A 49,504-nucleotide genomic window follows, 5' to 3' on the forward strand; every position below is an offset into this window, starting at 1 on the left:
ATCTCTCATTAATATTGTTATTTTATAATTACTTATTTTTCTCGTTATTTAATTGATTTTAATATTGTTGAAACTTCGATTTTGCTTAAAAAAATGTTTGAGGAATATTCATAAAATTACAACATTTCTGTTGACAGTCCCATAAATTCACTTAAAGAAAAGATTATATATAAAAATGAATAGAAAATATTACTAATATATAATCGGAGGGTAAATATGAAATTTGATAATATAGTTATTTTAGCAGTTATTATTGTAATAATTATATTAACAATGGGTGCATTTGTTTACACAAGCAGTACTGATGTTACAACGAACAATATTACTGATGTAAATGACACCTCAGATGATAATGGTACAGATTTACTTTCAATATTAACTGGAGATTCAAATAGTACTAGTTCCAGTTCATCAAGTCAAAGTTCATCATCAAGTTCAAGTTCCTCTTCAAGTTCTAGTTCTTCTTCAAGTTCTAGAAGCTCTAGTGGAAGCTCATATAGTGGTGGAAGTTCCTCTAGCGGCGGAAGTTCTTCAGGTGGTGGAAGTTCTTCAAGCAGTTCTTCAACACCAAGTACTGACTTTGATATAGTTGATCCGGAATAGACAAATTAATTTTTAAATTGGTCGGGATTTTTGAATAATTCAAAGTCCTGAACATATTCTTTACCCGTAATCATTGCAATTTCTGCTTTTTGCAGTTCACTGCCCAAATATGCAGCATGCTCCATACGGGTAACCAATTCTTTTTTTATTATTTCTTCATAAATTTCTTTAGCTGTTTTTCCGACTATGACTAAATCAGCCTTATTTTTCTTAAAATGAGTTGCGATAATCCTGCTTTCACTGACAGTAGTTCCATAATCAACATTTATTCTGAAACTGCCCGCCCTATCACGTACAAATTTTAACGGTTTTGAAAGTTTTGCTTGTGGAATGCCATCAAGTTCATTTTCTATAATATCATTCCTTTTGTGCTTATCCTTGAATGCAACCATGTTAATTCCCAAATCCTTAGGAATTGATTTTCTGTGTTTTGCAAGAAACATCATCTTTGAAGCTGTTGAAAGTTCATAGACACTTCCTCTGGTTTTTCCACTTTCTTCAGGAGTAAATAATATGCTGACGCCAAGCTCCATACCAATTCCTGCAAGAAGCACATTGACACCTCCGGAATCTGCGTCCATTAATTCTGTTACATTTCCAACACCAAAAAACATCGGGGCCTTGTTTACCTGATGGAAATCTCTGCATGCTATGATTGACTCGACAATACTTGCGCTGTTAACAGGATCTAAAATCAAATCAGCAACATATTTTAATCCGTCAGTATCCTTAATCAACTGATGCATTGCCTCAACACGTTCTTCTGGAGTTTTAGGAGAGATTCCTTCACTGAAATTAGTCGGAAGCAATACTGCAGGAATTCCTTTCTCCTTTAACAACGGTGCGACTTTAGATTGGTTTCCTAAATCAAGGCTTAAGACAAAATCAATGCCATGTTCAGCGGCAACCTTAATTTCATTGGTGTTTAGTGTGTCAATACTTAATGGCCTGTCTCCGACAATTGGCCTTAATGTTTCAATTAATTCCGGAACCTTGTCTGAAAAATCCTCTCCGGCAGCCATACCTATATCAATCATATCCGCTCCACAATCAACAAAGTATTGACATTTATTGATTAGTGCCTCTTTTGATAAAAATGGTGCATTAGCTATTTCAGCTAAAACTCTCATAGGAAAGTCTTCACCAACAGGAAGGTTCCCAATTCTAATGTTATTCGGTTTTTGAAGAAGCCTTTCTATATTTTCCTCATCATTTTCAAAGTCTTCAATTATTTTGAAAGCCTCTTTTCTTTTCTCTTCCTCAATCAATTTATCTGCAGGCTTATCTTCAGATAGCTGAATATTTTCCAGAAGATTTAAAACCATTGCCAAATCAGCACCATCTGTAGAACCTTTAAATGTTGGAATTCCAAGCTCTTTTGTGATTTCTCTGGTGCCTTTTTTGATTAGGCCCGGAACTAAAATTAAATCAATATCATCCATCTGATCTGCAAAATAAGTTTTTACTTCATTAATAATCATTCTAGGAGTTAAAAATGCTGCAACTTGAGTATCAGCAATATGAACAATGACATCTTCTGCTGAATCTTCAACGACACTTTTAATTAACGGATAAGCCAAATCACCAGTGATAATTAAAACTTTCATAATAACTCCTCAAGGTTATATTATTAAAGTTATATTATATTAAATCTTTGAAAAACAAAATATACTTTAAACATTATAAATAATCTAAAATCTTTTTAAAATTCCTTTATTTGATTAAAAAATAAATATTGAATAATTAACATTTAATAAAAGCACATTTAATAAAAATTTAAACAAAAATATTGTAAAATTAAATTATAACATAAGATTTATATATTTTGTAATTTATAATGATTATACATGATAAATATATGGAGGAAAAATTAATGATTGAAATTCGTTTTCATGGAAGAGGCGGACAAGGTGCTGTAACTGCTGCTGAAATTCTTGCAAAAGCAGCATTTAAAGACGGTAATTATTCCCAAGCTTTTCCATTCTTTGGAGTTGAACGTAGAGGAGCTCCAGTTATGGCTTTCACAAGAATTGATGATAAGCCAATTGATTTAAGATATCAAGTATATAATCCGGACTATGTTTTAGTTTTAGATGACGGATTATTGAATGTAGTAGATGTATTTTCAGGAATTAAAGACAATACTGAAGTTACCATTAACACCGAAAGTTTTGAGGGTAGCGGTGAACATGAAGTCTACAGTATTGATGCAACTGGAATTGCATTAGACATGTTAGGACGTAACATCGTAAATACTATTATTTTAGGATATTTTGCTAAAAAAACTCAAGCTGTAACTATTGATTCACTTCTTGAAGTGATTAGAGAAACATTCCCTGGCAAAGTTGGAGAGCTAAACGTAGAAGCTACTAAAAAAGCTTATGATATGGGATGAGAGTGATTATATGGTAAGTATAGGATGTGTAATTAAAACCCCAGGCAATAGTAGAAATAACAAAACTGGAAGCTGGAGAACATTTAAACCAATTTTAGATAAAGAAAAATGTATTGATTGTGATAATTGTATTCTCTTTTGTCCAGATGCTAGTGTAAACAAACAACATGATATCGATTACGATTACTGTAAAGGATGTGGAATTTGTGCCAACGAATGTCCTTCCGACGCAATCGAAATGGTAAAAGAATAAAGAGAGTGATTAAATGGTAAAAGAAGTAATGACCTCAAATAAAGCAGTTGCAGAAGCTGTTAGATTAGCAAAACCACAAGTTATTCCTGTTTATCCGATTACCCCGCAAACCACAATTTCAGAATACTTAGCACAATATGTTGCTGATGAAAAAATTGATGCTAAATATGTTAAAGTAGAATCTGAACACAGTGCAATAAGTGCTGCTGTTGGAGCAAGTGGTGCTGGAGTAAGAGTATTTACAGCAACATCTTCACAAGGATTAATGTTAATGCACGAAATTCTATATGCTGCAGCAGGTATGAGAACTCCATTCGTATTGGCTGATGCAAACAGAGCAATTTCTGCACCATTAAATATTTGGAACGATCAACAAGACTCAATTGCACAAAGAGATGCAGGATGGTTGCAAATTTATGTTGAAAATGCTCAAGAAGCATTAGATACAACTTTAATGGCTTACAAAGTATCAGAAAATCCTGATGTTTTACTTCCATCAATGGTATGTTTAGATGGATTTATTTTAACTCACACTGTCGAACCAGTTGAAATTCCAGATCAAGAAAGTGTAGATAAGTTCTTACCTCCATATGTGCCAGAACATGCATACCTTGATCCTAAAGAACCAATGTCCATAGGTAACTTTGCTGATCCAGATTATTATACTGAAGCAAGATATGCAATGGAAGTTGCAATGACTAAATCAATGGAAGTTATCGAAAAAACCTGCGAAGAATTCGCAGAAATCTTTGGAAGAAAATATGGTCTTGTTGAACCGTACAAAACAGAAGATGCTGAAATAATTTTCGTTGCAATGGGATCACTTTGCAGTACTATCAGAGTAATTGTAGACCAATTAAGAGAAAAAGGAGAAAAAGTTGGTTTACTTAAAATCAGAGCTTACAGACCATTCCCAGTTGAAGCAATTAAAGATGCGGTTAAAAACTGTGATAAAATAGCTGTAATTGATAAAAACTTCTCATTCGGAATCGGCGGAGCGCTCTATGCAGATATGAAAGTTAAAATCGATAAAGAGATTTACGGATTTATTGCAGGTTTAGGTGGAAGAGACATCACACCAGAATCCATAATCGAAGCATATGAAAAAACAAAAGTGCCAGAAAAAGATGTCACATGGATAGGACTTAAGGAGGAATAGATATGGTAGATATACCTGATAAAGATTTATTAGCACCAGGACACAGAGGCTGTGCTGGTTGTGGAGCATCAATTGGTGTAAAATTAGCTCTTAATGCTTTAGGCGAAAACACTGTAGCTATTTCTGCTACAGGTTGTCTTGAAGTAATGACTACCCCATATCCGGAAACTTCATGGGAAATTCCATTTATTCATGTAGCATTCGAAAACTCCGGTGCTGTAGCATCTGGTGTTGAAGCTGCATTAAGAATACAAGGAAAAGATGATGTTAATGTAGTTGCTTTCGGTGGTGACGGAGGAACTGTAGATATTGGTTTACAATCCCTTTCAGGAGCTATGGAAAGAGGACACAACATGACATACATCTGTTACGATAATGAAGCATATATGAATACAGGTATTCAAAGAAGTGGAGCAACTCCATTCGGTGCAACAACCACAACTTCACCTAAAGGTGTTGCAAGCTTCGGAGAAGACAAACCTAAAAAAGATATGCCTATGATTATGGCAGCGCACGGAATTCCATATGTGGCTACCGCATCAATCGCATATCCTGAAGATTATGTCAACAAAGTTAAAAAAGCAGCCGCTACAAAAGGCCCAGCTTACATACACTTACAACAACCATGTACAACAGGTTGGGGATATGACCCTTCCAGAACAATTGAAATGGGTAGATTAGCTGTAGAAACTGGATCTTGGATATTATATGAAATTGAAAATGGTGAATTCAATATTACTTTTACACCTGAAGAAAGAAAACCTGTAAAAGAATATTTATCACAACAAAAAAGATTCAGACACTTGGATGACGAAAAAGTCGAATTAATACAAAAATACGTCGATGCTCATTGTGATGAACTAGGATTATAGGAGGCAAACTATGGAAAAAATTTCCGTAAACAGCAATATGTGTGATGGCTGTCTCAACTGTGAAAATATGTGCGCATCCATTCATGCATCATCTAGAATAAAAATCATAGAACATGATTCCTCCTATTATGGTATTGTATGTCAGCACTGTGAAAGTGCGCCATGTATCAAAATCTGTCCGACTGATGCAATAAGCGACGAAAAAGTCGACACTGAAAAATGTATCGGTTGCGGATTATGTGTAATGGTTTGTCCGTTTGGTGCAATGACCTACACTGCAAGCATTGCTGAAAAATGTGACCTTTGTTCTGATAGGGAGGAAGGTCCTGCATGTATTAAAGCATGTACCAAAAGAGCTATTAGTGTTGTTGATCCGGCTAAAGTTAAAGCTAAAAATCAAGAAAAATATATCGCCAAACTTGCAGGATTGTATGAACCTGACAGTAAAAAAGGTGGAATTGTTCATGTAATTACAAGTCAGGCAAGAGCAAGACTTGTTTTAAATGAATAGGAAAATTCTATGAATTGTTTAAATTGTACAACTTGTGAAAGTGACTGTCAACTTAAAGAAGTTGACACACCTTCCTTATTTTGTATGAACTGCCAACCATCAGAAGCACCATGTTTAAAGAAATGCTCGAATAATGCCATTGAAGTATTGGGCGGAGCTATTACCATCAATGAGCAAAAATGCGATAAATGCAAACAATGTGAAGACGTTTGCCCGATTGGAGCTATCCACATCAACTAATTTTTTAACAATATTTATAATCCCTTAAAACAAAAAATAATATTGATTGAATTTTACAGGGTTGTTATTTTGATTACTAAAGAGGTTATTAGGGATAAAGTTTATGAACTGTACAAACAGGCAGTTATCGTTCTTGGTGATGATGTAAAAAAATCACTTGAAGATGCTCTTAAAGTTGAAGAACATGACTTGGCTAGGTTAAATATTGAAGCTATTTTGAAAAATATTGAACTTGCAGAAGAAAAAGGTATTCCGATGTGCCAAGATACAGGTCTGCCAGTTGTTTTTGTGAAACTTGGTAATGTTGAAGTGGAAAATCTTCGCGAAGGAATCGAAGAAGGTATCAGAAAAGCAACTAGCGATGTCCCAATCAGACCAAATATCGTCGATCCTTTAACTCGTGAAAATACAAACATCAATGTGGGAGACTATATACCTCCAATTGATATTGAACTGATAGATGAAGATTACCTTGAAATAACAATATTACCAAAAGGATTCGGCTCAGAAAATAATAATGCATTGAAAATGGCATTGCCTGCTGAAGGAATTGATGGAATCAAAGAATTTGTTGTGGAATCCGTTTTAAAAGCAAAAGGAAAACCATGTCCTCCAACAGTCGTTGGTGTTGGTATTGGAGGAACTTCTGATTTATGTTTGAAATTAGGTAAAAAGGCACTGCTTGGAAAAGTAGGTGAAAGAAATCCAGATCCTGAAATAGCCAAATTAGAAGAAGAAATTTTAGCTGAAATCAATGCATCAGGAATTGGACCAATGGGTCTTGGCGGAAAAACAACCACATTGGATGTAAAAATATTGAAAGCACATACCCATACAGCAGGTTTGCCTATTGGAGTCTGTATCCAGTGCTGGGCAGACAGACATGCAACCGGAAGAATATATGATGAATAGTGGCTTTATCAAGGAATACTGATGATTTTTGGACTTTCATATATTGCTGTAATATTTTTGATAATGCTTTTTGTTCCAAACATCATTTGGACAAAAAACAAACCCCAAAATTATGAAAAATATGCTGAAAATGAAAATAGAATATAATCCATCATAGAAAAAATCGGCCAAATCCTGGTTGTTTGTACATCACTGTTTTTTACTGATGAAAACACCAGAATAACATTATGGATAATTCTAGCATTCCTTTTTATGGCATTATATGAAATCTACTGGATAAGGTATTTTAAAAGCAAAAAGACATGTATTCCAATTTTTTAGGAATTCCCGTAGCTGGAGCAACACTGCCTGTTCTGGGATTTCTATTTTTAGGAATACATGGGAAAAATATCTTTTTAGTAATATCCTCATTAATATTAGCTATTGGACATATTGGAATACACTTATCCTATCAAAATAATTTGAATTAACCGAATCTCCCCGCAATATAATTTTCAGTCTTTTCACATTTAGGATTTGAAAAGATATCTTCAGTTCTTCCGTTTTCAACTAACACACCATCCAAAAAAAATGAAGTGTAATCAGAAATTCTGCGAGCTTGCTGCATATTATGAGTTACCAAAACAATCGTATACTCATCTTTCAACTCATTAATCAGCTCTTCAACTTTTAAAGTAGATAATGGGTCAAGTGCTGAGCACGGCTCGTCCATCAAAATGACTTCAGGACTGATTGCGATAGTTCTTGCAATGCATAATCTTTGCTGCTGGCCTCCGGATAACTTGAAAGCGGATTCATATAACTTGTCTTTAACCTCATCCAACAGACCAACAGAGTCCAAACTGTCCAGAACAGTATTTTTGATATATCCTGAATCTTCACATCCAGCAATCCTTAATCCATATGCCACATTATCGAAAATGGATTTTGCAAAAGGATTTGCTTTTTGAAAAACCATCCCAACTCTTTTTCTCAGGTTAACGACATCAATATCATCATCATAAATATTTTTACCGTCGAGCAGAATCTTTCCACTAGATTTAAAATTTTTTACCAAGTCATTCATGCGATTAATTGATTTAATGAATGTTGACTTTCCACATCCGGACGAGCCGATAATTGCATGAATGGAATTTCTTTTAATATTTAAGTTAATGTTATTCAGAATATGCTTATCGTCAAGATTCACATTAAAATCCTTTACAGTAATTTTCATTATAATCCCTCCATTTTATTTTGGTATCTGTTTAAACAATAATTGCTGAAAACTGTAATCACCAATACGATTATTATCAAAACTGAAGCTGTAGCATATGCATTATCAGCAGAAACTCCTTCACTAGCCAATATATACAAATGAAGAGGTAATGGTCTACCCGCATCAAAAATTGATAATGGAACCGTGAATGTGGAACCTACAACATACATAACCGCTGCTGCTTCTGAAATTGCCCTTGTCAATGCCAGAATTATTCCTGTAAAAATACCTGAAATTGCTGAAGGCAAAATTACTGAAGTTATTGCCTGTGACTTACATGCCCCCAATCCAAAGCTTGCTTCAATTAGTTCTTTTGGAACAGAATCGATGCTGATTTCCGATACCTGAAATATAGTTGGAACAGACATTATGGCCAGAACTACTGAAGCAGTAAACAATGACCAATCCAGCTTTAAAAACATTATTAAAAAGGCAAAACCGAACAGACCATAAATAATTGAAGGTATTGCAGACAATGTTTGGGAACAGAACCTCACAACCTTAACAAAAGTATTGCTTTTACAGTACTGTGTCATGTAGATTGCAGATCCGACTCCAACAGGAACGGCAATTAAAGCCGTCAAAACAAGCAAATACAAACTGGAGATTATCATTGGAAATATTCCGCCGGATTTTCCTGAATCAATTGGATTGGAAAATATGAACTCAAAGTCTATGAATGGAAGACCCTTAATTAGGATATATGAAACTATAACTAGAAGAATAGCCACTGTAATCATTCCAGATGATGTAAAAAATATTTTTTTCACTAAATCCATATTAACAACCCCATTTATGTTGAATACACATTGTTAAAGCCATCAGAACTACAATAATAACAAATAATATAACCCCGTTGACAAAGAGCATATTATAATGAATATCCATTGCATAACCCATTTCCAGAGCAATATTCGAGGTTAATGTCCTTGCAGAATCCAAAATGGAAGATGGTATCTGATTTACATTTCCGATAACCATCAAAACTGCCAATGTCTCACCGACTGCACGACCTAAACCCAAAATTATTCCGGTTAAAATTCCAGGCAATGCCGTAGGCAATATAATTTTAGAAATCGTCTGGAAATGAGTGGAACCCAAAGCAAATGATGCTTGCTTGTATTCAAAAGGAACATTTCTAATTGCATCTTGAGATAATGTAATTATCGTCGGCAAAATCATTATTGCTAGCACAATTGAAGCTGCCAAAACACTGAATCCGTCACCTCCAACAAAATCTCTTATTAATGGTATCAGAACAGTTAATCCAAAAAATCCATAAACTACGGAAGGAATTCCTGCCAGTGTTTGAATTATTGGTTTAAATAGATTTTTTATACTGATTGAAGATAACTCTTCAATATAAATGGCTGTGGTTAACGATAATGGTACAGCAAATACCAACGCCAGAAAACTCACTAATAATGAAGATACAATCATTGGAAGCATTCCGAATAAATTCAAATCAGGAATCCAACGCATATCCGTGAATATTCTTATTAATCCGAAATGAGTGAATGCCGGAATGGATTCATGCACTAGAAAAATTATTATTAATGAAATTATTACAAACAAGCATAATGTTATTGATAACAATCCTTTTTCGATGATTTTTTCATTCACTTTAAACACCTCTGATTATTTTATTCTCATCCAAAATATCCTCAGCATCACTGCTGTTAATCCAATTTATGAAATCCAAAGTTTCATTGCTGGGATCATCTTTTATAAGAAGCAAAAATGGTCTTTGAAGCAAGTATGATCCATTTGCAATTGATTCTTCTGTCGGATAAATTCCATCAATACCCAATGCTTTAATATCATCATCCAAATATGACAATGAAACTATCCCTATGGATGAAGTGTCCTGTTCAATAGCTTGTTTGATGGAACCCTGAGAATTAAAAACAATTGCATCGTTTAAAATTGGCGTTTGATTCATGACTATTGTTTTAAATGCATCCAAAGTACCGGAACCTTCTTCTCGAACAAAAACATTTATAGATTTATTTTCACCCCCCACCTGATTCCAATTAGTTATATTGCCGTTGAAAATACATTTAAGTTCCTCAGCAGACAAATCGCTAATATTATTTGAAGGATTAACGGCAACAACAATTCCCTCACGACCCAGTTCATATTCTGTAAAGCCATACTCATTATCCAACTCTTTTGAGCACATGCCAATATCTGCAATATCAGCATCGACACACTTGATAGCCATATTTGATCCACCACCTTGAACAGTTATATCTGTTTCAGAGCGATTTTTCTTATATTCCTCAACCAAATCTTCACAAACCGGCTGAATTGAAGAAGAACCTATAATATTAATCTCTTCAGAATTTGCATTGCCCTGAATTAACACCATAAGTCCTAAAGCTAAAATTAATGAGAATATAATATACTTCTTTTTCATTGCTCTCACCGTGTAATAGACTTATCATGATGAAGTATATAAACTTTACTTTTTGTGAAAGAAAGTTCTCAAAATAGGAACAATGAAATTTAAAAAAATAAAAGGGATTATTCCCTGAAAGTACGTGGAGTAGTTGGTCTAGGAATATTATCATGAAATTCAATAGCCACATCCCTAATCTCTACAGAAATATCACCAATACGTTCAAAAGCCTTAATTACTCTAAATAGATAAATGAAGTAATTTGAACGTTCTTTTTCATCAAAAGAATTTTCAGCCATTTGGGTTGCAATAAGATTAATAGCTTTAGACTGCAGAATGTGAATTGACTCTTCCAATTCCATAATATCCTCTTTTAGTTCTGTACGACCTTCTAAAAAAGCAAGCATGGATAAACGAAGCATTTTTTGAGCAGTTTTATACATTTTCTTTAGTTTTTTAAGAATTGACTCGTTTACTTCATAAATGTCATTAATGACAAACTTTGCAATATGGCCACAATAATCACCTATACGCTCCAAATCATATGCAACCTCATTATATAAAACAGATTTGGAGAATTCTGAATGCTGATTAATGCTGACAATAGTCTCGACAGATGTTCTGATCTTTTCCACCATGTTATTTGTAGCATAATCCATTTCCAAAGCCCTTTTAGCCTTTTCTTCATCATATTCCAAAATCGCATCAAATGAAGTTTCAAGTTGGGAATGGACATGTTTCTCCATATTGGCCAGCATATCATTGATTAAAACATTGCCCGCAACATCCCGAGGCATTGTGTATTCACCTAATGATTCAGCAACTGCTTCATAACTTTTTAAATCAATCATATATGCTCTTTTTATAGTCCCGTCCTTGATTAATGGTTGCATTAATTGAGTCACATACCTGCGGGAAATTCCAAAACGTTCTGCAATCTCATCCTGAGTTGAAGGATTTTCATATAGAATAAAATCCAAAATATCTTTTAAAGTTTTGTTTTTCTTTGCCATAGCAATCATTTTTTATAATCATCAAGTAAATCATTGGATTCAAATTGAAATCCGTCTATTGATTCATTTATTTTTCTTTTTGAACGATTAGTATTATTTCTATTATGTGAATAATTATTCCTAGGATGTTGTCTAGGAGGAGTTCTGCGGGATTTTCTGCGATTAACCTGTTTTAATTCCAAGTCATCTAAATTTCTGCTATTTTTTTTGCGATGAATATTTTTTAATTGCAAATCATCATAATCATTTTCATTGAAGTTTCTTCTTAAATTATTGAATTCCTTTTCAGATGCTCTTGCGGAAGATAAAATGTTATTAATAACATAAATCAGCAATAAAAATGCAATTAATGCCATTGGGAAATCCACATAATCAAAGATTACACTGAAAGTATGTGAAACAGTACTTCCACCATCTGAAAATCCTCTAGCTAAGAATATAAGTCCAATCAATAGAATTATAATACCGTCAGATTTTTTAACAAGGTCTCTTTTTAGTATAAATGGATAAACACTCATTACAATTAAGGAGAAACCTAAAACCCTATATAGATTATTTGAAGCTACTCCTTGAATTGATAAATAAATATTCAGGAATGCACTTGGTAAGAAACCCCATTCAGACAAGAATGCCAGTATCAATAAAAGCTGAATGATTAAAACAACAACTAAAGGAAATACATATGCTATATCCCATTCAAAATTTGTAGAAAATTTTGCATTAGTAACTGGTTTTTCTAAGGCTTCAGACAGTACATTATAAAGAACAGATGATAATACTGATCCAATAATAGTACCTGCAACACCTAAAACCGCAGTTGTCATAGCGACAAATGCTGAAATACATGCCACTAAAATAATTTTTGAATGATTCAAAATTATCACCTAAAAAAATTAATTGAATTAAATTGTAATAATACTATTTATTTTTTATATTTAAATATTTAATTATTAAGTTAATATTAGAATCAACAAATATTCCTTTAAAATACCAGAATAACTAAAATAAACGATAAAATTACAAAAATAGTTTTTAAAAGCCTTAGGGGGGATTCGAACCCCCGACTTCCACCTTACCAAGGTGGCGCTCTACCGGCTGAGCCACTAAGGCATAATCGAGAATACATAATAAAAAACATGAAAAAATACAGTGCAGGGGAAGGGATTCGAACCCTCGAAGGCCTATGCCAGAGGATCTTAAGTCCTCCCCCTTTGGCCGCTCGGGCACCCCTGCATACAGTATAAATGTTTGTTTTTATAATATATAAATGTTTGCACCAAATATGAATATAGATTAAAAAGGCAGCAAATAAGAATATTTAAAAAAACTATTTAAATATTAAGAAAGAAAATATTAAAATAAGTTATATGGAAAATTATTTTATAAAATAATTGAATCGTGGTGTATCACATTGATGATAATAGATATGGAAGAATGTGGAATATGCGAAGATTGCATTGACGTGTGCATGGAAGAAGCAATAACAAAAAAAGCATATAAAGTAATTATTGACCCTGACAAATGCGATTCATGTGGTGAATGTGTTGACGTTTGTCCTGTGGGTGCGATTTATGAAGAATGATCAGATATGAAAAAACGATTTACACTAGTTGATTATGCAATTATTATTTTAGTAATATGTGCAGTTGTATTTGCATTCATACACATCACGTCTGATGATGATTCAGCTAGAGAAAGTACATCTTATGACTCCTCAACATTGAACAAAATCGTTGAGAAATATTTAACTTATTATAGACAAGGATTTATTGTTGATACTACAATACACGGATTTAATTCAAGTGACGGAAAACCTGTTACGTTAGAAGGTAACATCAAATGGATGGACGATGACAGGGGAAGTAACGTAAAAGGCCTTGTTAACTGTAATGGAACAGATTATATTGTAGGACTTTATAATCACGTCCCGAATGCAGACATATACCTTGACAGCATGACCCTTGAAATGAATGGCGAGAAATATTCTAATCTAACAGAGATTAAAGTAAATCCTGAAAATATTACCTCCATTAATGATTTAATATCAGAACTTCCAGAAAATGCAACATACGAAATCACGACTACAATTTCTGTTGATTCCGTCGAAACGACAACATTCCAGGAAATAAACAATTTATTATTCCAAAACAATGAAAGAATTTCTGTTAAAGCTACAAATACAGGTTATACAGACCAAATAAGTATTATAAGAGCAACAGATACTGAATTATCTCAGGTTAGTCCAATCATCGGTGAATTTAATGGAATTACTGGCCAGATAACCATAAGACTTTACAATTGTAGTGATTCGGACATAGATACCATTGAAAACAATTTTGATGTTATCAATATTCAAAAATTTTAAGTTGTGTGATTTATGAGTTTCATTTATTCTAAATTAACATCTTTTTTAAATATAATAAGTGATGAATTTCATAAATCCTTTCTATTCACAACAATATTTTCTATTATTTCTTTTATAGAAAACCAATGGGTGAACAGTTTTTTTAAAAGTTTATATCCTAGTGAAAACTTTTTAAGTTTTATAAAGAAAAGCAATGTTTTGAAAAATCATATATTCAACCCGTTGGTCGTTCTTGTTGTTTTTGCTGCATTTCTGGCATTATCGCTGAATTCAGTTTCCATAAGTTTAGCTGAAAGTCTGATAATTGCATTCGTATTCTTTTTTATTGGTGCAACAATACTGCCAAGGTTTTTCTTAAACGATATGAAAAATGTCTTGGTGTTTGAAAGAAGAGATATCTATTCAATAGGATTTTGTTTAATTCTAATAAGTATTGTATTTTTCTTTATCAGCATAGCATCTGTTGGTGGAATTCCAATATTAAGGCCATCAATAAGGTATCTGTTAAAACCTGCATTTACAATGCCCGTATTTCTAATAATTCCTGGAACTTGCATATTGGCTAGCGTTTATCTGAAAGATTTTCAGGATAAACTAATCACCAGATCACAAGTTCGATTCAGATTCCTTTTACTTCTCGTAATTGATGTTGCTATTCTATTGACATTAGGCTATAGAACGCCGATTCTTGCGGCATTGCTTCTCTTAATAATCATTGCATACTATGGAGACATAATTGCCGTTTGGGAAGTCGTGCTTGGAGGAATGATAGGTGTTGGTGCAATAATTGGAATAGGATATTTCAGGTCAATCAATGAACTGACAGTCAGCAGCGCAATTGATCCTTTTTACACTCTTAAAAGCAGAGCTGACTTCACATTGCATGTTTTGAATCTGCTTGATGTTATTGGCGGAAACTTTGGTGTAACCCATGGCCAGATGATTGCAAGCTCAATTCCCGGAAGTGAACTTGGGCCTAGAATGCTTGTCGGTAAGTTGATTTCATGGAGAACCGAAGTTACAGTAACACCCACATTAATCGGACAGATGGTGGTTGATTTTGGAAAAGTGGGCGTTGCAGTTGAGATGTGTCTTTTAGGTTTCATATTGGGTATCGGTTTTAAAATAATGAAAAAAACTAAAAACTTCTTTTATATTGGATTATACGGATTGCTTTTGACCTATTCTATTTTAGGTGTTGAAACAGGAATTTTGGATATCCAGGTTTTATTTTATTTTGCAGTAGCTATTTTCATTTACATTACAATAATTTTAAAAAGTATTTTCAATTAGTAATACTAATTTTTAAATTTTTATACGTTCAGTAATACTTTTTTATTACTTTTTTTGAAAAAAAATGCATTAAAGTATTACTTTAAAAATCTTTATATAAGAAAAATCGTAAAAATGTTTAATGTCAAGATAAAATTAAGAAGTATTCATTAACAAATTGAATAAAACTCCCTAAAACTTGATATTAAATAAAATTAAGTATTACTTTAAAGCTAAAATTTCTAAAAAAAGTAATACAAATAGGAAAATGGAGGAAAAATAATGCATATACCTGACGGATTTATACCATTCTGGCAATGCGCTATATACTATGTGATTTTAATCGTAGCACTATACTTTGCCAGCAAATGGGCAAGAAATAACCTTGATGAAAAACGTATCCCTCTTTTAGCCGTTCTTGCAGCAGGTATCTTTGCTATAATGTCCATGAACATGCCAATTCCATTCGGAACAAGTGGGCACATGGTTGGTGGAGCATTAGTGGCAATAATATTCTGTGCACCCGAAGCAGCCGTACTCGTATTCACCGTTGTACTGATTATTCAAGCATTAGTATTTGGAGATGGAGGAATTACTGCACTTGGAGCAAACGTATTGAACATGGCAATTATCGGAGGATTTGTTGGTTTATACACCTTTAAAGCTTTAAAAGGAACTATCGGAATTTATGGAGCAAGTGGAGTTGCAGCATGGTTAGCAACAGTAATTGCAGCATTAGCATGTGCAATTGAAATGGCAATAGCAGGAACATTCCCATTAAGTATCGGAATCGCTTCAATGGTAACATACCACATATTCATTGGTATAATTGAAGCTGTATTGACAGTTATTGTGATAATGGCTTTAGAAAAATTCAGACCAGACCTTTTAGCTTGGAACAAAAACAAAATAGCGGAAGGAGGACAATAACATGGAACAACGTGATAAAACATTAATAATAGTTGCAGTAGTAATTTGTGTTATAATAAGTTGTCTTTCCCCATTCATCGCATCAGGCGATCCAGACGGATTAGAAAAATCAGCTGAAGATTCAGGAGTTCCTGAAGACGTAGCAACCGAAGTATTCGCTTCACCATTCCCCGACTATTCATACGAACCTCTTGAATCAATTGGTGAAGTTGGCGTGCTCATATTAGGTGCGCTGCTGACACTTGTCTGCGGATTTGCTGTCGGCGAAATAGTGAAAAGAAGAAGTTAAGTGAAATTGTAAAAAGAGGAAGTTTATTTAACTTCTATCTTTTTATACTATTTTTTATATAATAATTATTACTTAAAATAATAAATTTTTTTAGAGAAATATTATGGCAGATATCACGAAAGCATTGAATTTGGACGAATTGGCATCAAAAGACAGCCCAATCCATAATTTGGATGGGAGAATTAAGCTTATATCTGCTATTCTGATTATTGTTATAGCTGCTTTTTCAAATAATCTGTTTATACCTATTGTTTTAGAAGTATTTTTATTAATAGTGATATATATTGCAAAATTATCTTATTTTGATTCATTTAAACGAATTGCATTATTACTTCCGTTTGGTGGAGCAATCATAATATTTCAGCCATTCATCCATCCGGGAAACATTTTATGGAGCTATTCATGGATTACAGTAACCGATGTCGGACTGAATTGGGCGATTTTATTGCTTGTTAGAATGATAGTTTCCCTGACTTCAATTGTAATATTATCTTCCACAAGCCCGATGCAGCAGATAGTTGCATCATTCAGAAGACTGAAAATGCCGAAAGACCTTGCAATGATTTTAAGCATAATGGTAAGATTTTTATTCGTATTTATCGATGAACTGGCTGCAATCAGAAAATCTCAAAAATCCAGGAATTTTCATATCCATTCAAAGTTAACACCATACAAATGGAGAGTGAAACAGGTTGGTTATTCAATTGCCATGATGTTTGTTAAGTCATATGAACAAGGTGAACGAGTTTACAAAAGTATGATCAGTCGTGGCTATTCAGACAAGTCAGATTTATTTAATGAAAAGAAATCATTGGAAAAGTTCGACTACATATACATTGTCACAATAATTTTATTAATTATAATTATCGAAATTGTTTTAATTAAATATGCGAATCAGTTAGGATACCTTGGAGAGAACTTATCAATAAATTAATGAGGCTGGAATTAAAATGAGCGAAGTACATCTTTCAACTAAAAACTTAGATTACACATACCCTGACGGAACCCATGCATTGAAAAACATCAACATGGAAATCTACAAAGGTCAAAAGGTTGCAATAATGGGACCGAATGGTGCAGGAAAGTCCACATTGTTTTCTCATTTCAACGGACTGACCGAACCGACCTCAGGACACATTGAAATAGATGGAAAACCTATAAAATATGATAGAGATACTCTTCTTGAAGTCAGACAGAAGGTCGGAATAGTATTTCAGGATCCCAATGACCAGCTATTTGCACCGACAGTTAAGGAAGATGTTGCTTTCGGCCCAATGAATTTGGGTTTAAGTTATGAAGAAGTGGAAAAACGTGTTGATGAAGCCTTAAAGATGGTGGGAATGGAAAAATTCAAGGATAAAACACCCCACCATTTAAGCGGAGGTCAGCAGAAAAGGGTAGCTATTGCCGGAATTATAGCAATGAGACCCGAAATCATGATACTTGATGAGCCTACTGCAGGCTTGGATCCGGAAGGTGTCGAAAAGGTATTGAATATATTAGATAATTTAAATAAAGAAGGAATGAGTATTGTAATATCTTCACATGATATAGAAATGGTAAACGAATTTGCCGAAAAGATATTTGTTTTAAATGAAGGAGAAATACTTAAAAGTGGAGACAAACATGATATATTTTCCAACAAGGAATTATTGAAAAAGGCTCATTTAAAAGCACCGATAACGACTGAAATATTATATAAACTTAAGGAAAAAGGATATTCTGTTGATACAACAAAAATTAGTATAAATGAAGTGGTTGAAGAAATATTAAAAATGAAAAAAGATTAATTGACAGATTTACGTTTTTTGAATCTGTCTTTAAGTTTAGTGATGAACTCAAATTCATCATCAAGTTCCGGAGAGTTTGCAAATCCACAGTTCGGACAATGAATACTGTTGCAACCATGTTTACCGCAGCTGGAACATCCCCTATCCTCCAACGTAGTTTCATCAAACTCGAAACCACACATACGACATTTCATAATAACACCGTTATTTTAATAAATTAAAAAATAAAAGAAAAATTGAAGCTATTCTACTTCAATATTTTCAGCTTCTTCTTTACGAAGACAAACATCATAACCTTTAATACTCATTTCAATAGGATCTCCCAAAGTAGCTACTTTTTTAACTTGAATTTTAGCTCCTTTAACAAAACCCATACCTAATAAGTGTCTTCTTAAATCAATATCTCCAGTATCATGGTATTTTACTAAAGTTACTGTTTCACCAGGTTTTGCATCTTTTAATGTTTTCATTTTATCACCAATCAATAAATATTAAAATAATTTTTAGGTATACATAACTTTGTATTAACTATTATATAAATATTTAGTTAAGCCAAAAAATTAATGATAATTAGAAAAATCTAATCATCATAATTTAAGATTTTATGTACATTAAATATTTTTCACCTATGCAAATCCAGCTAAAGCACCAATATTGAATATCAAGAATGAAACAATATATGCAGTTACTAAAGTGATAGCACACATGGTTAATGCCCATTTGTAACTGTTGGTTTCCTGTTTGATTGCACCGATAGCTGCGAAACATGGAGTGTATAATAATGTAAATGCCATGAATGAGAATGCAGACAATGGAGTGAATGTTTCTTGTACTAATGAAGTAATTCCATCTTCATCATCTTCTTCCATACCAGCTAAAGTACCGAAGGTTGCAACTACAACTTCTTTAGCAGCTAAACCAGCGATAATAGCTACAGCAGCTTGCCAGAATCCAAATCCTAATGGAGCGAATATTGGAGCAATTACATTACCGATCATACCTAAAACACTGTCAGCAGATCCGTATTCTACACCTAATGGGAAGATACTTAAAGCCCATAATACGATTGAACAAGCAAGAATGATAGTACCTGCTTTTCTTAAGAATCCTTTTACTTTTTCCCAAGTGTGTAATAATACACCTTTTACGGATGGTACTTTATATGTTGGAAGTTCCATAACGAATGGAGTGGACATTCCTTTAAACATAGTTCTTTTAAGAATACCTGCAACAATAAGAGCAACTACAATACCTAATAAGTAGATTGCGAGTAAAACAGTACCTTCGTTTTCAGCAAAGAATGCTGCGGTAAAAATAGCATAAATTGGTAATCTTGCAGTACATGACATGAATGGAACAAGCATCATAGCAAGCATACGGTCCCCTTCATTTTCCATAGTTCTGGTAGCCATAATAGCAGGCACACCACAACCGAATCCTAAAATCATAGGAATGAATGCTTTTCCGTGAAGACCCACTAATTTGTGCATAACTTTATCCAAAGTAAATGCAGCTCTTGCAAGGTAACCACAGTCTTCTAAAATACTTAAGAATAAGAACATTAGAATAATAATTGGCAAGAAAGTAAGAACTCCACCTACTCCTCCAATGATACCGTCACAGATAAAGGAAGCGAGGTATTCGTTAGGGATAAATGCAGCAACTGCTTCTGCAATCATACCGAATAATTCGTCAATCATATCTTGGAAAGGCGCTCCAATTGTAAATGTTAACTGGAACAATAGCCACATGATAACAATAAATATGATAGGTGCTAAAATTCTGTTTGTAACAATTTTATCAATTTTGTCAGTTGTTGTTTCTTTTTCAACAGCTGGTTTTTTAACAGCTTCAGCTACTAAACCGTCAATAAATGCATATCTTGCGTTTGCAATAACCTCTTCTGCACCTTCAGAGTAAATGTCAATAAGGTGTTTGCTGACTTTGTCAACTTCCATCATGATTTTGGAACTCATGCTGGATTGCTGAACTTTTTCTATAACAATTGAATCTTTTTCTAATAACTTAATTGCAGTCCAAACTGAAGGAACATCAAGTAAAGATTTATCCTGTTCTATAATTGATTGAAGATCACCCAGATGTTCTCTTAATTCATCACCATATGATAATTTAGCACTAGAGTCAATAGGTTTTGCAGCAGCATTTTCAACGGTTGTTAATAATTCGTCAAAACCATCTTTGGTTTTCGCATTAACTTCCACTACTGGGAAACCTAATAATTCACTCATTAATTTAATATCAATGATGTGATCTTTTTTCTTAGCAAAATCATTCATGTTGAGTGCCATTACTAAATTAGCACCTAATTCCATCATTTGAACTGTTAAGTACAAATTACGTTCCAAATTAGCCGCATCAACTACATTAATTATTACATCTGAGTCGTCATCTACAATGAAATCTCTTGAAACAATTTCTTCCATAGAATGAGCACTTAATGCATAATTTCCCGGTAAATCGACAACATCATATTCGTAGTCACCATGTTTGAAACTACCTTCTGCCCTTTCAACGGTTTTTCCAGGCCAGTTACCTACATGTTGGCGCATACCAGTTAATTGATTGAATACTGTAGTTTTACCCACGTTTGGGTTACCAGCTAATCCTACAATTAATTCTTTCATTAACCATTCTCCCATTTTTATTGAATTAAATAGAGAAAATTTATTAAGATACAGAGATCTTAATAAACATCACCCTTTTTTGAAAAAAATCATCTTAGTTTAAGTTTCTACCAACTTCAAAATTCAAAGATTAGGCTAACCTAAACATATTATAAAGTTTTATTTTTATTCTATTTAAATGTTTAGGCATACCAAAACAAAATTAATATTTAGGTATGCCTAAAAAAATAGGAAATTTTATAAGTAAATACATAGTATATATTAATCAAGGTAATGAACTTACCAAAAAAATATACACTCCAAAGATTTTAAAAAATCCATATATTTTTCCTCAAGAAAGAAGTTTGATCCCACATTAAACTTCTTTAACTTTTTTTAAAATTTAGGTTTACCTAAAAAAATGAAAAGCTTTATATATAATAACAAACTACATTATAACTAGTGATGAAAATTAGGTACGCCTAAATATCTAATTTGATATTACTAATGTGTTGTTGTTTAAAACGACATTACTACACTCCGATTGTTATTAAATTAGTTTAACTCTCTTTTCTAATTTAATAAAAAACATATAACTACTCTCACGAAATTAAATATGTCTAACATATTTAATTTCACCTATTTACTAATTTTTAGTTACACCAAAATTTTTATATAATGAAAAATCAGAATATAATAATTAAAAGATAGGTGATTTAAATGGCGACAAAAAATAAACCAAAATGCTGTGAATCCGCAGCAAATGAGACAAATACTGTAAAAAGAATTTTTAAAAAAATCTGGACATTTTTCTTTGGATGTAATTGTCATTAACTAATACAATACACCCAACTATTTTTTTATTAAAAACACCCTAACCTCACAAAAATCCTTTTAATTCATTAAAAAAAGCCAATTTTTAAATAATAATAAATGAATAAATTTTATTAAATATCAAATTGTGTAGGTAATGGACATGGATAGGAGAAAAAAAATAATTATTGCAATAATTATCGTTATCCTAATAGGAATAATAACAATTATTGCAGGAGCTCTTTTTATCAATAATGGGGGAGACTTATCTTCAGGTGAAAGCCACATTTTAGTCTGTGCAATAGATGAAAGTGAAAAACGACCTGGAATGGGTGCTTGTGACATGGCATTCATTGTTTATATGAAAGACGGAGAAATACAAAATTATACTGCAATTTATCCGCATGGAATGACACATCCAAATGCATCAGAACCATTAGAGGCACAGGCCCAGGGAGCGGGATCAAAATTATTACTGCATGATTCGTTCTGGTATAAAGACAATGAAGAATCAATGAAATTCGCTAAAGAAATCGTAGAATATCAGACCCAGATACCAATTGATGCTGTTGTAGCAATCAATAGCGAAGGATTGGATGCGATACTTGATGTCGCATCACCATTAAATATTAACGGGACATATGTTAATGCTAGCGGTATTGACATTATCCGTGAAGAACAGTCAAGCGGTGGAGAGTCAAGAGGAGATGCTGTTATAGATATTGTAAGGGCAGCTGCCGAATCTGCAACTAACCCTGATAAGAAAACAGCAATGGTTAATGTGGCTCTTGAACAATATTCAAAAGGAAATATTGTGATGACCCCACAAGGATCATTTATCGGACTTTTAGCATCAAAAGGTATTGAAAACATATTATAACAAAAAACCTAATTTAATAGATTTTTCTATTAAATTTTAGGTTCTAATTTTTTTATTAAAACACCCATAAATACCACAATCATCGGGAAAAGACCAACATACATGACCATTACAATATTAGAAGGCAATATATCGCCCATTACAGTAGATGCTGCCATCAGCATTATCAGCAATATGACCGGAGCCAGAATAGCAATGAATGTATAAATCAGTATGAATGAATTCAGTCTCTGAGAATAATCTTTCAGTTTTACATGCATGTCAAATGAAATGTCTGCCGCAATAATTTCCAGGCTATTAGCCAGATTACCTCCAACACGCAATGTTCCGACAATCTGCTGAACACATCTAGAAAGACCTTCGGAATCAACACGGTCAGACATTTCCATAAGAGCATTTTCAGTTGACTGACCATAACGGACTTCCTCCAAAACTCTCGTCAATTCATCCGAAAATGAACCATAATCTGCATTAGCAACAGTCATTAATGTATCGTGCAGTCCTTTTCCGGACTTTAATTCTATACCCATATGACGCAAAGCGTAAGGCAATTCCTGATTCAAATCAGTGTAAATCCTTTTCTGTTTGATTTGAGGATAAATCACTAGAAAAAGATAGAACATCACCATCATTATAAGAAAGATTGCTGAAATTTCAAAACCCAAAATTAGGAATAATCCAAGAGATATTACAATTAGAAGAATAATGCCTGTCCTTGATGAAAAATTCTCAATGAAAAATCTTCTAAATTCCTGAAACCTTTCATCATCTCTTTTTACATTTTCTGAAGGATTGAAATTAAACATATTGGATTCTACTTTTTCATTTGATTTGAATGATGGAAATTTGAAATTCATTATTAAATCATAAATTATGAAAAATAGATTTCCAACACCAATAAACAGTTTATCAAACATCAAACCACTATCCATTTAGAATTATTTGATTCAGCACCTTTTGGGGATTGGAATAATATGATTCAATCACCGCATTAACCGCACTGACTGATCTGATATTGTTATTTAGCATGTGTTCCAGCACAAGCTGTCGATTGCCAATTTCCTTATATAAATCATTTAATGTCCTACCACTTAATTTGGCTATTTCAGATAATGTTCTTGAAGCAATGCTTACATTTTCAATCTTATCGGTTTCAGGATTCCATTCAAATATCTTATTTAACTGGACAGTGCCCTCCTCAATACCAACAACCTCTGCAACTTCACTGATGCGCCTATAAGAGACACCATCGGGCTTATATATCCTATTTTGCATTACGATAAAATCAATAGCTGTAATCATTATTTCAGGAACTGACATCGGTTCATTGGTCAGTCTGGTTATGGTTTCTCTTGCATCATTTGAGTGCAAAGTTCCAAAGCCAGAATGACCTGTGTTTAATGCAGTAAATAATGTAATGGCTTCATCAGCCCTAACTTCGCCAACAATTATCCTGTCCGGCCTTTGCCTAAGTGAATTTTTAACCAGATCATTCATCGTAAGTTCACCGCGATTTTCCGTGTTTGATGGTCTTGTCTCCATTCTGATGACATGTTCATGAGGAATTTGCAGTTCCAAAGTATCCTCTATTGTTATGATTCTTTCTTTGGGGTTGATTAATGATGTTAATGCATTCAATGTCGTTGTTTTGCCCGAACTTGTTCCTCCGGAAATTATTGCATTAGCAGATTTGACACCCAAACCGTCAAAGCATAACCAGAAGAATGCCGCCAGCTCTACAGAAATGGTCTTATAATTAATCAAATCAATAATTGTGAAGGGATCTTTTTTGAATTTACGGATGGTTAGGGAAGGACCATCAGCAGATACCGGAGGAATGGTTGCATTGATTCTTGAGCCATCCATCAATCTGCCGTCAAGAATTGGAGATTCCTGATCGATTCTCCTATTGATTTGCCTTGCCATCAGGTCAATCAGGTCAGTTAATTCCTCCTCGTTTTTATAAACAATATTTGTTTTCATCATCCCATACTTTCTGTGATAGACAAAAACCGGCTTATTTATTCCGATAATCATTATCTCCTCCAAATCATCATCATGAATCAGCGGATCAATTTGGCCATAACCTACAATATCCTGCAATAGCTTTCGGGACAAGGAATCAATATAATCCCTGGAAATATTTCCTGATTCAAAGGACAGTCTTGTGAATAAAAAATTTTTGATATCGTTGAATAATTTAGCTTCATTTAACTGAAAGTCCTGGCCACTGGATATTGCCAAATCAACAAGGTTTTCTCGAATTTCCGCTAAAAGCACCTTTTCTTCAGGAGTATACTTCTGTTTGAATACTTCATATATTGGAATTGAGCTATTACTGTCTTTTAATATGTTCATTATTATCACCTTTTTACAAAATTTTTCGTAAGAATAGTATTTGTAATACTTATTAATAAATTTTTATTACGAGTGAAATTATAATTATAAAGTCAAATCAATATTAAAATATGAGTAGAAAATGCAGTTGTGGTGAAAATTGTATAACGACTTTTGGAAATTTAGATGAAAAAATCGAAAAATTAAACGAATGCAGTAACTGCGAAGACATTCAAATAAAAAAATTCAGCCCGTTAAAAGATTTAATCGATTTGGAAATCCTTGATGGAAATTATAAAAAATGCAGTTGCGGAAAAAGACCGTTGGATATAGTAATGAGCCATATTCTAAAGATAATGATTGAGGAAGAAATAGTGCCTGAGAATGCTACATTAAGAAGAAACAGCCCTGTGCCGTTAAGTGAATTCTATTACAGCAGTTTAAACCCACAATTTATTAACGAATCCGCATTAATACTACTCCACCCAGAGTTTACAGATAAAGTTGCATCACGATTAATTGAAGAAGTACCTGAAGTTAAAGGAGTTCTCAAAGGAAGTCCTCAGGAAACTGTAGGGCAGCTAAACAGAAACAGCCCCATTAACCATTTCGAATTATTAGCTGGTTGTGACATGCAGACAAATGTTATGAGAACACTGATAAACGACAAGATAATAATCAACAAGAATCAGAGCAAACACCACATAGAGGTTGCAACAACCACAGAAGGAAAACTAATCAAACTGCACAACTATCTGAGAAATAATGAAATCAAAAAAGGAACTGCAATCGATGCAATGTGCGGAAGTGGCGCAATAGGAATATACCTGTTGAAATATGGCTTTGAAAAGGTAATATTCAATGACATTTATCCTCAGGCTATTGAAAACTTAAAAGAAAATCTGGAAGTTAATGGAATTGATGAAAACTATGAGATATATAATGAAGCTTTTGAAGACTTGAAAACTCAAAAAGTTGATTTATGTGTGATAGATGCATTTCCAAGTGATGATGCTTCAGAGATAATAAAAAAAGCGGAACAAATTGCAGATAATGTGTTGATTATCTAATCTTTGCTTAAAAAAATAAAAAAGAAGAAGTTATTTTAAAATAATCTTTCAGGATTATTTAGATAATCTTCCACATTTTCATAAAACAGCTTAAAATGCCATCCAAATATAAACACATGACTGGCCGTTAGTGAAATAGGTATTTTTCCATCAACCATTTTTCCCCAACTAATCACAGGCATTATTTGATTGGAACTTGCAATAATATTTGTCATTGAGTCGAAATCTATCCATGGAATGCAAGACAAGTTTGCTATTGGACATTCATCCCTTTTCATTGGTTCGACAATAAATTGATTTTCTTCAATGTTTGCCTTTTTATTTTCAACATAATTACTCCATTCATAAATATTTTCAAATTTGGATGGTGGAACTATTTCAATTTCACGAATTGTATGATCATTCTGCATTATAGGGCTAACTGCATTTATATGTTCATATTCAATGACAGCATTATCTTTGATTCTTAATTTAAATTCAGGTATTTCATTAATTACCTCCAAAATACATGCTGTTGTTAAGTTAAAAAAAGGAATTTTTTCCTTTTTAGCCATTTCATAAGTTTTATCTACGTTAACCCGAACAGTCATTGAATAACGTGATGTTAAAAAATCACTGAACGGCAATTCTTCAACTTTAATATCTGTAACTTTATAGTTCATGCTTTCACCATTTTCCCAAGATAATTATTTGCATATACAATAGCTATTAATCCTCCAATTGTATATCCCAACAAAATTCCAAACCATACTCCAGTTATTCCCCATTTTAGAACTATTCCGAACAATATTGCAAATGCAGTCGCACATATTGCTTCTCTTATAACAGTAAATATTAAGGAATGTGTTCCTTTTCCAAGACCTTGGAATACATATGTAGATACAATACCGCCAGGAAAAACTATAAAGAACCATGCAAAGATATGGAAAAATTCAACAGTAGGATTTAATAATCTTGAACTTGCACCATATGCGAATATGTATGATATTTGTGGTGCAAATGCTAAAAAGATTACGAGTGCTATTATCCCAAGCAATGTTGCCAGTTTCATTGAATAATTATAAGCTATTTTCATATTTCTGAAATTCTTTGCACCATAATTTGCTGCTACAATCGATATTAACGCTGTGGATATTGCCATCATAGGTTCAGTTGCTAAAGTAACCATTCTCCATCCATTTTCAAATACTGCAACAGAATCTGTATTTGAAACTGCAAGAATGATGAGATGCATAATTGCAGTGATGCATGTTATGAAAATCATTTCACAAATTGATGGAATAGCTACTTTTAACATGTCTTTCATAATAAAAGATTCGTAATTGAAGTTAGATAAGGTCGGATTCAGAAAAGTGTCCTTTTTAATATAAATCCAATAAATAATTATTGTTAGAACTATGGCTAAAGACATTATTGTTGACAAAGCTGCCCCAAACATTTTTAAATCCAACATGTAGATAAAAATAGGATCCAGCACCATGTTTAGTATCGCACATAGCACCATCACATACATAGTTCTTTTTGTGTCACCTTCGGATCTTAAAAGCCCATACAATGCATTAGGCATTACAACAAAGAGGCTTGCAACAAAGTATATATGGCCATATTCAAGTGCATATCCAAGACTGTCTCCTCTCGCACCCATTAACATCAATAATTCTTTAGCAAATACTGAAAATATAATTGTGACGATGAGTGAAAAGATTAAAGACAATATCACTCCATGAGCTGCGGAGTTATCTGATAGTTTATCGTTTTTCTCCCCAATGTATTTTGAAACAACTGATGTTATTCCAGCACCAATACTTGTTCCTATGCTTATGATTAAAAATTCTAGTGGTATTACAAATCCAACTGCTGCAAGCTGGTCTGCACCAAGTCCCGCTACCCAAAATGAATCAATGATATTATATAATGAAATTACCATCATGGAAAGCATTAATGGTATAGATAATTTTAAAACTGCTTTCTTAGGGTTTCCCCTCAATAAATTTACTCCTTGTGTTTCATGTTTGTTAATAGAATCTCCCATAAGATTAATCTCCTAAAAATTATTTAGTTTAAATTTTGAAAACTATCCATAGCAGTAGCTAAAAACACTACTTTACCAAAAAAATCAGATAGTTTTTGGTCTTAAAAAAAGTCTTTATAATCCTGGGGATGCCACTACACAAATACACATAATAATTACTATGTTTAAAGCAGTATTTAAAAATAATTAAAAAATAAAAAGAAGATGTTATTTTTCTGCAAGAGTCCAATAACATCTTTTTGGTGAAACAATTGTTTCATCCTTTTTTAATTCTTTCATAATTTTGTCAACTTCCTTTTTCTCAACACCGGAAATTTCACTGACTTTAGTTGCATTTAACGGATCTTCAGAATTTCTGAATGCTTCAATTACTTTTTCTTTGTTATCCATAATATCACTACAAATATTTTTTCAATTGGAAGTAAATAACTTTTGTTAATTCAATAGAAAAATTATAATCTAAATAAACATCTGCATGTAGATAACAATAGCAGGGATAATCAAAACACCCATTAGATGAGACTTACCGACACCAAGATAATGGGGCAACATCCCCATTGCAGTTGATGTAATCAAAGCCAGCATCATGTAAGCGAGTGGTGCTTGATAATAGAATATAAAGATAAATAAAATTACTATCTGAAGCAGAATAACACTAATAGATAATCTTTTATAATCCACATTAGCCATTAATCCAGAAAAGGAATCACCTAATTTTAATGCCAAAACCAAAGATACGGAAACCGCCAGAAGAGAAGCGAAAATATAAATCAATAAATGATTTAAAGTCATATCCGAGATTAGATAGGACATGTATACTGCAATACCGCTTCTAGGATTACCAATAATGTATATTGCCATTAATGAAAATAGACAATCAGAAATATTCAATCCAGACGTTGCAAGCAGGAAATTTACCGTATCATCATCGTCATTATCGCTAGCCCCACTTGCAGCCTGGGCAATTACAGTTCCCTGAGCAGGACCGAAACCCGGTAAGAAACCCAAAATCGCACCAGTTATTCCTCCGGCAAAAATGCTTTTAAACTTATTGAAATCAATGTTTAAATCATAAAATGAATTTTGATGCGGAAGTGTTGAATTATCATTCAGACTGAATAGTATGGTACTGATTCCAAATAATCCCGAAAAAGTGCACATTAATGTTACTCCAGAAGAAATGGGTGTTTGAAAAATTGTCCAGCCAAGAATTCCCGAAAGTACAAAGAGAAGCAGTGACCATAAAAAATCTCTGTGATTGCTTGTCAAACTATATGTTAAATAAATTGAAGCAAAAAGCAAAATCATCCATGTGAATGGTTTTGATACATCATGCAGGACAGGTAAAAGAATGTTGAATAACGGAAGCATTAGAATTGTTACAATAATTGCTCCAAAACCTCCGACACAGACAATGCGGATTACTTCTTTTGCACGACCCTGCAATACCATCCTATGGCCCGGAAGTATTGATGTTACAGTTCCTTCCTCGGGAACTCCCAAAAGCATTGAAGGAACAAATTCAATTAGCGCATGAGCTATTGACATTGCAACCATCAATACGCAGAGAAATTCCGGACTTAAAAAGGACAGTAAAAAAGTTGATGAAGCAAAGATAATTGCTCCTGCAGTATTTACATGAATGCCCGGAATCATGCCGGTTGTTGTACCTATTAAAATTCCTATAAAACATGCAATTACTAACTCAAACATGAATATTTAGTAAGTTAAAGTACTTTTTAAAGCTTGTTGAAGCCACTGCGGAAAATTGTTTTGAGTTAATAACAGTTATATATAGATACTCACAAAGTATATACACTAATTAACTGGTGATGAAAAATGATAACCTGTTCAGTGTGAGGTGCGTTGAATGACCCGTCAAATGCCGTGTGTGAAGAATACGGATCCAACTTAATTGATGAAATGGAATTGAAATATTTATATGATGATGACTAAATCATCATCTTTAAAATTTTTTTCTATTGAAAATCAGTGATTTCATGGATAAATTAGATAATAAGCTTAATACTTCTTCACGGGACAAATCCAACTCATCACAAATCATATTGTCCCATTCAATTTCTTTTTCTTCCAGAAACTTTGCAGTTTCCAATCCTTTTTGAGTTAATGTAGTGATATATTCCCTTTTGTTATTTGGATTGATTTCACGTTTGATTAATCCTTTCTTTTCAAATTCGGAAAATGCTCTTGATACACCACTGCGGTTCATGAAACATGCTTTTGCAATGTCGGATTGGTTTACATTAGGTTCAAAGTAAAGTAGCATGAACATATAATACTGAGAATAAGTTATTTCTGTTTCTTTTTTAAGAAACTGTTTTAAATAATAATCGTGAGTTTCCTTAAGTGAAATCAAATGATTTAAAATAAATGGTGAGTTATTTATAATATCTTCATAATTCTTCATATTACCACAATTAATAATATGAATATTCCCATATATAAATGTTGCTTAATGCAACAATTAATGTCTAAAATAAAAAAAAGAAAAAATGTTTTGAAAGATTTACATTAATCTTCCTACACCAGTAATCTCAATACTGGCAACACCTTCAATAGCTGAAACCATTTCTTCAACAGGTTCAGATCCGCCTTCACCATCTTCGGTGATGAAGTTTAAGATAATAGCTACTAAACCGAATGCAATTGGTTCTTCAGCAATTTCGTGAATTTTAGCGCCTTCAGGCATTGAACTTTCAATAGTTGCTTTAATAGCCTCTAAGTCTTCTTCCGGACTTTCAGGCATGATTTTCATAGTGGTTAAAACTTCACCCATCTTAATTCCTCCATAAATCTAAGGACCTTCGAATCCGCATTCGCATTTGTAAGCGTGACCAAAGGTACGGCATTTTTCACATCTTGCAATTTTTGCTCCGCATTCTGGACATTCGAATTCTACGAACGGACCAGTTAATGGGATTTCTTGTTTACATGAAATACATTCTACTTCTTTCATCTAATCACCTATTATTAGTGTGTAATCGAAATTGTAATCATTTATATTATCATCAATAAGAGATAAAACCCTTTCAGGATACATTCCATTTACAACATAACAATTAGTCCCGAATTCAATCAAAAGAGAAGGCAACATTATATCAATTGATGATTCTTCAAAAGTTAGTAGTTTTTTCGCATCAATTTTACTAATGAATTTGGAACCTTCTTCACTAGGTTCTCGGGTATATATACCATTTACATTTGTTACTATTAAAAGGTTTGCATTTAAACAGTGGGAAACATAAGCTGCAATCGAATCGGATGTGACATCCCATGAACATTCAAAAGGATCTTCTTTTCTTAAAAAATCAGATACGACAAAAATCGGTGTGAAACCATCATCAGATATTGTTAACGCATCTTCAATGGTAAAAGCCAATTTTGCTGATGAAACCTTATCATTTACAAGTTTTGCAATGATATCCATACAATCAATAGCAGTGAAATGAGTAACTTCCTCAGAAAAGTTTTGAGAGGAGTCATATTTACGAATGAGATTTGCAAATTCTCCCCCACCAAGAATAATGAGCGAATCAGTATTTTCCAGCTTTTGAGCTAATCTTATTGCATAATCTGGAAATAGACTTCCCCCAATTTTTACAACCTGTTTTATGATAATAATCACACCCATGTTTAATTGAAAATAGCCATCATTAAATTAATAGTTATGTTATAAAAGTTTCAAATCCCCAGTCACTTCATCGATAATTTCATCCTCATCTGGCCCAATGCCCAAAACTGTAACTGATGATGTAGGTATCTGTGTCCTTCCAGCATCAACTACAAGATAATGTGAAATATTCCTCTGAGCGATTTGTTTTTTTATCTCCAACAATTCATCTAAAGAGCCCACTTTACATACAACTTTAGCATAAGCCTCATTTTCCCATTTTTTAATCTTTTCAGGAGAAGTTCTTTTGTAAGCTCCAATAGAACCGTGACAACATTGAGCGGCAATTTTGCCCTTACCCATTTTTAAATCTGTTCTTACGACCATAACTTGCTTCATAAAATCACTTTATATGATGATTAATTAATAATATTATAGAAATGAAATTATTTAATGTTTATGAAAAAAGTTAGTGTTAGAAAGAAGTTCTAACACAAAATTATAATTTACTTGTAACCAAAAGCAATTTTTTTACAGTACTTTTATTCAATTTACCTCCATTTCTAACATCATTAGCAATCTGTTTTAACAAATTTTCAGCATTCTCAGCACGATTAGTAACATCAACCACTTTTTCCTCAGCAGCCACAGCACGATTAGTAACATCAACCACTTTTTCCTCAGCAACCTGAATCCTCTGTTTTAATAAATTTTCACGTTTTTCAATATATGTTGTTGTCATTGAAATCACATCATACAATTCTTCTTTCAAAAACCAATCATGAACACATAATTCAACAAGAATCATGTGACACAAGTTTATATATTCCCTGTTTTTTTCAGAAATATTTAATTTTGGAGTAATGGTGCATAGGTCTTTCATTAATTGCTCTTCATCAACATATTGGTGATTAGTTAATGGGAGTATTGAAAAAACGTATTGCTCATACTCACTAGGTGTTTTGTTAGTTTTTAATTTATTCCTAATATTACTTAAAACTTCTTCACCATCAATGTCTGGAACATAATAATAGTTCCCATAATATGGAAGTTGTGGTGTTATCTGTATTTTATCAACAGATTTGCGGTTTTTATCAACAACTACAATTTTTTGTTCTATTGTTTCCCCATAGAACATATAACATTCCACAACATACTCAAAATCACGATCCAAATCTGATTTAGCCAAAGGCTGTTTGTGGAATTCTATGTTGACATAGCCATACTCACCTTTCAGCAGTATATCCATAGATTTCACATCCTTACCTGGTGAAAATATTTCACTAGATATTACAGTATAATCATCTTCAGGCAAGTCAATCAATGGAATTAACGCATTTGTAAAAGCATGAGTAGCTATTTTTAGAATTGAATCATAACTGTTCTTAATTTCATTATTAATTGGACGTGTTCTAATTTTTATCACCACCATAGAAATTATCAATAAGTGAATGTCGACAAATCCAAATTGATAAAGAATTATTAGTTAAATCAAATATATAAATACAATAGAATGAGTAAAGACAAAATTACTGCCTAAGAACAATTTTTTAATGAAAATAGAATTTTTAAATGTTTTAAAAAAATTATAATGACTGATAAATTTTGACCTCACACAAATCATATTTTGTTAACCTTTAAAAACAATCAAATACATAATTTAAATATTAAAGATTATTTTTTAATTTAAGGAGATTATTAATGACTCGTATTTCTATACTTGACAAGGACAGATGTCAACCTAAAAAATGTGATTATCTTTGTATCAGTTACTGTCCCGGCGTCAGAATGGATGAAGACACCATCGTTGTAGACGAAGATACAAAAAAGCCTTTAATATCAGAACAGCTGTGTGAAGGTTGCGGTATCTGTACAAACAGATGCCCATTTGATGCAATCAGTATTATTAACTTGCCGGAAGCAGTTGGTGAGCCAATACACAGATTTGGTCAAAACCAGTTTGAATTGTTCGGGCTTCCAAGCCTGGAGGAAGGAACCGTGCTTGGACTTTTAGGACCGAACGGTATCGGTAAATCCACAATAATGAATATCCTATCTGGAAACTTGATTCCAAACTTCGGAGACTTTGAAAATCCTCCGGAAAACTGGGACAGAGTAATTGAATTCTATAAAGGTTCAGCACTTCAAAGCTATTTTTCAAAATTAGCGAACGGGGAAGTTAAAGCTATTCTAAAACCACAGATGGTTGATCAGTTGCCGAAAGTTGTTAAAGGTAAAGTTAAAGATTTGCTTGAAAATGTTAATGAAAGAGACAAACTCGAATATGTCTGTGAAGAATTGCAGCTTGAAAACGTATTGGATAGAAAAATGGAAAACTTGAGTGGTGGAGAACTCCAAAGAGTTGCAATAGCTGCTACTGTTTTAAGAGAAGGAGATTTCTATTACTTTGACGAGCCTACATCATGGTTGGATGTATCCCAAAGATTGAATGCTGTAAAAGTTATCAGGTCTCTTGCAGAGGAAGGAAAAAGTGTTCTTGTAATTGAGCACGACCTTGCTACACTTGATGCATTATCCGACAATGTGCACATATTATACGGTACTCCAGGAGGATACGGGGTTGTATCCGGAAGAAAAGGAGTGAGAATTGGTATTAATGCTTACATCAACGGATTTTTAACTGAAGAAAATGTAAGAATTCGTAGAAATCCTATTGAATTTACAATCAGACCACCAACACCTGAAGATGAAGGAGATGCACTTGCAAGCTATTCTGACATTTCAAAAGATTATGACGGATTCAAATTAAGTGCAGACGCAGGAGACATTTTCTATGATGAAATTGTAACTGCATTCGGTTCAAACGGTATCGGTAAAACAACATTCGCTAAAATGCTGGCTGGTGTGGAAAAGCCAACCACCGGTGAAGTGGATGAAGAAGTTACAATAGCTTACAAACCACAATACTTAGTAAGTGACTTTGAAGGAAGTGTGAGCGACTTTTTATATATGAATGCGCCAAGCTACGGCAGCAAAATATTTGAAAGTGAAATAATGACTCCATTTGCACTTGAAGATATGCTTGAAAAACAGGTATCCAAATTAAGTGGTGGGGAACTTCAAAGATTAGCAATAGCTGCGACATTATCAAAAGATGCTGAAATATATTTATTCGACGAACCAACAGCATTTTTAGATGTTGAACAGAGATTAATTGCTGCAAGAGTCATCCGTAAGATGGTTGAAAGCAGAAATGCAGCATCACTTATTGTAGATCACGATATTGTGTTTATTGATTACATTTCAGACAGAGCTATGGTATTCAACGGTACTCCTGGTCTTGAAGGCCATGCTTCAAAACCAACTGATTTAAGAACCTCAATGAACGAATTTTTAGGTAATCTCAATATTACTTTCAGACGTGATAAAGAAACAAAACGTCCAAGAGTCAATAAATTAGACAGTTACCTTGATCGTGAACAAAAAGAAAAAGGAGAATACTATTACTTATCAGATTAGTATTTTCCCAAATTATTTTTTTACTAATCATCATCCTTTAATCCATATTTCTAAAGGAATACAAATTTCAAAAAATAAAAATTTATATTCCTATAGAAATATAAATTTTAAAAAATACAAAATTTATACTTTAATAAAAATATAAAATAATAAAATATAAAAAAATATATGTTTATACGAATAAATATTTATATAAATCAAAAATAAATATTTGTATAGAAATAATAAAACTAAAAAAATAAAAATTTATATTCCTTAATAAATACAATTTTAAAAAATTTCTGGAGATAAAAAAATGAAAAAGAATGAAATAAAACGTGAAACATACTTAGAAAAATTAGAAGATTACAAAGATTCTGATTTTGTAAAAGTATTCACAGGAATTAGAAGATCTGGAAAAACCAGCTTATTACACAGTTGGGCAGAAGAACTTGAAAAGAAAGGAATAAACAAAAACAATATCATATTCATTTCATTTGAATCCCCAGAATATAATTCAATTGATAATAATATTGATTTAGACAAAATAGTTTATGAAAAAACAAAAAATCTTGAAGGAACAATCTATTTATTTTTCGATGAGATTCAACAAGTAGATAAATGGGAAAAGAGCATTAATGGATATAGAGTTAGTCTCGATTGCGACATATATATATCTGGGTCTAATTCTAAATTATTATCCGGCGAATTAGCATCAATACTTGCCGGAAGATATATAAATATCAGAGTTTACCCTTTTTCTTTTAAGGAAATAATACAATATAACAATGAAATAGAAAATATTGAATTGACAAAAGAATCAATAAATCAATTATTTAACGAATATTATATTAATTACGGAGGAATGCCAAGTATATTACCATTTAAAAGTGATGAAAGTAGAAAAACCGCATTAGCCGATATTTATGATTCAATATTGCTCAATGACATTATAAATCGTTTCAATATTAAAAACATTGATTTATTAAAAAGATATATTAACTTCATGATGAATTCGATTGGTCAAACATTTTCTTCTAAAAAAGTAAAAAATTATCTAAAAAGTAATGATGTATACACCACACAAAACACATTATTAAAATATAACGAATACTTACAACAAACCTTTTTCATTTCAAAATGTTCACGATACGATTTTAAAGGGAAAAAAATGATGAAAATAAAAGAAAAATATTATCTAATGGATCATGGCTTTCATCATGCCCTTATTGAAAAAAATAGTGTATGGCGTCCTAGAGTGATTGAAAATATAGTTTATATTGAGCTTTTAAGAAGAGGATATAAAGTAAATGTTGGAAGATTAGGTGAAGAAAAAAAGGATAATGATAAAAATGAAATAGAAATAGATTTTGTATGTGAAAAATCCGGACAATATATTTATGTTCAAGTATCATATACATTATTTTCAGAAAAAACTAAAGAAAGAGAATTTAAACCCTTTTTTAAGATTCCAGACAAATATGATACATACATAATTACAACAGATACTGAAGATTTTTCATACAAAGGAGTAAAACATCTGAATATTATTGATTTTCTCTTAGGTGACGAAATTTAAATTTCAGATTGAAGCAATTTCACTCAAAATAAATTTTTTAAGTACTTTAACTGCCTTTTCACCATCATCATCCAACCTAATTGAATCATTAGGATTTAAATCAAAAGCTTTGACAACACTTTCCGCATCAATATTTTTAATGACTTCTATGCCTTTCTCATTTAATATTGTTGATACACAGTCATCACTGCATCCAGTGATTGATACAATTTTTGCATCTTCCAAAATAGATGCACAGTTATTCGGCTGTGCAGAATATTCTGTAATGCAAGCAGCAACAATATTATCATTGTCCAATGCTAACTCGACGGTTGCAGCTCTTACAACAAGTCCTAACGGACTTAAACCACTACATGACACTAATGCTATTTTATCATCCATAATATCATCTCGCTTGTTTTCTATCATATCTTTTCTTAACTTTTTCGTACCCCTGTTTATAAAAAGGACATATTAAAACACATTTGCTACATCCTTTTTTATGAGCAGTACATAATTTTCGAATGAATTTTCCATTTTCGTCAAAAGCATCTTCAGGACATCTGTCTATACAAATTCCACAGGTAGAACAGAAGTCCTCGACCCATAACATATCATTTTCCTGTTTAAAAGGTAAATTTTCTATTGACGTTTTTATCATGAAAAATCCTACATTCAAAGCTTCCTTAAACATGCACATATTGCTTCTGGTTATTATACAATCATTAGACGGCATTGCAATAGCTCTTAAACTTACGCTATCATCTAATGGGTGTATTAAATCAGCTTTAAAATTATTTTTTCTTAAAAAATCAGCGACTTCGAAAGTTTTGCGTCCGAATTCCTGAAATTCCTTATCCTCCAAAACAGTTTTTTCTTTTGAAGGATCCATTTTTAAGATTTCATCAGACATTTTATATTTTAAAATAAGAATGTTATCCCAATCAATATCCCATTCATTTTTAAAATCATCAGATAATGATGAATAACTAACTCCAATAAAACCTTTTTCTAAAACAAACTCATTTAACTCATTTAAAAGATTTTCAGAAATGGAATTTATGGGATTGACTGGATTTTCAATTTTATAAAAATTAGGAATAGGGTGATGATATCTTATACGCATATCATTTACCCTCAATTATTTTTGTCTTAACGCTTCAATAGCTTTAGGGAATTCCTCACAGAAAACCTTAATTTCTTCAGTAGGAATGGAGAAGCTTATACGTAAATATCTGTCTCCGAATAACTCGGAGGTATATTCACCTTCTCTTGCGAAGATTCCTCGTTTGAATAAATAATTGGATAATTCTTTAGGATTAATTCCGGCACCTGAAACATCAACTGCCATCATATTGGCATCAGACGGATAAACAGGCAAGAATACGCCGTCAACTTCATCAACCATTTCTTTGATTAATTTTTGGTTTGTAAAAGCAATTTCGCGGATTTCTCCTTCCCATTCATCTTTGGATTTCAAACCGGCGATTGCACCGTATTGTGCAATGATATTAACACCCAAATCATTTACAACAGCATTTTTGATTACATCAATTATTTCTTTTGAAGATACTACGCTACCAATTCTCAAACCGGCCATCCCAAATATTTTGGAGAAACTATATATTGTTAAAGTTTGGCCAGGAGCATATTTTTCAACAAGGAAATGTTCTCTTGCAAAATCCTTATAGGTAACATCATGCAGCAAGTAGATATCATTCTCAATAGCGATTTCAGCAAATTCCTTAAGTTCCTCTTCAGTGTATGCTGAACCTAATGGATTTAACGGATCGATTAAAATGACCATTTTAGTATTTTCATCCATATTCTCCCTTAATAATTTAGGAGTTAATTTATATCCGCATTCCTCATTGTAAATAGGAACATATCTTGCGTTACCAAAACGATTAGCGAAGTCACCTATGATGAAATAACCAGGATCTGATAATATAACATTATCTTCAGGTTCAATTAATGCCTGCATACATAAATATAAAGATTCTGTCGCACCCGCAGTCAATAATACTTCACAATTATCGAAGTCTAAATCTTTTAAAATCAACTGTCTAAGTTCAGAAAAACCTTCTGGAGGCGGGTATTTACAATATTCTTTTTCTTTAACACAGCTAGCCATTGCATCAGCTATGATATCACCGTGAAGATGGTTTGTATTCTGACCCATCCAAATCATATCTTTATCCATGAATACATCTTCAAAAAAGTCATTTGAAGAATCGTATCCTTCTGGAGGTACCCTTTCAGTTTTTTTAAATTTTTTCTCAGGGTGTTTTATATCACTCATAATATCACTATAACTCCAAAGTAAATATTTATTTTAAGTTATTTATAAAATTAATGCTAACTAATTCCACGAGAAGTAATTCGGAAAACGGCTTGCCGGCCTTCACCAATACTCCTATGGCGTTTTAAGGTTGCGATTCTCTGATTGGTCTCCTCACCACGTTCCAGTTGGATAATAACTTTACTCCAATATTGAAGAACCATTCCCCCAACAGCCCTAATATCATTATTACCTTCATCATCAAATGCAGTATAAACCTGATTAGTTACAATAACTGCAATATCATAACTTCTTGCAATTTTAGATAATATACCCATCTGTTTACCCAATTCCTTGTTTAATTTGGATGATTTCATATCATCAACACGATAAAGAGCAACTGCAGAATCCAAAATAAACACGTCAGTGTCGGCATGGTTTTTTCTAAGCCATAATTCAATAGCTCCTATGTTTTCACCCTGCTCCTGAAAGGAAGTCGGTTCGAAAACCATGATGTTATTAGCAACTTTAGAAAAGTCATTACCAGCAATTTGTTTAATCCTATCTATTGAAATTCCGCCTTCAGTATCAATGTAAATGGCTTTTTTTCCAGTTTTAGCCACAGTAACTGCCAGATATAGGGCCAAGTTACTTTTACCTGAACTTGGCGGACCAAATATCTGAGTAACTGTACCTTTTTCGAATCCTCCATTTAACAGGTTATCAATACTTGAATTTGTAGGAATTTTAAGATTATCCTCGAAATTAGCCAATACTTTCATAACAATACTTTTGTTTTACTAGGTTATATAATTGACATCAGAAAGTTACCAAATCTTTATAAGCGGATTTTAATCAATGCATTAAACACCCCCGAAAAGAGGTGAAAAAATAATGAAAAAGAAACTATTGATGTTATTCATATCAATTCTGGCAATCACATCATGCATTACATTAGCATCTGCAGAAAACAGTACAAATGATTTAATCGCTAATGAAAACAACATTGGCGAAGATGAAAGTAAAAGAATTGGTGAAAAAGTAAAATCTGAAGAAGACGGATTTTCAAATATCGCATTCAGTGATGGATACAATGGCTTTTGTATCAATTTAGCTCAAAAAGAAGCATATGCAGGACAGGAATTTGAAGTGAAAAACACTTCAGCAGCTGTTAACAATAGAAATGGTGAAAAAATAGGTAATTACTTGAAAATATTGGTTGTAGATTATTATGATTACACAATTGAAAATCCCAGATTAGCACAGGACATAATCTGGAAATTCTCAGATAATTATAATGAATGTAACCATACAATAGTCAAAGGAATTATAGAATTAGCCGAATCAGGTAGAATCATTCCAGACCATGGCGAAGAAAAAATAATCAACGAAACAACCAAAGTAAAATTTGATTTTGAAGTTCTAGACTCTGTAAATTGGGCAACACAGAATTTCTTTGGATATAAATTAACTTATTCAAATATCATTAATGAAGGAATTTTAGGAAATCCAAGTGAAGATAATGGAGATACTAATGAAAGTGAAATACCAGAAAACAACACAACACAAAACGAAACAATACCACAAAACAACACAACAACAGAAAATAAGCAGAATGAAACTTCAGAAGATAATTCTTCATTGATTAGCATTCCTATGGATAATTCAACTAAAGAAAATGCAACTACCATAATAGAAGAAAATCCGAAAGAAGAAGTTTCAGTTGAAAATAAAACTGGAAATCCTTTAGTTATGTTATTAATACTACTTGGAATAATAGGATTTTGCCCATTGAAAAGAGATTAATTCTCTTTTTATCTTCTTATAAATGTCGGTTGTGGTGTTGTCAAATCAATAATAGTTGATGCATTTTTAGAATCCAAAGGCCCCACATCAATTACCAAATCAACATCACAACCCAATTGGTCCAAAATTTCTTCAGGTGTTGACAATACATCTTCATCTGATAAATTAGCACTGGTTGTAGTGATTGGGAATAATGTTGCCAATTTGCATGCAATTTCATTTTTAGGCACCCTTACACCAACATGTTCCAAACCGCTTGTCACGACTCTCGGAACAACAGGAGATTTTTTTAGAATAAACGTGTAAGGTCCGGGCAAATATTTATCAATGGTATTTTTTTGGTAAATTGATATTTTAGAAACCAAATTAATTGCATCCGTATCTGAAACTAAAATAGACAATGGTTTTAATAAGTTTCTTTGCTTGATTTTAAAAACCTGACGAACCGCCTTATTATTGAAAATATTAGCGCCTAAACCATAGACAGTATCGGTTGGATACATAACAACCCCACCATTAGCTAATACATCTATAGCTTCATTAATTACTTTTTCATCAGGAACAGAATTATCTGTTTTTAATATTTTCATTTTAAATAACCTTTAATTTTTTAAATAATTATATATGATAATTTCTTCATATATTAAAGTATGCTTGAAAGTCTAAGACCCTTGTTAACTAAAATATTGAACCCTGTTGCTCGAAATTTAAATATTAATCCGAATATTGTGACTGTTATTTCACCGTTTATTGCTATTTTAGCAGCGTATGGATTTGCCAATCATTTATTGATTCTAGGATGCATTGCGATATTGCTTTCAGGATTTTTAGATGTAGTGGATGGTGCAGTTGCAAGATATCACAATAGAGCATCCAAATTCGGAGCATTTTTGGACTCAACAATGGACCGTTTTGCTGATGCAATCATTTATATTGGAATTATCTTTGGAGGATATTGCGATTGGTTTGTTGGGGTTTTAGCAATTCATTCAGCAATTACCGTCAGTTATGTTCGTGCAAGAGCGGAATCACAAGGAGTGGACTGTAGCATTGGAATAGCTGAAAGGGCTGTGCGTATGATTATTTTAATGATTGGGGCACTTATCGGATACTTTACTCAACCGATTTATTTCACATATGTAATCTATATTTTAGTAATCTTATCATACATTACTGTGGGACAGAGAATTAACCATGTAAGGAAGGCGTTAAAATGAGTGATTTGGAAAGTGCGGAAAAAATAGCTAAAGATATTAAAAAATTAGAAAGAAACTTAAACCAAGTATCACATATCGAATTTACCGGAAAAGAAAAAGAAGTTTATGATAGGGCAGTTGACTACTGGAATGATTCCAAATATTATCTTGAAAAGGAAGACATGAGAACTGCCTTTGGATGTATTGAATATTCCCATGGTTTGCTTGATGCTCTAAGAATTATCCATGATACAATCGATGATTACTAAAAAAATGATTTAATGGATGAAATTAGGAAGTTTATAAAATTCCAACCCAAATCATCAACGACACTTAATTCCAATTCATCTGATACATTCAACAAATTAAGATTTATCATTAAACGGTTATTTTTTGCATATGCCAATATATCAATGATATTATTGCTGGAATCAATAGGAGAAGTATTTTTAAAGCCCTGATTCATTGTAAAGAAGGAATATTTATTATTTACATTAACATAATAATCTTTATATTCCACTGAAACATCAGCATAATTATTCATTAAAGCATCGTCTGAAGACTTTAAAGACAATTCTGTAACTGGAGAGACAATGTTTACATTACCATTTGAAAATCCGGAAGAAGTGTTTGACTCCACATTACCTGCAAAAGAAATATTTTCATCAGAAACTAAGGAAATATCGTTATTTGGATTATCCTCAACAATTGTTTCATTATTCACATCATCTGCAGCACTTACGGAAGATAAGGAAAAAATCATCATGATTAAAAATATCCCCAATAAAGATAATTTAATGCTACTTATTTTCATATTTAATAGTATTATATTTCATGAATTAAATACTTTACAATCAAAATTAAAAAAAGAGAAGAATGTGGAGAATTATTCCACATCAATTTTGTTTTCAAGAAGAGAATCATCAGATGTGTTGACCAGTTGACCATCCAAAACTTCAATAATTCTATCCGCAAGTCTGGCCACATCCATATCATGAGTAACAATTATCAAAGTTACATTGTTGGATTTGTGCAAATCAATTAAAAGCTTAAGTATTTTATTACTTGTCTTTGAATCAAGTGATCCTGTCGGTTCATCAGCCAAGATAATGGAAGGATCATTGGCAAGTGCACGGGCAATAGCAACCCTCTGTCTTTCACCACCAGACAATTTGGATGGTTTTTGTGATGCCTTATCCTTAAGCCCAACCTGTTCAAGCAAACTTAAAGCCTTAGAACGCATTTCACTATTTGACAAGTTTGAAGTAAACATTGGGATTTCAATGTTTTCAACAACAGAAAGATTCGGAATCAGATTATGTAACTGAAATACAAATCCGATCTTTTTGGCTCTGAATTCATTCAATTTTTTATTGGACGTTAAATCATAACCTGCTACATTGATTGAACCGGAATCCGGTAAATCCAGTGCACCCAACATATTCAACAAAGTTGACTTTCCGGAACCTGAAGGTCCGATAATTGATACGAATTCACCTTCCCAAATAGTTAAATCAATTCCGTTTAAAGCTTTAATGTGGCCATTTTCATAAGATTTCATCAAATTATTAATTTCTACAACATTACTCATAATAACCACCTATTCATACCTCAATGCTTCAGTCGGAGGTAATTTAACTGCCTTGCTGGCAGGATACAATCCACCAATAATTCCTACAATAATGGCTATTATAAATGCCTGAACGAAAATGTCCGGAGTAAATACTGGACTTAATCCCATCATTGGAGCCAGAACGAGACATAAAACAACACCTATAACAGAACCTATAATGGCAGACACTATCGTAATAACCAGTGACTCTCCTACAATCATAGTCAATATTTTTCTGTTTGACCATCCCACAGCCTTTAAAACACCGATTTCACGAGTTCTTTCAAATACTGACATCAGCATCGTATTGATAATTCCTAAACCACCAACAACAATAGCTAAAAGGGAAATACCCCATGATGAAGCTCTAAGCATGTTAAGCATACTGCCCATCTGTTCCATTTCCATTACGGATGAAATTGTAGTGATATTGTCACCATACATTGAATCTATCCTGTCGGCTACAGTCTGAGCATCCTCACCCTTATTGACCTTGACATAGATATTTGAAATGCTGTCCTCATCGTCATTGATTTCAGCTACCTTTTTGATTGAAGTGAAAACTGCCCCTGCCATATTGGAATCTCCCGTTTCATAGATTCCGACAATATCGAAGTCCTCACCATCAATTTTTAAGGAATCTCCAACAGACAGATTATTGTCATCTGCATAAATTTTACCTAAAATTACTTCTGACGCATTATCCTTGAATAAACGGCCTTCAGTCATAGAAATGTCAGCCAGCTGCGTTCCATTCGGATCAATACCAATCAGTGTGTTCATATAGTCATCACCCACCGAAGTCAGAATAACATAAATAGGATACGCTTCCTCAACACCGCTGACATTCGCAATCTTATCAGTCCAATTGGCATCAATCGTATTGGTACCATATGCGGAATCCCCAGTTTCCTTTCCCGAAATTGAAAAGTCGGCACCTCCCGCATGAATAGTATCCTCAAAAGTTGATACCAAACCGTTTGTGATTCCACCAAGAGCAACAATGACTATAATTCCAATACAAATGCCTACAATGGAAAGTATAGCACTGTTCTTTCTCCTGAATGGGTTTTTAATAATAAACTTTAAAAATGACATAATATTAAATTATAAATTGAATATATAAATAACTTATTTAAACATGTATTAACATGCGAAAAATGAGGAATAAAATGCAACCTAAAGACGTTCTAATTGAAAACATCGAAAGTGTTCATACCACAGAAATGGGTATTGGAAGAATTTCCAAAAATCTGGAGATTAGTGGAGACGTTGTTGAATATTGTAAAAACAAAATTCTTAAAAATGAGTCCAAAGTTGAACGTAAAGGCAAAAATTACTATGTAGAAATTGATGATTGTGTGATAACAGTTAATGCGTCAAGTTATACAATAATAACAGCACATAAAAAATAAAATTAAAAAAAGTAGAGATTAGAAAATCTCTTTAAATTTAATCCATATCTTCGAATCTTTCTTCGAGTTTGGTCATTACACCAGGAAGGGAAGTATATTCCATTTCTTCAGCAGGTAATCTGTGAGGTTCGAATGGACCATGTCTTCTGATGTAAGTTGCGATTTTAGCAGCCTGTTCACGAGTAGGATCGAATGCAGGATCATCAAATAAGTCTACAGGACCTACTAATTCACCATTAGCTACTTGGAAACCTAAACCAACAACTCTAGGTGGTCCGTCAAATCTAATAGGATTTGCTTCTGCTTCTGATACAGGCATCATAGGACCATTGTGGGATCCTCTCATCCAACCACTTACCATGTGTGGGAATGCAAATGGATCTACACATTCACCGTTTGCAGGGAATCCGGATTGTGCTCTTACTACTGCTACCGGGTCGTCTTTACCAACGTATTCACCAGCCATTAAGTTTAATCTTTCAGTACTTATTGCAGCTGCGATTTCACCGTTTTTCTTCCATACTCTTTTAATAACATATCTTCCTGTGGAACCGATTAATGCGAGCAAGTCGTACATTTCTTCAGGACAGTCTAAGATAACCTTTCTGTGTTCGATTACATCGAATACTTCAAATTTGAATCCATCGTGTAAACTTGGGTCGATTACAAGACCTGCAGTGTTGAATGGATCTGCAAACATTCTAAAGATTGGTAAGTTGAATGCACCTGGTTCGGTTTTGTCACAGCAGAATACTAAAACAGGGTCAGATGGTCTTTCTTCAAATTCCATTTCTGCTACACCAGGACCCATACCTTTAATGTTACCTGAAAAAGTGTCAGATAATAAATCTTGACCTGCACCGTATAATTTTAATTCACGAGCTCTTTCAGTAGCTTTCATGAATGCATCATATGCGGTTTTGTGTACTTCTTCGTTTTCTTCCCCTTTGTCGTGAGTCATGATTAAATCTATGTCATCTCCACAACGGGAAACATAATAATCTTTTAAGATACCAGTTTCTAAAGCTTCGTTTAAAACTTCATCACAAATGTCCATTAATTCTGGGTGTGCAACACAGTGACCAGAAACACTTCCAATATCAGCTTTAATTACACTAACAGTTGTTTTCATTTTAAATACCTCAATAAAATTAAGTTTTTTTATAAACTTAAAAAATTAATTAAGCATATGATAATATTTTTGATTTGATTAGTATATAATTATTATGATTAATTTCTTATCAAAAAATGAATTTTAAAAAAAGAAGAAAAAAGGATTAAGTTATAACTTAAATCCTGTGCCGATAAACTGAACGATATCCCTTCCAGTGTCATCAATTACATCAACATTTATGATGGAAGAGCTCCTTCCGTTTTTCTTGCAGACGGCCTTGGCTATTAGCTTATTTCCCTTAGGTGCACTCAAATAATTAACGCTGACCTGTTGAGCCACAGTAGGGGAATGAATATTGTTAGACAATGCAGCAAATGCGAAATCTGCCAATGTGAACATGACACCACCCATTACGCCACCAACAGCATTCTTATGATTATCATTTAACTCCAAACTACATTCACAGTATTCATCATCCAATTTATCCAACTTTGCACCATTGTTTGTTGCGAATTTATCATTTTTAAAAAATTCTCTTGCTTCTTCAATAGAACTGAAAGTACCCATTTTTACACCCATTAAAGGATTTGATATTGATAATTATTAAAAATATCTATTTAATGCTGAAAAGTGAATAATACAAAATACAAACTATTTATTCCATAAATACAAAATCAATTAATATGAATATAGAAAATTACTTTAATGATTACAAAAAATATTTACTCATTTATATTATTTTTGTAATTGTATTTGTTTTTGCAATGTATAATGAGAAATTGTTTGCGGATTATCAATATAAAGTAATTTTTTTATCAATAGTGACAATTATTGGATTAACCTGCATATACTACTCATATGAAAACAAGATGGAGCTACATAAAATCGGACTGATTTTGATAATCATATTTGGATTGATGCTGGTATTTTTAGCTCCCCCAATGAGTTTTCCAGATGAAGCCACACATTTTACAAGAGCAGAATTGATGTCTGAAGGTAATTTATACCCCAACATGACAGAAAAAGGAGTCTATGTGAATGACTATTATTTTAACATGAATCAAGCGCAAAATGGTGCAACAATACTTAGTAACAATTTTGATAATCCCATCACTAATCATAAAGGGTATTGGGAATACACAACTGACAGCCCATTTTATTCATACATTTTATCTTCATTAGGAATATTATTGGCCAAATTATTAAATTTAACAGAAATATGGGCATTATATTTTGCTAGAATAGCTAATTTACTATTATATGGCATTGTTGCATTCTTCATGATTAGGACAATCCCCAAATTTAAACTGCCATTACTTATAATTGCCACAATGCCCCTCTGCTTATCACAGGCATCTTCCCCAAGCTATGATGCATTTATCTTAACATTTACTCTGATTTTCATAACATATTTCATCAAAATGTACTGCGGTGAAATTACTAAGAAAAATCTAGCAATATTTTTCACTTCAATCCTATTAATAAGCTTGATTAAGCCACCATATATCATTCTTGCTTTTTTAACATTAATATTACCATTTGAAGAAAGCAAAAATAAAAGATATAGCCTGATAATTGCAATATTGCTACTTATATTAACAATGATTAGCGTTAGTTCAATATTCGCATCTTTTATGTATGCTGCTCCAGTGTCAACTGTATCCCGTGCAGGACAGCTACAGTTTATAATCTCACAGCCACAAATACTAATTGATTTGGCTAAAAATATAATAGTTTCAATACCTGATTTATTGATAATGAAATCAAATTATTTCCATTATGCCGACTTTGAAGGATACAAGCTCTTCAATATATTGTATATCCTATCATTTTTAGTATTTTCATTATTTTACAAACTGGATGTGGATCTGGAAAAAAATAAAAGAATAATACTATCAATAATTTTCTTAATCATATATATTGGCATCTATGGAATCCTATACCTACAATGGACGCCAGTAGGTTCAAATGTAATATTAGGGGTTCAAACAAGATATTTCTTGCCAATAATATTTATGATTCCTTTGATAATCAATTTAAAAAATAAAAAAATAGAAAATAAGGACATGTATGTCCTCACATTTATAATAATATTCCTAACCGGATTGATGATGCTGCCAATAACTCATTATTATTAATATTCAATTGTTTTGAAAGCTTCATTAATGGCCTCATCCTGATTCATTGCTTCACATGCATCTTTAACTCTCTGTAAGTCTGCCTTTGTTTCAGGATATCTTGGAACTGCAGAGCATCCTCCATCATCAATCTTTGAAATTTCGAATGTTCCTATTTCTTCTGCAATTTTAGTGATTTCTATTTTATCCAATCCTATCAAAGGAGATAGAACCGGCATATCAACACCATATCTTGTTGCCAGAATATTGTTCAATGTCTGTGACGCTACCTGGCCGACACTGCTTCCGTCGACAATAGCCTGCGCACCCATTTCATTTGCAAGTTTTTCTGCAAGCTTATACATTCCTGATTTGCATAAAACACAGGTCATCTTTTCTGGCGCTTCCTCTTTAGCCTTTTGGAGGTATTCACCATATTTTACAACACGTTTTTTGATAGGTACTCCTGCAGCATATTTTTGAAGCTGGTTTATTATTTGGTCATTGAGCTCCATTGCTTTAGCGCTTGTAAACGGATCATTGTCACAGTATAAGGCAATGACCTCACAGCCTCTTTTCATCATCAGATAAGCTGCAACAGGGGAATCTATTCCGCTCGATATTAAACAGACAACTTTTCCCTGAGTTCCCAATGGCAATCCTCCAGGACCTGGAATCTTTTCATGATAAATGAATGTGTCATCATCCCTGACCTCAACAAAAATCGTCAGGTCAGGATTAGTCAAATCAACAGGAGCCAATATTCTTTTTCTGACAACTCCACCACAATATGCTGCCATTTCCTGTGAAGTGAAGTCATGGGTTCCCACGCGTCTGCATTTAATTGCAAATTTGGTATTCTCAGTAATGATACCCTCCTTAATCAATTCCTCAACATATCCCCCCAATGTTTTGTCAATGTCTTCAAAGTTACTGTAAGTGGAAATAGCCGGAGAATAAGATACTATACCGAATACTCTGTTTAAGTCAGCAACTGCTTTATCAAAGTCTTTAGGAAAAATATAGATTCTTCCCTGATTTCTGTCAACATCACAGTCAATTGCTGCTTTAATGTTTTTAACTAATTTTTTCTCAAAACGAGAACGTACTTTCGTACTTTTTAAACCTACTTCACCATATCTTGCAACGATTAAATCATATTTCATTTAAACATCTCACATTTTTTATTCCCTTAATCTAATGTGCCCGCTTTGAATTAAGAGTAATCTTGCTGAAGATAATAGTAATCCCTTCAATATTTGAACAGAATTAATCCAAATATTACTAAAATATAAC

At 32.8% G+C, this 49,504-nt stretch carries 57 protein-coding genes and 2 tRNA genes; 24 read left to right on the forward strand and 35 right to left on the reverse strand.

Translation table 11 applies throughout. The features are described 5' to 3' along the window. Positions 1 to 216 precede the first annotated feature (216 nt). Positions 217 to 603: a hypothetical protein gene (locus tag IJQ68_RS01980; RefSeq protein ID WP_292796282.1), complete on the forward strand. Its 387-nt coding sequence runs from the start codon at positions 217 to 219 to the stop codon at positions 601 to 603. A gap of 5 nt (positions 604 to 608) precedes the next feature. Here IJQ68_RS01980 and IJQ68_RS01985 read toward each other — a convergent pair whose 3' ends face one another. After that, entirely contained in the window at positions 609 to 2,210 is a 1,602-nt protein-coding gene (locus IJQ68_RS01985; protein WP_292796284.1) for a dihydropteroate synthase-like protein, read from the reverse strand. 266 nt (positions 2,211 to 2,476) lie between these two features. On the opposite strand from IJQ68_RS01985, the gene IJQ68_RS01990 reads away from it, so the two are divergent. From IJQ68_RS01990 to IJQ68_RS02020, 7 genes are all read left to right on the forward strand, one after another. Next, on the forward strand, positions 2,477 to 2,998 hold the full coding sequence (locus IJQ68_RS01990; RefSeq protein ID WP_292796286.1) for a pyruvate ferredoxin oxidoreductase subunit gamma: 522 nt from the start codon (positions 2,477 to 2,479) through the stop codon (positions 2,996 to 2,998). 10 nt (positions 2,999 to 3,008) lie between these two features. Continuing rightward, on the forward strand, positions 3,009 to 3,251 hold the full coding sequence (porD, locus tag IJQ68_RS01995) for a pyruvate synthase subunit PorD (protein ID WP_292796290.1): 243 nt from the start codon (positions 3,009 to 3,011) through the stop codon (positions 3,249 to 3,251). 13 nt (positions 3,252 to 3,264) lie between these two features. Beyond that, positions 3,265 to 4,410, forward strand: a complete 1,146-nt coding sequence (gene porA, locus IJQ68_RS02000) for a pyruvate synthase subunit PorA (RefSeq protein ID WP_292796293.1) — start codon at positions 3,265 to 3,267, stop codon at positions 4,408 to 4,410. A 2-nt stretch (positions 4,411 to 4,412) separates the two neighbouring features. Next, the gene (gene porB / locus IJQ68_RS02005) at positions 4,413 to 5,282 is read left to right on the forward strand and encodes a pyruvate synthase subunit PorB (RefSeq protein ID WP_292796295.1); all 870 of its coding nucleotides are present in this window, start codon (positions 4,413 to 4,415) and stop codon (positions 5,280 to 5,282) included. Between the two features lie 10 nt (positions 5,283 to 5,292). Further along, positions 5,293 to 5,793, forward strand: coding sequence for a 4Fe-4S dicluster domain-containing protein (locus tag IJQ68_RS02010; RefSeq protein WP_292796299.1), 501 nt, complete (start codon positions 5,293 to 5,295; stop codon positions 5,791 to 5,793). 9 nt (positions 5,794 to 5,802) lie between these two features. Then, positions 5,803 to 6,033, forward strand: coding sequence for a 4Fe-4S binding protein (locus tag IJQ68_RS02015; RefSeq protein WP_292796302.1), 231 nt, complete (start codon positions 5,803 to 5,805; stop codon positions 6,031 to 6,033). Positions 6,034 to 6,102: 69 nt separating this feature from the next. Then, positions 6,103 to 6,945, forward strand: coding sequence for a fumarate hydratase (locus IJQ68_RS02020; RefSeq protein WP_292796306.1), 843 nt, complete (start codon positions 6,103 to 6,105; stop codon positions 6,943 to 6,945). 466 nt (positions 6,946 to 7,411) lie between these two features. Here the strand turns inward: IJQ68_RS02020 and pstB are convergent, their stop codons facing one another. From pstB to IJQ68_RS02060, 8 genes are all read right to left on the reverse strand, one after another. Beyond that, positions 7,412 to 8,161 (reverse strand): phosphate ABC transporter ATP-binding protein PstB, encoded by a 750-nt coding sequence (gene pstB, locus IJQ68_RS02025; protein WP_292796308.1) that lies wholly within the window; start codon positions 8,159 to 8,161, stop codon positions 7,412 to 7,414. Next, positions 8,161 to 8,982: a phosphate ABC transporter permease PstA gene (gene pstA, locus IJQ68_RS02030; protein ID WP_292796310.1), complete on the reverse strand. Its 822-nt coding sequence runs from the start codon at positions 8,980 to 8,982 to the stop codon at positions 8,161 to 8,163. The genes pstB and pstA overlap by 1 nt, the downstream gene beginning before the upstream one ends. A gap of 1 nt (position 8,983) precedes the next feature. Beyond that, entirely contained in the window at positions 8,984 to 9,835 is an 852-nt protein-coding gene (gene pstC / locus IJQ68_RS02035) for a phosphate ABC transporter permease subunit PstC (RefSeq protein ID WP_394355662.1), read from the reverse strand. Then, positions 9,828 to 10,622 carry a phosphate ABC transporter substrate-binding protein gene (locus IJQ68_RS02040; protein ID WP_292796315.1) on the reverse strand — a complete coding sequence of 265 codons (795 nt, stop codon included), beginning with the start codon at positions 10,620 to 10,622 and terminating at the stop codon, positions 9,828 to 9,830. Before IJQ68_RS02040 ends, pstC begins: the two co-directional genes overlap by 8 nt. A gap of 107 nt (positions 10,623 to 10,729) precedes the next feature. After that, the gene (locus IJQ68_RS02045; RefSeq protein ID WP_292796422.1) at positions 10,730 to 11,617 is read right to left on the reverse strand and encodes a PhoU domain-containing protein; all 888 of its coding nucleotides are present in this window, start codon (positions 11,615 to 11,617) and stop codon (positions 10,730 to 10,732) included. Between the two features lie 5 nt (positions 11,618 to 11,622). Next, a complete protein-coding gene (locus IJQ68_RS02050) occupies positions 11,623 to 12,492 on the reverse strand; it encodes a hypothetical protein (protein WP_292796318.1) in 870 nt (289 codons plus the stop codon). Positions 12,493 to 12,654: 162 nt separating this feature from the next. Next, positions 12,655 to 12,727: transfer RNA gene (locus IJQ68_RS02055), tRNA-Thr, on the reverse strand. A 40-nt stretch (positions 12,728 to 12,767) separates the two neighbouring features. After that, positions 12,768 to 12,850 (reverse strand) — tRNA-Leu (locus tag IJQ68_RS02060). 181 nt (positions 12,851 to 13,031) lie between these two features. Between IJQ68_RS02060 and IJQ68_RS02065 the strand changes: the two genes are divergently transcribed. The 7 genes from IJQ68_RS02065 to IJQ68_RS02095 all read left to right on the forward strand — a co-directional run bounded on the left by IJQ68_RS02065 (position 13,032) and on the right by IJQ68_RS02095 (position 18,263). Then, positions 13,032 to 13,199, forward strand: a complete 168-nt coding sequence (locus tag IJQ68_RS02065) for a 4Fe-4S dicluster domain-containing protein (protein WP_058738535.1) — start codon at positions 13,032 to 13,034, stop codon at positions 13,197 to 13,199. Positions 13,200 to 13,205: 6 nt separating this feature from the next. Continuing rightward, positions 13,206 to 13,982 carry an adhesin gene (locus IJQ68_RS02070; RefSeq protein WP_292796324.1) on the forward strand — a complete coding sequence of 259 codons (777 nt, stop codon included), beginning with the start codon at positions 13,206 to 13,208 and terminating at the stop codon, positions 13,980 to 13,982. A gap of 12 nt (positions 13,983 to 13,994) precedes the next feature. Beyond that, positions 13,995 to 15,275 carry an oligosaccharide repeat unit polymerase family protein gene (locus IJQ68_RS02075; protein WP_292796326.1) on the forward strand — a complete coding sequence of 427 codons (1,281 nt, stop codon included), beginning with the start codon at positions 13,995 to 13,997 and terminating at the stop codon, positions 15,273 to 15,275. A 261-nt stretch (positions 15,276 to 15,536) separates the two neighbouring features. Next, positions 15,537 to 16,184: a cobalt transporter CbiM gene (gene cbiM, locus IJQ68_RS02080; protein WP_292796328.1), complete on the forward strand. Its 648-nt coding sequence runs from the start codon at positions 15,537 to 15,539 to the stop codon at positions 16,182 to 16,184. A 1-nt stretch (position 16,185) separates the two neighbouring features. Continuing rightward, positions 16,186 to 16,473 (forward strand): PDGLE domain-containing protein, encoded by a 288-nt coding sequence (locus IJQ68_RS02085; protein WP_292796330.1) that lies wholly within the window; start codon positions 16,186 to 16,188, stop codon positions 16,471 to 16,473. A 103-nt stretch (positions 16,474 to 16,576) separates the two neighbouring features. Next, entirely contained in the window at positions 16,577 to 17,407 is an 831-nt protein-coding gene (cbiQ, locus tag IJQ68_RS02090) for a cobalt ECF transporter T component CbiQ (protein WP_292796332.1), read from the forward strand. A 16-nt stretch (positions 17,408 to 17,423) separates the two neighbouring features. After that, positions 17,424 to 18,263 carry an energy-coupling factor ABC transporter ATP-binding protein gene (locus tag IJQ68_RS02095; protein ID WP_292796335.1) on the forward strand — a complete coding sequence of 280 codons (840 nt, stop codon included), beginning with the start codon at positions 17,424 to 17,426 and terminating at the stop codon, positions 18,261 to 18,263. Here the strand turns inward: IJQ68_RS02095 and IJQ68_RS02100 are convergent. From IJQ68_RS02100 to feoB, 3 genes are all read right to left on the reverse strand, one after another. Continuing rightward, positions 18,260 to 18,457, reverse strand: a complete 198-nt coding sequence (locus IJQ68_RS02100) for a hypothetical protein (protein ID WP_292796338.1) — start codon at positions 18,455 to 18,457, stop codon at positions 18,260 to 18,262. The two genes, IJQ68_RS02095 and IJQ68_RS02100, sit on opposite strands and share 4 nt — an antisense overlap. Positions 18,458 to 18,505: 48 nt before the next feature. Further along, the gene (locus tag IJQ68_RS02105; protein WP_292796340.1) at positions 18,506 to 18,733 is read right to left on the reverse strand and encodes a FeoA family protein; all 228 of its coding nucleotides are present in this window, start codon (positions 18,731 to 18,733) and stop codon (positions 18,506 to 18,508) included. Between the two features lie 156 nt (positions 18,734 to 18,889). After that, positions 18,890 to 20,908: a ferrous iron transport protein B gene (feoB, locus tag IJQ68_RS02110; RefSeq protein WP_292796342.1), complete on the reverse strand. Its 2,019-nt coding sequence runs from the start codon at positions 20,906 to 20,908 to the stop codon at positions 18,890 to 18,892. A 955-nt stretch (positions 20,909 to 21,863) separates the two neighbouring features. Here feoB and IJQ68_RS02115 point away from each other — a divergent pair. Beyond that, entirely contained in the window at positions 21,864 to 22,580 is a 717-nt protein-coding gene (locus tag IJQ68_RS02115) for a DUF4012 domain-containing protein (RefSeq protein WP_292796345.1), read from the forward strand. A gap of 29 nt (positions 22,581 to 22,609) precedes the next feature. Here the strand turns inward: IJQ68_RS02115 and IJQ68_RS02120 are convergent, their stop codons facing one another. After that, on the reverse strand, positions 22,610 to 23,497 hold the full coding sequence (locus IJQ68_RS02120) for a type II secretion system F family protein (protein ID WP_292796347.1): 888 nt from the start codon (positions 23,495 to 23,497) through the stop codon (positions 22,610 to 22,612). A 7-nt stretch (positions 23,498 to 23,504) separates the two neighbouring features. Further along, positions 23,505 to 24,938, reverse strand: a complete 1,434-nt coding sequence (locus IJQ68_RS02125) for a CpaF family protein (protein WP_292796349.1) — start codon at positions 24,936 to 24,938, stop codon at positions 23,505 to 23,507. Positions 24,939 to 25,048: 110 nt separating this feature from the next. Between IJQ68_RS02125 and IJQ68_RS02130 the strand changes: the two genes are divergently transcribed. After that, complete coding sequence (locus tag IJQ68_RS02130) at positions 25,049 to 25,987, forward strand: 50S ribosomal protein L11 methyltransferase (RefSeq protein WP_292796351.1); 939 nt, start codon at positions 25,049 to 25,051, stop codon at positions 25,985 to 25,987. A gap of 35 nt (positions 25,988 to 26,022) precedes the next feature. On the opposite strand, the gene IJQ68_RS02135 is transcribed toward IJQ68_RS02130, so the two are convergent. The 10 genes from IJQ68_RS02135 to IJQ68_RS02180 form a co-directional block, all read right to left on the reverse strand. Further along, positions 26,023 to 26,649, reverse strand: a complete 627-nt coding sequence (locus IJQ68_RS02135; RefSeq protein ID WP_292796353.1) for a CatA-like O-acetyltransferase — start codon at positions 26,647 to 26,649, stop codon at positions 26,023 to 26,025. Beyond that, a complete protein-coding gene (locus IJQ68_RS02140; RefSeq protein ID WP_292796355.1) occupies positions 26,646 to 28,019 on the reverse strand; it encodes an MATE family efflux transporter in 1,374 nt (457 codons plus the stop codon). Before IJQ68_RS02140 ends, IJQ68_RS02135 begins: the two co-directional genes overlap by 4 nt. 207 nt (positions 28,020 to 28,226) lie before the next feature. After that, positions 28,227 to 28,409 (reverse strand): MarR family transcriptional regulator, encoded by a 183-nt coding sequence (locus tag IJQ68_RS02145; RefSeq protein WP_292796357.1) that lies wholly within the window; start codon positions 28,407 to 28,409, stop codon positions 28,227 to 28,229. Positions 28,410 to 28,478: 69 nt separating this feature from the next. Then, entirely contained in the window at positions 28,479 to 29,732 is a 1,254-nt protein-coding gene (locus IJQ68_RS02150; RefSeq protein ID WP_292796359.1) for a tripartite tricarboxylate transporter permease, read from the reverse strand. A gap of 253 nt (positions 29,733 to 29,985) precedes the next feature. Further along, a complete protein-coding gene (locus tag IJQ68_RS02155; RefSeq protein WP_292796361.1) occupies positions 29,986 to 30,447 on the reverse strand; it encodes a MarR family winged helix-turn-helix transcriptional regulator in 462 nt (153 codons plus the stop codon). Positions 30,448 to 30,546: 99 nt separating this feature from the next. Continuing rightward, the gene (locus tag IJQ68_RS02160) at positions 30,547 to 30,816 is read right to left on the reverse strand and encodes an elongation factor 1-beta (RefSeq protein ID WP_292796363.1); all 270 of its coding nucleotides are present in this window, start codon (positions 30,814 to 30,816) and stop codon (positions 30,547 to 30,549) included. Positions 30,817 to 30,834: 18 nt separating this feature from the next. After that, positions 30,835 to 30,996, reverse strand: coding sequence for a zinc finger domain-containing protein (locus IJQ68_RS02165; RefSeq protein ID WP_058738518.1), 162 nt, complete (start codon positions 30,994 to 30,996; stop codon positions 30,835 to 30,837). Further along, positions 30,997 to 31,671 (reverse strand): delta 1-pyrroline-5-carboxylate synthetase, encoded by a 675-nt coding sequence (locus IJQ68_RS02170; protein WP_292796370.1) that lies wholly within the window; start codon positions 31,669 to 31,671, stop codon positions 30,997 to 30,999. Between the two features lie 39 nt (positions 31,672 to 31,710). Then, positions 31,711 to 32,049 carry an aminoacyl-tRNA hydrolase gene (gene pth2 / locus IJQ68_RS02175; RefSeq protein ID WP_292796372.1) on the reverse strand — a complete coding sequence of 113 codons (339 nt, stop codon included), beginning with the start codon at positions 32,047 to 32,049 and terminating at the stop codon, positions 31,711 to 31,713. Positions 32,050 to 32,149: 100 nt separating this feature from the next. Further along, positions 32,150 to 33,082, reverse strand: a complete 933-nt coding sequence (locus IJQ68_RS02180; RefSeq protein WP_292796374.1) for a hypothetical protein — start codon at positions 33,080 to 33,082, stop codon at positions 32,150 to 32,152. Positions 33,083 to 33,351: 269 nt separating this feature from the next. Between IJQ68_RS02180 and IJQ68_RS02185 the strand changes: the two genes are divergently transcribed. Together IJQ68_RS02185 and IJQ68_RS02190 are read left to right on the forward strand one after the other, a co-directional pair. Next, positions 33,352 to 35,130, forward strand: coding sequence for a ribosome biogenesis/translation initiation ATPase RLI (locus tag IJQ68_RS02185; RefSeq protein WP_292796377.1), 1,779 nt, complete (start codon positions 33,352 to 33,354; stop codon positions 35,128 to 35,130). Between the two features lie 295 nt (positions 35,131 to 35,425). After that, on the forward strand, positions 35,426 to 36,688 hold the full coding sequence (locus IJQ68_RS02190) for an ATP-binding protein (RefSeq protein ID WP_292796380.1): 1,263 nt from the start codon (positions 35,426 to 35,428) through the stop codon (positions 36,686 to 36,688). A 3-nt stretch (positions 36,689 to 36,691) separates the two neighbouring features. On the opposite strand, the gene IJQ68_RS02195 is transcribed toward IJQ68_RS02190, so the two are convergent. From IJQ68_RS02195 to radB, 4 genes are read right to left on the reverse strand one after another with little or no spacing between them, the layout of a single operon-like run. Beyond that, positions 36,692 to 37,069, reverse strand: coding sequence for a putative zinc-binding protein (locus IJQ68_RS02195; protein ID WP_292796383.1), 378 nt, complete (start codon positions 37,067 to 37,069; stop codon positions 36,692 to 36,694). A gap of 4 nt (positions 37,070 to 37,073) precedes the next feature. Further along, positions 37,074 to 37,793, reverse strand: a complete 720-nt coding sequence (locus IJQ68_RS02200; protein WP_292796385.1) for a 4Fe-4S binding protein — start codon at positions 37,791 to 37,793, stop codon at positions 37,074 to 37,076. Positions 37,794 to 37,808: 15 nt separating this feature from the next. Continuing rightward, positions 37,809 to 38,969 carry a pyridoxal phosphate-dependent aminotransferase gene (locus tag IJQ68_RS02205; protein ID WP_292796387.1) on the reverse strand — a complete coding sequence of 387 codons (1,161 nt, stop codon included), beginning with the start codon at positions 38,967 to 38,969 and terminating at the stop codon, positions 37,809 to 37,811. A 56-nt stretch (positions 38,970 to 39,025) separates the two neighbouring features. Continuing rightward, complete coding sequence (gene radB, locus IJQ68_RS02210; protein WP_292796390.1) at positions 39,026 to 39,730, reverse strand: DNA repair and recombination protein RadB; 705 nt, start codon at positions 39,728 to 39,730, stop codon at positions 39,026 to 39,028. Between the two features lie 112 nt (positions 39,731 to 39,842). Here radB and IJQ68_RS02215 point away from each other — a divergent pair, with 112 nt between their 5' ends. Further along, positions 39,843 to 40,754, forward strand: a complete 912-nt coding sequence (locus IJQ68_RS02215) for a hypothetical protein (RefSeq protein WP_292796393.1) — start codon at positions 39,843 to 39,845, stop codon at positions 40,752 to 40,754. A gap of 8 nt (positions 40,755 to 40,762) precedes the next feature. On the opposite strand, the gene IJQ68_RS02220 is transcribed toward IJQ68_RS02215, so the two are convergent. Then, a complete protein-coding gene (locus IJQ68_RS02220) occupies positions 40,763 to 41,344 on the reverse strand; it encodes an L-threonylcarbamoyladenylate synthase (RefSeq protein ID WP_292796396.1) in 582 nt (193 codons plus the stop codon). A gap of 60 nt (positions 41,345 to 41,404) precedes the next feature. On the opposite strand from IJQ68_RS02220, the gene pgsA reads away from it, so the two are divergent. Beyond that, entirely contained in the window at positions 41,405 to 41,971 is a 567-nt protein-coding gene (gene pgsA / locus IJQ68_RS02225; RefSeq protein ID WP_292796399.1) for an archaetidylinositol phosphate synthase, read from the forward strand. After that, the gene (locus IJQ68_RS02230) at positions 41,968 to 42,219 is read left to right on the forward strand and encodes a DUF357 domain-containing protein (protein WP_292796402.1); all 252 of its coding nucleotides are present in this window, start codon (positions 41,968 to 41,970) and stop codon (positions 42,217 to 42,219) included. The genes pgsA and IJQ68_RS02230 overlap by 4 nt, the downstream gene beginning before the upstream one ends. Here IJQ68_RS02230 and IJQ68_RS02235 read toward each other — a convergent pair. The 3 genes from IJQ68_RS02235 to IJQ68_RS02245 all read right to left on the reverse strand — a co-directional run bounded on the left by IJQ68_RS02235 (position 42,216) and on the right by IJQ68_RS02245 (position 44,660). After that, positions 42,216 to 42,716 carry a hypothetical protein gene (locus tag IJQ68_RS02235; protein ID WP_292796405.1) on the reverse strand — a complete coding sequence of 167 codons (501 nt, stop codon included), beginning with the start codon at positions 42,714 to 42,716 and terminating at the stop codon, positions 42,216 to 42,218. The two genes, IJQ68_RS02230 and IJQ68_RS02235, sit on opposite strands and share 4 nt — an antisense overlap. Positions 42,717 to 42,836: 120 nt before the next feature. Continuing rightward, complete coding sequence (locus IJQ68_RS02240) at positions 42,837 to 43,541, reverse strand: ABC transporter ATP-binding protein (RefSeq protein WP_292796408.1); 705 nt, start codon at positions 43,539 to 43,541, stop codon at positions 42,837 to 42,839. Positions 43,542 to 43,550: 9 nt separating this feature from the next. Next, positions 43,551 to 44,660, reverse strand: coding sequence for an ABC transporter permease (locus IJQ68_RS02245; RefSeq protein ID WP_292796410.1), 1,110 nt, complete (start codon positions 44,658 to 44,660; stop codon positions 43,551 to 43,553). Positions 44,661 to 44,734: 74 nt separating this feature from the next. Here IJQ68_RS02245 and IJQ68_RS02250 point away from each other — a divergent pair, with 74 nt between their 5' ends. Then, positions 44,735 to 44,977 carry a DUF3781 domain-containing protein gene (locus tag IJQ68_RS02250; RefSeq protein WP_292796412.1) on the forward strand — a complete coding sequence of 81 codons (243 nt, stop codon included), beginning with the start codon at positions 44,735 to 44,737 and terminating at the stop codon, positions 44,975 to 44,977. A 37-nt stretch (positions 44,978 to 45,014) separates the two neighbouring features. On the opposite strand, the gene fbp is transcribed toward IJQ68_RS02250, so the two are convergent. Together fbp and IJQ68_RS02260 are read right to left on the reverse strand one after the other, a co-directional pair. Next, positions 45,015 to 46,109, reverse strand: coding sequence for a fructose-1,6-bisphosphate aldolase/phosphatase (gene fbp, locus IJQ68_RS02255; protein ID WP_292796414.1), 1,095 nt, complete (start codon positions 46,107 to 46,109; stop codon positions 45,015 to 45,017). Between the two features lie 150 nt (positions 46,110 to 46,259). After that, positions 46,260 to 46,658: a PaaI family thioesterase gene (locus IJQ68_RS02260; protein ID WP_292796416.1), complete on the reverse strand. Its 399-nt coding sequence runs from the start codon at positions 46,656 to 46,658 to the stop codon at positions 46,260 to 46,262. 116 nt (positions 46,659 to 46,774) lie between these two features. On the opposite strand from IJQ68_RS02260, the gene IJQ68_RS02265 reads away from it, so the two are divergent. Further along, positions 46,775 to 48,229, forward strand: coding sequence for a DUF2142 domain-containing protein (locus IJQ68_RS02265; protein WP_292796418.1), 1,455 nt, complete (start codon positions 46,775 to 46,777; stop codon positions 48,227 to 48,229). Here the strand turns inward: IJQ68_RS02265 and thiI are convergent. Next, positions 48,226 to 49,374: a tRNA uracil 4-sulfurtransferase ThiI gene (gene thiI, locus IJQ68_RS02270; RefSeq protein WP_292796420.1), complete on the reverse strand. Its 1,149-nt coding sequence runs from the start codon at positions 49,372 to 49,374 to the stop codon at positions 48,226 to 48,228. The genes IJQ68_RS02265 and thiI overlap by 4 nt on opposite strands. Positions 49,375 to 49,504 lie beyond the last annotated feature (130 nt).

The organism is Methanobrevibacter sp. (assembly GCF_017447225.1).
Lineage (GTDB): Archaea > Methanobacteriota > Methanobacteria > Methanobacteriales > Methanobacteriaceae > Methanocatella.

Bases quoted from the DNA above. Each gene is read 5' to 3' on its own strand.
- IJQ68_RS02165 (WP_058738518.1), bottom strand. From the start codon at position 30,996: ATGAAAGAAGTAGAATGTATTTCATGTAAACAAGAAATCCCATTAACT.
- IJQ68_RS02215 (WP_292796393.1), top strand. From the start codon at position 39,843: ATGAAAAAGAAACTATTGATGTTATTCATATCAATTCTGGCAATCACA.
- cbiQ (WP_292796332.1), top strand. From the start codon at position 16,577: ATGGCAGATATCACGAAAGCATTGAATTTGGACGAATTGGCATCAAAA.
- pgsA (WP_292796399.1), top strand. From the start codon at position 41,405: ATGCTTGAAAGTCTAAGACCCTTGTTAACTAAAATATTGAACCCTGTT.
- radB (WP_292796390.1), bottom strand. From the start codon at position 39,730: ATGAAAGTATTGGCTAATTTCGAGGATAATCTTAAAATTCCTACAAAT.
- IJQ68_RS02250 (WP_292796412.1), top strand. From the start codon at position 44,735: ATGCAACCTAAAGACGTTCTAATTGAAAACATCGAAAGTGTTCATACC.
- IJQ68_RS02150 (WP_292796359.1), bottom strand. From the start codon at position 29,732: ATGTTTGAGTTAGTAATTGCATGTTTTATAGGAATTTTAATAGGTACA.
- IJQ68_RS01990 (WP_292796286.1), top strand. From the start codon at position 2,477: ATGATTGAAATTCGTTTTCATGGAAGAGGCGGACAAGGTGCTGTAACT.
- IJQ68_RS02160 (WP_292796363.1), bottom strand. From the start codon at position 30,816: ATGGGTGAAGTTTTAACCACTATGAAAATCATGCCTGAAAGTCCGGAA.
- IJQ68_RS02140 (WP_292796355.1), bottom strand. From the start codon at position 28,019: ATGGGAGATTCTATTAACAAACATGAAACACAAGGAGTAAATTTATTG.
- IJQ68_RS02185 (WP_292796377.1), top strand. From the start codon at position 33,352: ATGACTCGTATTTCTATACTTGACAAGGACAGATGTCAACCTAAAAAA.
- porD (WP_292796290.1), top strand. From the start codon at position 3,009: ATGGTAAGTATAGGATGTGTAATTAAAACCCCAGGCAATAGTAGAAAT.
- pstA (WP_292796310.1), bottom strand. From the start codon at position 8,982: ATGGATTTAGTGAAAAAAATATTTTTTACATCATCTGGAATGATTACA.
- IJQ68_RS02045 (WP_292796422.1), bottom strand. From the start codon at position 11,617: ATGGCAAAGAAAAACAAAACTTTAAAAGATATTTTGGATTTTATTCTA.
- porB (WP_292796295.1), top strand. From the start codon at position 4,413: ATGGTAGATATACCTGATAAAGATTTATTAGCACCAGGACACAGAGGC.
- IJQ68_RS02245 (WP_292796410.1), bottom strand. From the start codon at position 44,660: ATGTCATTTTTAAAGTTTATTATTAAAAACCCATTCAGGAGAAAGAAC.
- porA (WP_292796293.1), top strand. From the start codon at position 3,265: ATGGTAAAAGAAGTAATGACCTCAAATAAAGCAGTTGCAGAAGCTGTT.
- IJQ68_RS02085 (WP_292796330.1), top strand. From the start codon at position 16,186: ATGGAACAACGTGATAAAACATTAATAATAGTTGCAGTAGTAATTTGT.
- IJQ68_RS02240 (WP_292796408.1), bottom strand. From the start codon at position 43,541: ATGAGTAATGTTGTAGAAATTAATAATTTGATGAAATCTTATGAAAAT.
- IJQ68_RS02265 (WP_292796418.1), top strand. From the start codon at position 46,775: ATGAATATAGAAAATTACTTTAATGATTACAAAAAATATTTACTCATT.
- IJQ68_RS02155 (WP_292796361.1), bottom strand. From the start codon at position 30,447: ATGAAGAATTATGAAGATATTATAAATAACTCACCATTTATTTTAAAT.
- IJQ68_RS02100 (WP_292796338.1), bottom strand. From the start codon at position 18,457: ATGAAATGTCGTATGTGTGGTTTCGAGTTTGATGAAACTACGTTGGAG.
- IJQ68_RS02095 (WP_292796335.1), top strand. From the start codon at position 17,424: ATGAGCGAAGTACATCTTTCAACTAAAAACTTAGATTACACATACCCT.
- IJQ68_RS02075 (WP_292796326.1), top strand. From the start codon at position 13,995: ATGAGTTTCATTTATTCTAAATTAACATCTTTTTTAAATATAATAAGT.
- IJQ68_RS01980 (WP_292796282.1), top strand. From the start codon at position 217: ATGAAATTTGATAATATAGTTATTTTAGCAGTTATTATTGTAATAATT.
- pstB (WP_292796308.1), bottom strand. From the start codon at position 8,161: ATGAAAATTACTGTAAAGGATTTTAATGTGAATCTTGACGATAAGCAT.
- IJQ68_RS02205 (WP_292796387.1), bottom strand. From the start codon at position 38,969: ATGAGTGATATAAAACACCCTGAGAAAAAATTTAAAAAAACTGAAAGG.
- IJQ68_RS02195 (WP_292796383.1), bottom strand. From the start codon at position 37,069: ATGGATGATAAAATAGCATTAGTGTCATGTAGTGGTTTAAGTCCGTTA.
- IJQ68_RS02190 (WP_292796380.1), top strand. From the start codon at position 35,426: ATGAAAAAGAATGAAATAAAACGTGAAACATACTTAGAAAAATTAGAA.
- IJQ68_RS02170 (WP_292796370.1), bottom strand. From the start codon at position 31,671: ATGGGTGTGATTATTATCATAAAACAGGTTGTAAAAATTGGGGGAAGT.
- IJQ68_RS01985 (WP_292796284.1), bottom strand. From the start codon at position 2,210: ATGAAAGTTTTAATTATCACTGGTGATTTGGCTTATCCGTTAATTAAA.
- IJQ68_RS02065 (WP_058738535.1), top strand. From the start codon at position 13,032: ATGATAATAGATATGGAAGAATGTGGAATATGCGAAGATTGCATTGAC.
- IJQ68_RS02235 (WP_292796405.1), bottom strand. From the start codon at position 42,716: ATGATGATTTTTTCCTTATCTTCCGTAAGTGCTGCAGATGATGTGAAT.
- IJQ68_RS02125 (WP_292796349.1), bottom strand. From the start codon at position 24,938: ATGAACATATTAAAAGACAGTAATAGCTCAATTCCAATATATGAAGTA.
- IJQ68_RS02040 (WP_292796315.1), bottom strand. From the start codon at position 10,622: ATGAAAAAGAAGTATATTATATTCTCATTAATTTTAGCTTTAGGACTT.
- IJQ68_RS02115 (WP_292796345.1), top strand. From the start codon at position 21,864: ATGGATAGGAGAAAAAAAATAATTATTGCAATAATTATCGTTATCCTA.
- IJQ68_RS02260 (WP_292796416.1), bottom strand. From the start codon at position 46,658: ATGGGTACTTTCAGTTCTATTGAAGAAGCAAGAGAATTTTTTAAAAAT.
- IJQ68_RS02230 (WP_292796402.1), top strand. From the start codon at position 41,968: ATGAGTGATTTGGAAAGTGCGGAAAAAATAGCTAAAGATATTAAAAAA.
- fbp (WP_292796414.1), bottom strand. From the start codon at position 46,109: ATGAAAACAACTGTTAGTGTAATTAAAGCTGATATTGGAAGTGTTTCT.
- IJQ68_RS02070 (WP_292796324.1), top strand. From the start codon at position 13,206: ATGAAAAAACGATTTACACTAGTTGATTATGCAATTATTATTTTAGTA.
- IJQ68_RS02120 (WP_292796347.1), bottom strand. From the start codon at position 23,497: ATGTTTGATAAACTGTTTATTGGTGTTGGAAATCTATTTTTCATAATT.
- pth2 (WP_292796372.1), bottom strand. From the start codon at position 32,049: ATGAAGCAAGTTATGGTCGTAAGAACAGATTTAAAAATGGGTAAGGGC.
- thiI (WP_292796420.1), bottom strand. From the start codon at position 49,374: ATGAAATATGATTTAATCGTTGCAAGATATGGTGAAGTAGGTTTAAAA.
- IJQ68_RS02135 (WP_292796353.1), bottom strand. From the start codon at position 26,649: ATGAACTATAAAGTTACAGATATTAAAGTTGAAGAATTGCCGTTCAGT.
- cbiM (WP_292796328.1), top strand. From the start codon at position 15,537: ATGCATATACCTGACGGATTTATACCATTCTGGCAATGCGCTATATAC.
- IJQ68_RS02010 (WP_292796299.1), top strand. From the start codon at position 5,293: ATGGAAAAAATTTCCGTAAACAGCAATATGTGTGATGGCTGTCTCAAC.
- IJQ68_RS02145 (WP_292796357.1), bottom strand. From the start codon at position 28,409: ATGGATAACAAAGAAAAAGTAATTGAAGCATTCAGAAATTCTGAAGAT.
- feoB (WP_292796342.1), bottom strand. From the start codon at position 20,908: ATGAAAGAATTAATTGTAGGATTAGCTGGTAACCCAAACGTGGGTAAA.
- IJQ68_RS02220 (WP_292796396.1), bottom strand. From the start codon at position 41,344: ATGAAAATATTAAAAACAGATAATTCTGTTCCTGATGAAAAAGTAATT.
- IJQ68_RS02130 (WP_292796351.1), top strand. From the start codon at position 25,049: ATGAGTAGAAAATGCAGTTGTGGTGAAAATTGTATAACGACTTTTGGA.
- IJQ68_RS02015 (WP_292796302.1), top strand. From the start codon at position 5,803: ATGAATTGTTTAAATTGTACAACTTGTGAAAGTGACTGTCAACTTAAA.
- IJQ68_RS02180 (WP_292796374.1), bottom strand. From the start codon at position 33,082: ATGGTGGTGATAAAAATTAGAACACGTCCAATTAATAATGAAATTAAG.
- IJQ68_RS02105 (WP_292796340.1), bottom strand. From the start codon at position 18,733: ATGAAAACATTAAAAGATGCAAAACCTGGTGAAACAGTAACTTTAGTA.
- IJQ68_RS02200 (WP_292796385.1), bottom strand. From the start codon at position 37,793: ATGCGTATAAGATATCATCACCCTATTCCTAATTTTTATAAAATTGAA.